This window comes from Mesorhizobium sp. B1-1-8, from assembly GCF_006442795.2.
Taxonomy (GTDB): Bacteria; Pseudomonadota; Alphaproteobacteria; order Rhizobiales; family Rhizobiaceae; genus Mesorhizobium.
On record NZ_CP083956.1, the window covers coordinates 4,557,053 to 4,609,135 of the forward strand.

General features: G+C 63.7%; 68 protein-coding genes, 1 pseudogene and 1 riboswitch (2 of these 70 only partly in view). Of the genes and pseudogenes, 25 read left to right on the forward strand and 44 right to left on the reverse strand.

Annotation, left to right across the window (positions count from 1 at the left end; all coding sequences use genetic code 11):
* From FJ974_RS22425 to FJ974_RS22440, 4 genes are all read right to left on the reverse strand, one after another.
* On the reverse strand, positions 1-207 hold the 5' portion of the coding sequence (locus tag FJ974_RS22425; protein ID WP_140534002.1) for a FitA-like ribbon-helix-helix domain-containing protein. The gene continues 36 nt to the left of window position 1, outside the view; only the first 207 of its 243 coding nucleotides appear in the window; it begins with the start codon at positions 205-207; its stop codon lies beyond the left edge, outside the window.
* A 61-nt stretch (positions 208-268) separates the two neighbouring features.
* Entirely contained in the window at positions 269-973 is a 705-nt protein-coding gene (hdaA, locus tag FJ974_RS22430; protein WP_140534003.1) for a DnaA regulatory inactivator HdaA, read from the reverse strand.
* Position 974: 1 nt separating this feature from the next.
* On the reverse strand, positions 975-2,192 hold the full coding sequence (locus tag FJ974_RS22435) for an AI-2E family transporter (protein ID WP_140534004.1): 1,218 nt from the start codon (positions 2,190-2,192) through the stop codon (positions 975-977).
* Complete coding sequence (locus FJ974_RS22440) at positions 2,164-2,721, reverse strand: CDP-alcohol phosphatidyltransferase family protein (RefSeq protein ID WP_140534005.1); 558 nt, start codon at positions 2,719-2,721, stop codon at positions 2,164-2,166. The genes FJ974_RS22435 and FJ974_RS22440 overlap by 29 nt, the downstream gene beginning before the upstream one ends.
* 308 nt (positions 2,722-3,029) lie before the next feature.
* Here FJ974_RS22440 and purM point away from each other — a divergent pair, with 308 nt between their 5' ends.
* From purM to FJ974_RS22460, 4 genes are read left to right on the forward strand one after another with little or no spacing between them, the layout of a single operon-like run.
* Positions 3,030-4,109, forward strand: a complete 1,080-nt coding sequence (gene purM, locus FJ974_RS22445; protein WP_140534006.1) for a phosphoribosylformylglycinamidine cyclo-ligase — start codon at positions 3,030-3,032, stop codon at positions 4,107-4,109.
* On the forward strand, positions 4,106-4,813 hold the full coding sequence (gene purN / locus FJ974_RS22450; protein WP_140534007.1) for a phosphoribosylglycinamide formyltransferase: 708 nt from the start codon (positions 4,106-4,108) through the stop codon (positions 4,811-4,813). The genes purM and purN overlap by 4 nt, the downstream gene beginning before the upstream one ends.
* A 24-nt stretch (positions 4,814-4,837) precedes the next feature.
* Positions 4,838-5,017, forward strand: coding sequence for a hypothetical protein (locus FJ974_RS22455; RefSeq protein WP_140534008.1), 180 nt, complete (start codon positions 4,838-4,840; stop codon positions 5,015-5,017).
* Positions 5,014-5,526: a SixA phosphatase family protein gene (locus tag FJ974_RS22460; RefSeq protein ID WP_140534010.1), complete on the forward strand. Its 513-nt coding sequence runs from the start codon at positions 5,014-5,016 to the stop codon at positions 5,524-5,526. The genes FJ974_RS22455 and FJ974_RS22460 overlap by 4 nt, the downstream gene beginning before the upstream one ends.
* A 180-nt stretch (positions 5,527-5,706) precedes the next feature.
* Here the strand turns inward: FJ974_RS22460 and FJ974_RS22465 are convergent, their stop codons facing one another.
* The 7 genes from FJ974_RS22465 to FJ974_RS22495 all read right to left on the reverse strand — a co-directional run bounded on the left by FJ974_RS22465 (position 5,707) and on the right by FJ974_RS22495 (position 12,575).
* The gene (locus FJ974_RS22465) at positions 5,707-5,955 is read right to left on the reverse strand and encodes a DUF680 domain-containing protein (protein WP_140534011.1); all 249 of its coding nucleotides are present in this window, start codon (positions 5,953-5,955) and stop codon (positions 5,707-5,709) included.
* A 53-nt stretch (positions 5,956-6,008) separates the two neighbouring features.
* Positions 6,009-6,254, reverse strand: coding sequence for a DUF680 domain-containing protein (locus FJ974_RS22470; protein ID WP_140534013.1), 246 nt, complete (start codon positions 6,252-6,254; stop codon positions 6,009-6,011).
* A 277-nt stretch (positions 6,255-6,531) separates the two neighbouring features.
* Complete coding sequence (locus tag FJ974_RS22475) at positions 6,532-6,738, reverse strand: DUF680 domain-containing protein (RefSeq protein ID WP_140534015.1); 207 nt, start codon at positions 6,736-6,738, stop codon at positions 6,532-6,534.
* A gap of 53 nt (positions 6,739-6,791) precedes the next feature.
* Positions 6,792-7,022, reverse strand: a complete 231-nt coding sequence (locus tag FJ974_RS22480) for a DUF680 domain-containing protein (RefSeq protein WP_140534016.1) — start codon at positions 7,020-7,022, stop codon at positions 6,792-6,794.
* Between the two features lie 414 nt (positions 7,023-7,436).
* The gene (locus tag FJ974_RS22485) at positions 7,437-8,240 is read right to left on the reverse strand and encodes an agmatinase family protein (protein ID WP_140534018.1); all 804 of its coding nucleotides are present in this window, start codon (positions 8,238-8,240) and stop codon (positions 7,437-7,439) included.
* 96 nt (positions 8,241-8,336) lie between these two features.
* Positions 8,337-10,448, reverse strand: coding sequence for a molybdopterin-dependent oxidoreductase (locus FJ974_RS22490; RefSeq protein WP_140534019.1), 2,112 nt, complete (start codon positions 10,446-10,448; stop codon positions 8,337-8,339).
* A gap of 249 nt (positions 10,449-10,697) precedes the next feature.
* On the reverse strand, positions 10,698-12,575 hold the full coding sequence (locus tag FJ974_RS22495) for an ABC-F family ATP-binding cassette domain-containing protein (protein WP_140534023.1): 1,878 nt from the start codon (positions 12,573-12,575) through the stop codon (positions 10,698-10,700).
* Between the two features lie 83 nt (positions 12,576-12,658).
* Between FJ974_RS22495 and FJ974_RS22500 the strand changes: the two genes are divergently transcribed.
* Both FJ974_RS22500 and FJ974_RS22505 read left to right on the forward strand, forming a co-directional pair.
* Positions 12,659-12,913, forward strand: coding sequence for a hypothetical protein (locus FJ974_RS22500; RefSeq protein ID WP_140534024.1), 255 nt, complete (start codon positions 12,659-12,661; stop codon positions 12,911-12,913).
* 271 nt (positions 12,914-13,184) lie between these two features.
* Positions 13,185-13,379, forward strand: a complete 195-nt coding sequence (locus tag FJ974_RS22505; RefSeq protein WP_140534026.1) for a hypothetical protein — start codon at positions 13,185-13,187, stop codon at positions 13,377-13,379.
* A 29-nt stretch (positions 13,380-13,408) separates the two neighbouring features.
* Here FJ974_RS22505 and FJ974_RS22510 read toward each other — a convergent pair whose 3' ends face one another.
* The 5 genes from FJ974_RS22510 to FJ974_RS22530 form a co-directional block, all read right to left on the reverse strand.
* Positions 13,409-13,615, reverse strand: coding sequence for a hypothetical protein (locus tag FJ974_RS22510; protein ID WP_140534027.1), 207 nt, complete (start codon positions 13,613-13,615; stop codon positions 13,409-13,411).
* A gap of 153 nt (positions 13,616-13,768) precedes the next feature.
* Positions 13,769-14,209: a MucR family transcriptional regulator gene (locus FJ974_RS22515; protein WP_140534029.1), complete on the reverse strand. Its 441-nt coding sequence runs from the start codon at positions 14,207-14,209 to the stop codon at positions 13,769-13,771.
* Between the two features lie 308 nt (positions 14,210-14,517).
* Complete coding sequence (locus FJ974_RS22520) at positions 14,518-14,778, reverse strand: hypothetical protein (protein ID WP_140534031.1); 261 nt, start codon at positions 14,776-14,778, stop codon at positions 14,518-14,520.
* A 5-nt stretch (positions 14,779-14,783) separates the two neighbouring features.
* Complete coding sequence (locus FJ974_RS22525) at positions 14,784-15,692, reverse strand: DMT family transporter (RefSeq protein ID WP_140534032.1); 909 nt, start codon at positions 15,690-15,692, stop codon at positions 14,784-14,786.
* Positions 15,693-15,748: 56 nt separating this feature from the next.
* A complete protein-coding gene (locus tag FJ974_RS22530; protein ID WP_181177167.1) occupies positions 15,749-16,582 on the reverse strand; it encodes a hypothetical protein in 834 nt (277 codons plus the stop codon).
* A 112-nt stretch (positions 16,583-16,694) separates the two neighbouring features.
* Between FJ974_RS22530 and FJ974_RS22535 the strand changes: the two genes are divergently transcribed.
* Positions 16,695-17,663: a LysR substrate-binding domain-containing protein gene (locus FJ974_RS22535; RefSeq protein WP_140534034.1), complete on the forward strand. Its 969-nt coding sequence runs from the start codon at positions 16,695-16,697 to the stop codon at positions 17,661-17,663.
* Positions 17,664-18,060: 397 nt separating this feature from the next.
* Here FJ974_RS22535 and FJ974_RS22540 read toward each other — a convergent pair whose 3' ends face one another.
* Entirely contained in the window at positions 18,061-18,243 is a 183-nt protein-coding gene (locus FJ974_RS22540; RefSeq protein WP_140534036.1) for a hypothetical protein, read from the reverse strand.
* 153 nt (positions 18,244-18,396) lie between these two features.
* Between FJ974_RS22540 and FJ974_RS22545 the strand changes: the two genes are divergently transcribed.
* The 5 genes from FJ974_RS22545 (at position 18,397) to FJ974_RS22565 (ending at position 22,277) form a co-directional block, all read left to right on the forward strand.
* Entirely contained in the window at positions 18,397-18,564 is a 168-nt protein-coding gene (locus tag FJ974_RS22545) for a hypothetical protein (protein ID WP_181177168.1), read from the forward strand.
* A gap of 245 nt (positions 18,565-18,809) precedes the next feature.
* Positions 18,810-20,897, forward strand: a complete 2,088-nt coding sequence (locus tag FJ974_RS22550) for an ATP-dependent helicase (RefSeq protein WP_140534038.1) — start codon at positions 18,810-18,812, stop codon at positions 20,895-20,897.
* A 71-nt stretch (positions 20,898-20,968) separates the two neighbouring features.
* A complete protein-coding gene (locus FJ974_RS22555) occupies positions 20,969-21,256 on the forward strand; it encodes a hypothetical protein (protein ID WP_413468320.1) in 288 nt (95 codons plus the stop codon).
* Positions 21,257-21,564: 308 nt separating this feature from the next.
* Positions 21,565-21,738, forward strand: a complete 174-nt coding sequence (locus tag FJ974_RS22560; RefSeq protein WP_181177169.1) for a hypothetical protein — start codon at positions 21,565-21,567, stop codon at positions 21,736-21,738.
* Positions 21,739-21,950: 212 nt separating this feature from the next.
* A complete protein-coding gene (locus FJ974_RS22565; RefSeq protein WP_140534041.1) occupies positions 21,951-22,277 on the forward strand; it encodes a DUF982 domain-containing protein in 327 nt (108 codons plus the stop codon).
* Positions 22,278-22,310: 33 nt separating this feature from the next.
* Here FJ974_RS22565 and FJ974_RS22570 read toward each other — a convergent pair whose 3' ends face one another.
* The 3 genes from FJ974_RS22570 to FJ974_RS22580 form a co-directional block, all read right to left on the reverse strand.
* Positions 22,311-23,099 carry a GGDEF domain-containing protein gene (locus tag FJ974_RS22570; RefSeq protein WP_140534043.1) on the reverse strand — a complete coding sequence of 263 codons (789 nt, stop codon included), beginning with the start codon at positions 23,097-23,099 and terminating at the stop codon, positions 22,311-22,313.
* A 153-nt stretch (positions 23,100-23,252) separates the two neighbouring features.
* Positions 23,253-24,050 (reverse strand): GGDEF domain-containing protein, encoded by a 798-nt coding sequence (locus FJ974_RS22575; RefSeq protein ID WP_140534044.1) that lies wholly within the window; start codon positions 24,048-24,050, stop codon positions 23,253-23,255.
* 212 nt (positions 24,051-24,262) lie between these two features.
* The gene (locus FJ974_RS22580) at positions 24,263-24,775 is read right to left on the reverse strand and encodes a DinB family protein (RefSeq protein ID WP_140534046.1); all 513 of its coding nucleotides are present in this window, start codon (positions 24,773-24,775) and stop codon (positions 24,263-24,265) included.
* 117 nt (positions 24,776-24,892) lie between these two features.
* Between FJ974_RS22580 and FJ974_RS22585 the strand changes: the two genes are divergently transcribed.
* Positions 24,893-25,585, forward strand: coding sequence for a glutathione S-transferase family protein (locus FJ974_RS22585; RefSeq protein WP_140534047.1), 693 nt, complete (start codon positions 24,893-24,895; stop codon positions 25,583-25,585).
* A gap of 38 nt (positions 25,586-25,623) precedes the next feature.
* On the forward strand, positions 25,624-25,920 hold the full coding sequence (locus tag FJ974_RS22590; protein ID WP_140534049.1) for a DUF1905 domain-containing protein: 297 nt from the start codon (positions 25,624-25,626) through the stop codon (positions 25,918-25,920).
* Positions 25,921-25,925: 5 nt separating this feature from the next.
* Here the strand turns inward: FJ974_RS22590 and FJ974_RS22595 are convergent, their stop codons facing one another.
* Positions 25,926-26,132 (reverse strand): hypothetical protein, encoded by a 207-nt coding sequence (locus FJ974_RS22595; protein WP_140534050.1) that lies wholly within the window; start codon positions 26,130-26,132, stop codon positions 25,926-25,928.
* Positions 26,133-26,311: 179 nt separating this feature from the next.
* On the opposite strand from FJ974_RS22595, the gene ndk reads away from it, so the two are divergent.
* Both ndk and FJ974_RS22605 read left to right on the forward strand, forming a co-directional pair.
* Positions 26,312-26,734 (forward strand): nucleoside-diphosphate kinase, encoded by a 423-nt coding sequence (ndk, locus tag FJ974_RS22600; RefSeq protein WP_140534052.1) that lies wholly within the window; start codon positions 26,312-26,314, stop codon positions 26,732-26,734.
* Positions 26,735-26,899: 165 nt separating this feature from the next.
* A complete protein-coding gene (locus FJ974_RS22605) occupies positions 26,900-27,109 on the forward strand; it encodes a hypothetical protein (RefSeq protein WP_140534054.1) in 210 nt (69 codons plus the stop codon).
* Positions 27,110-27,138: 29 nt separating this feature from the next.
* Here FJ974_RS22605 and FJ974_RS22610 read toward each other — a convergent pair whose 3' ends face one another.
* The 10 genes from FJ974_RS22610 to FJ974_RS22655 all read right to left on the reverse strand — a co-directional run bounded on the left by FJ974_RS22610 (position 27,139) and on the right by FJ974_RS22655 (position 34,324).
* Complete coding sequence (locus tag FJ974_RS22610; RefSeq protein WP_140534055.1) at positions 27,139-27,477, reverse strand: DUF190 domain-containing protein; 339 nt, start codon at positions 27,475-27,477, stop codon at positions 27,139-27,141.
* Positions 27,478-27,493: 16 nt separating this feature from the next.
* Entirely contained in the window at positions 27,494-27,919 is a 426-nt protein-coding gene (crcB, locus tag FJ974_RS22615) for a fluoride efflux transporter CrcB (RefSeq protein ID WP_140534057.1), read from the reverse strand.
* A 4-nt stretch (positions 27,920-27,923) separates the two neighbouring features.
* Positions 27,924-28,316, reverse strand: coding sequence for a fluoride efflux transporter CrcB (crcB, locus tag FJ974_RS22620; protein ID WP_140534059.1), 393 nt, complete (start codon positions 28,314-28,316; stop codon positions 27,924-27,926).
* Between the two features lie 98 nt (positions 28,317-28,414).
* Positions 28,415-28,478, reverse strand: a riboswitch (Fluoride riboswitch).
* 125 nt (positions 28,479-28,603) lie between these two features.
* Positions 28,604-28,870: a hypothetical protein gene (locus FJ974_RS22625; protein WP_140534060.1), complete on the reverse strand. Its 267-nt coding sequence runs from the start codon at positions 28,868-28,870 to the stop codon at positions 28,604-28,606.
* A gap of 261 nt (positions 28,871-29,131) precedes the next feature.
* Positions 29,132-29,899 (reverse strand): YbaY family lipoprotein, encoded by a 768-nt coding sequence (locus tag FJ974_RS22630; protein WP_140534062.1) that lies wholly within the window; start codon positions 29,897-29,899, stop codon positions 29,132-29,134.
* Between the two features lie 75 nt (positions 29,900-29,974).
* Complete coding sequence (locus tag FJ974_RS22635) at positions 29,975-30,454, reverse strand: molybdenum cofactor biosynthesis protein MoaE (protein ID WP_140534232.1); 480 nt, start codon at positions 30,452-30,454, stop codon at positions 29,975-29,977.
* A 1-nt stretch (position 30,455) separates the two neighbouring features.
* Positions 30,456-30,713, reverse strand: a complete 258-nt coding sequence (gene moaD, locus FJ974_RS22640; protein WP_140534064.1) for a molybdopterin converting factor subunit 1 — start codon at positions 30,711-30,713, stop codon at positions 30,456-30,458.
* Position 30,714: 1 nt separating this feature from the next.
* Positions 30,715-31,311, reverse strand: coding sequence for a CDP-diacylglycerol--glycerol-3-phosphate 3-phosphatidyltransferase (gene pgsA, locus FJ974_RS22645; RefSeq protein ID WP_140534066.1), 597 nt, complete (start codon positions 31,309-31,311; stop codon positions 30,715-30,717).
* 152 nt (positions 31,312-31,463) lie between these two features.
* On the reverse strand, positions 31,464-33,563 hold the full coding sequence (gene uvrC / locus FJ974_RS22650) for an excinuclease ABC subunit UvrC (protein WP_140534068.1): 2,100 nt from the start codon (positions 33,561-33,563) through the stop codon (positions 31,464-31,466).
* Positions 33,560-34,324 (reverse strand): SDR family oxidoreductase, encoded by a 765-nt coding sequence (locus tag FJ974_RS22655; RefSeq protein ID WP_140534070.1) that lies wholly within the window; start codon positions 34,322-34,324, stop codon positions 33,560-33,562. Before FJ974_RS22655 ends, uvrC begins: the two co-directional genes overlap by 4 nt.
* Positions 34,325-34,734: 410 nt before the next feature.
* On the opposite strand from FJ974_RS22655, the gene FJ974_RS22660 reads away from it, so the two are divergent.
* Entirely contained in the window at positions 34,735-35,391 is a 657-nt protein-coding gene (locus FJ974_RS22660; protein WP_140534072.1) for an outer membrane protein, read from the forward strand.
* Positions 35,392-35,461: 70 nt separating this feature from the next.
* Here FJ974_RS22660 and FJ974_RS22665 read toward each other — a convergent pair whose 3' ends face one another.
* The 5 genes from FJ974_RS22665 to FJ974_RS22685 form a co-directional block, all read right to left on the reverse strand.
* The gene (locus tag FJ974_RS22665; protein ID WP_226891349.1) at positions 35,462-35,857 is read right to left on the reverse strand and encodes a GFA family protein; all 396 of its coding nucleotides are present in this window, start codon (positions 35,855-35,857) and stop codon (positions 35,462-35,464) included.
* 105 nt (positions 35,858-35,962) lie between these two features.
* The gene (locus FJ974_RS22670) at positions 35,963-36,343 is read right to left on the reverse strand and encodes a TfoX/Sxy family protein (RefSeq protein WP_140534076.1); all 381 of its coding nucleotides are present in this window, start codon (positions 36,341-36,343) and stop codon (positions 35,963-35,965) included.
* 222 nt (positions 36,344-36,565) lie between these two features.
* On the reverse strand, positions 36,566-37,162 hold the full coding sequence (locus tag FJ974_RS22675) for a glutathione S-transferase (protein ID WP_140534079.1): 597 nt from the start codon (positions 37,160-37,162) through the stop codon (positions 36,566-36,568).
* A gap of 276 nt (positions 37,163-37,438) precedes the next feature.
* Positions 37,439-37,792: a hypothetical protein gene (locus tag FJ974_RS22680; protein ID WP_140534081.1), complete on the reverse strand. Its 354-nt coding sequence runs from the start codon at positions 37,790-37,792 to the stop codon at positions 37,439-37,441.
* Positions 37,793-37,895: 103 nt separating this feature from the next.
* Positions 37,896-38,204, reverse strand: a complete 309-nt coding sequence (locus tag FJ974_RS22685; protein ID WP_140534083.1) for a hypothetical protein — start codon at positions 38,202-38,204, stop codon at positions 37,896-37,898.
* A 275-nt stretch (positions 38,205-38,479) separates the two neighbouring features.
* Between FJ974_RS22685 and FJ974_RS22695 the strand changes: the two genes are divergently transcribed.
* Positions 38,480-39,070: a TetR/AcrR family transcriptional regulator gene (locus FJ974_RS22695; protein ID WP_140534084.1), complete on the forward strand. Its 591-nt coding sequence runs from the start codon at positions 38,480-38,482 to the stop codon at positions 39,068-39,070.
* A 251-nt stretch (positions 39,071-39,321) separates the two neighbouring features.
* On the opposite strand, the gene FJ974_RS22700 is transcribed toward FJ974_RS22695, so the two are convergent.
* From FJ974_RS22700 to FJ974_RS22710, 3 genes are all read right to left on the reverse strand, one after another.
* Positions 39,322-39,774 (reverse strand): hypothetical protein, encoded by a 453-nt coding sequence (locus FJ974_RS22700; protein ID WP_140534086.1) that lies wholly within the window; start codon positions 39,772-39,774, stop codon positions 39,322-39,324.
* A 110-nt stretch (positions 39,775-39,884) separates the two neighbouring features.
* Positions 39,885-40,247 carry a DoxX family protein gene (locus FJ974_RS22705; RefSeq protein WP_140534087.1) on the reverse strand — a complete coding sequence of 121 codons (363 nt, stop codon included), beginning with the start codon at positions 40,245-40,247 and terminating at the stop codon, positions 39,885-39,887.
* 33 nt (positions 40,248-40,280) lie between these two features.
* On the reverse strand, positions 40,281-40,718 hold the full coding sequence (locus FJ974_RS22710; protein ID WP_140534089.1) for a VOC family protein: 438 nt from the start codon (positions 40,716-40,718) through the stop codon (positions 40,281-40,283).
* Positions 40,719-40,850: 132 nt separating this feature from the next.
* On the opposite strand from FJ974_RS22710, the gene FJ974_RS22715 reads away from it, so the two are divergent.
* Complete coding sequence (locus tag FJ974_RS22715) at positions 40,851-41,678, forward strand: AraC family transcriptional regulator (protein WP_226891350.1); 828 nt, start codon at positions 40,851-40,853, stop codon at positions 41,676-41,678.
* A gap of 13 nt (positions 41,679-41,691) precedes the next feature.
* Here the strand turns inward: FJ974_RS22715 and FJ974_RS22720 are convergent, their stop codons facing one another.
* The 3 genes from FJ974_RS22720 to FJ974_RS22730 are packed head-to-tail and all read right to left on the reverse strand — an operon-like array spanning position 41,692 to position 43,882.
* A complete protein-coding gene (locus FJ974_RS22720; RefSeq protein WP_140534090.1) occupies positions 41,692-42,540 on the reverse strand; it encodes a 23S rRNA (adenine(2030)-N(6))-methyltransferase RlmJ in 849 nt (282 codons plus the stop codon).
* A 7-nt stretch (positions 42,541-42,547) separates the two neighbouring features.
* Positions 42,548-43,171: a hypothetical protein gene (locus FJ974_RS22725; RefSeq protein ID WP_140534092.1), complete on the reverse strand. Its 624-nt coding sequence runs from the start codon at positions 43,169-43,171 to the stop codon at positions 42,548-42,550.
* 12 nt (positions 43,172-43,183) lie between these two features.
* Positions 43,184-43,882 carry a TetR/AcrR family transcriptional regulator gene (locus FJ974_RS22730; RefSeq protein ID WP_140534093.1) on the reverse strand — a complete coding sequence of 233 codons (699 nt, stop codon included), beginning with the start codon at positions 43,880-43,882 and terminating at the stop codon, positions 43,184-43,186.
* A gap of 84 nt (positions 43,883-43,966) precedes the next feature.
* On the opposite strand from FJ974_RS22730, the gene FJ974_RS22735 reads away from it, so the two are divergent.
* Positions 43,967-44,428: a carboxymuconolactone decarboxylase family protein gene (locus FJ974_RS22735; protein ID WP_140534095.1), complete on the forward strand. Its 462-nt coding sequence runs from the start codon at positions 43,967-43,969 to the stop codon at positions 44,426-44,428.
* A 379-nt stretch (positions 44,429-44,807) separates the two neighbouring features.
* Here FJ974_RS22735 and FJ974_RS22740 read toward each other — a convergent pair whose 3' ends face one another.
* The gene (locus FJ974_RS22740) at positions 44,808-45,227 is read right to left on the reverse strand and encodes a hypothetical protein (protein WP_140534097.1); all 420 of its coding nucleotides are present in this window, start codon (positions 45,225-45,227) and stop codon (positions 44,808-44,810) included.
* A gap of 399 nt (positions 45,228-45,626) precedes the next feature.
* On the opposite strand from FJ974_RS22740, the gene FJ974_RS22745 reads away from it, so the two are divergent.
* Complete coding sequence (locus FJ974_RS22745; protein ID WP_140534098.1) at positions 45,627-46,700, forward strand: UDP-glucuronic acid decarboxylase family protein; 1,074 nt, start codon at positions 45,627-45,629, stop codon at positions 46,698-46,700.
* A pseudogene (gene galE, locus FJ974_RS22750) lies at positions 46,697-47,822 on the forward strand (UDP-glucose 4-epimerase GalE). Before FJ974_RS22745 ends, galE begins: the two are co-directional and overlap by 4 nt.
* A 55-nt stretch (positions 47,823-47,877) precedes the next feature.
* Here galE and FJ974_RS22755 read toward each other — a convergent pair.
* Positions 47,878-48,468 carry a DUF995 domain-containing protein gene (locus FJ974_RS22755; protein WP_181177170.1) on the reverse strand — a complete coding sequence of 197 codons (591 nt, stop codon included), beginning with the start codon at positions 48,466-48,468 and terminating at the stop codon, positions 47,878-47,880.
* A 309-nt stretch (positions 48,469-48,777) separates the two neighbouring features.
* On the opposite strand from FJ974_RS22755, the gene FJ974_RS22760 reads away from it, so the two are divergent.
* The 3 genes from FJ974_RS22760 to FJ974_RS22770 all read left to right on the forward strand — a co-directional run.
* Positions 48,778-50,391 carry an ArnT family glycosyltransferase gene (locus FJ974_RS22760; RefSeq protein WP_140534100.1) on the forward strand — a complete coding sequence of 538 codons (1,614 nt, stop codon included), beginning with the start codon at positions 48,778-48,780 and terminating at the stop codon, positions 50,389-50,391.
* A gap of 163 nt (positions 50,392-50,554) precedes the next feature.
* Positions 50,555-51,472: a lysylphosphatidylglycerol synthase domain-containing protein gene (locus tag FJ974_RS22765; protein ID WP_140534101.1), complete on the forward strand. Its 918-nt coding sequence runs from the start codon at positions 50,555-50,557 to the stop codon at positions 51,470-51,472.
* A 5-nt stretch (positions 51,473-51,477) separates the two neighbouring features.
* A protein-coding gene (locus FJ974_RS22770) for a glycosyltransferase family 2 protein (protein ID WP_140534103.1) crosses the window boundary here: on the forward strand, positions 51,478-52,083 show its 5' portion. 471 nt of this gene lie beyond the right edge of the window; only the first 606 of its 1,077 coding nucleotides appear in the window; it begins with the start codon at positions 51,478-51,480; its stop codon lies beyond the right edge, outside the window.

Below are 52,083 nucleotides of genomic sequence, written 5' to 3' on the forward strand. Positions count from 1 at the left end.
CAGTACCTGGACGTCTTGATCTGTCACGCCGGCGCGGCTTGCGATGGCGCACAGCAACGAGCCAAGCTTCGCGCATTGCTCCGACCGAACAGCATCTTCAAGAATGGCACGGATTTCTGCTTCCATGCTGCGATTGTGCGCGGCGGCTCGCACGCGCAAAGCGCGCTGCGTTTCTTCCAATAAACTTCGAACGGCGATGGCCGGCATGTTCCTTCCGCGCGTTCTCAGCGATAACACCCCGAGCGGCCTCAAGGCTACGACGCACGCGTTAGATATCGAACTCGCCCTGCCCTTCGTCCATAGCGCTGACGGTTTCGGCGGCGAGCGCGCGGGTGATTGGGGTCTTGCGCTCCAGCGCTGCCCTATCGAGTCGTGCGACAACACGCATGGCGGTGGCCAGCGAGCGCTCGATGCGCCTGACCAGATATTGAACGACATGCGGCTCGACCTCGACCTGGCGGTCGGCGAAGAGTTTCGTGATGACGCCGGCCAGAAGCAGGTCGTCCGGCTCATGGATCTCGACCGTCGCCGCCGCCTTCAGCCGCGAGATGAGATCGGGGAGCGCCACCCGCCAGGCGGCGGGAAAGCGCCGTGCCGTCAACAGAAGCGTCGAGCCGACGGCGCGAACAGCGTTGATCAGGTGGAACAGGCCCGCTTCGTCGATCGGCTCCTTGTCGATGTCGTCGATGAGCGCCGGGCTGGCGCCGAGGCCGGCGATGTGGGCGCCGATGCTGCCGGCATCGATGGCGACCGCATGTGCCTTCGCCAGCCAGATCCGGCCGAGATGCGTCTTGCCCGACCCTGCCGGGCCGGCCAGCACGACCACGGGCGAGGGCCAGTCCGGCCAGCGATCGACCAGTGCCGCGGCCTGGGCGTTGGCGCCGGAGACGACGAGCTCGTCGCGCGAATAGCCTGTGCCGTGACCGAGATCGAGCGGCAGCTGGCGCGGCGGATCGGTTTGCTGGGCGGCCATCTCAGCCACGCGTGCTGTGACCACCGCCGCGGTTCGCGGGCAGCGGGCGCACTGGCTCGGTGGCGTGGCCCTTGTAGAGCGGCGATTCGAGGTAGCGGGCAATGGCAAAGCGTACCAGCACGGCGATCGCGGCGGAGGCCGGTACCGCGATCAGCAGTCCGACAAAGCCGAAAAGCGCGCCGAAGGCAAACAATGAGAACATCAGCCACACCGGATGCAGGCCGACGCTTTTGCCGACCAGCCTCGGCTGCAGGATGTTGCCCTCGATGAACTGGCCGACGAAGAACACGCAGGCCACCGCCACGACCATGGTCCAGTCCGGCCAGAACTGGACGAAGGCGACGCCGATGGCGAGCACCAGCCCGGTCAGCGAGCCGACATAGGGGATGAAGGAGATCAGCCCGGCGAAGAAGCCGATGAGGATGGCGAAATTCAATCCTGTGAAGGAAAGACCGGTGGCGTACATGACGCCAAGCACCAGGCACAGCGTGCCTTGGCCGCGCACGAAGCCGGCGGTGGCAGTGTTGATGTCGCGGGCGAGCGCGCGCACCGTCTCGACATAGTCGCGCGGCACCCAGCTGTCGACGATGGCCACCATGCGATCCCAGTCGAGCAGCATGTAGAAGGCAACGACCGGGGTGACGACGAAGAGGCTAACCACCGAGACCAGCGCCACGCCCGAGCTCCAGATCGAGGTGAAGACGGTGGTCAACAGGCCAAAGCCGGTGGTGAGCAATGAATTCAGCCCCTCGCGCAGGCTGCCGGCGTTGACGCCGAAGCGCTGCTCCAGCCATTTCGGGTCGAAGCTGGTGAGCAGCGACTGCAGGCGGGTCAGGTATTCGGGCAGCTTGCGGGCGAAATCGGCCATCTGCGTCGCCAGCACCGGCACCAGGATGACGAAGGCCAGCACCACCACCACGATGAAGGCAATCAGGATGACCACCGTGGCCATCAGCCTGGAGAGGCCGAGCCGCTGCAGCCGATCGGCGACCGGATCGAGGAAATAGGCCAGCACCATGCCGGCGACGAAAGGCAGAAGGATGCCGGAGAAGAGGTAGAGGAACAGCGCCAGCAGGACGGCCGTGCCCAGCCAGAAGAATATCTGGCGGCGGAACGCGGCGGAGGCCGCGGTCTGCGCGACCGCGATTTCGGCCGCCGCAACAATGGCCGCGTCGTCAGGTGCCTTGTCGTCAGGTGCCCGTCGTGGAGCCTTCGCCATTGCCGCTCATATGCCTCAGCCAGGTCACGAGATAGGCTGCGGCCGAAGCCACGGTCAAGGCCCCGGACAGCAATATGAGCGCCGGCCTGGCCTGACCGAGATGGACGGCGAAGGCAAGTTCGCCCAGCACGAGCGCCGCCAGCACGATCTGCACGGCAGTGTTGGCCTTCGACACAAAGAGCGGCTTCATTTCGACCGGATGCGCCATGACGCTGGACAAAAGCACGGCGCAGACGATCAGCGCGTCACGCGAGACCATGGTCACCACCAGCCACAGCGGCAGCTCGCGGGCGAATCCGAGCACTACGAACACCGAAACCAGCAAAAGCTTGTCGGCGATCGGGTCGAGATAGGCGCCGAGGCGCGAGGACTGGTTCCAGCGGCGGGCGATGAAGCCGTCGACGCCGTCGGAAACGCCGGCGATGACGAAGCCGGCAAAGGCCCAGTCCCACCGCGTGTCGAGCATCGCCAGCACCACGGCGGGCACCAGCAGCAGCCGCATGATGGTGATCATGTTGGGGATGGTCACGTGATATCCCGTCGTGGCCTTTGTTGGGAAATAGATGACGGAGATGGGAGGGGCGCGCAAGGGAGGAGCTGCCGATCTCCCCCCTTGAGGGCCCTCGAGGGGGGAGATGGCCGGCAGGCCAGAGGGGGTCATCTCACATAAATCGCCGACGCCGTCCGCCGCAAGCCGCTGGCGCTCCACGCGAGGCGCCCCCCTCTGTCGCCTTCGGCGACATCTCCCCCTCAAGGGGGGAGATTGGCTCTCACGCGCCTTGCTCCTCGAAATCATTCATGCGAAGAGCCCGCAAGGGAAACAGGAACGAGCCGGATATGAGCAAGGGCGATACGGCCAAGCGCAAGAACGGGCTCACCTATGCGCAAGCGGGCGTCGATATCGATGCCGGCAACCTGATGGTCGAGAAGATCAAGCCGCTGGTGCGCGCTACGCGCCGGTCGGGCGCCGACGGCGAGATCGGCGGCTTCGGCGGCCTGTTCGATCTCAAGGCCGCCGGCTTCACCGACCCGGTGCTGGTCGCCGCCAATGACGGCGTCGGCACCAAGCTGAAGATCGCCATCGAGGCGGGAAAACACGACACGATCGGCATCGACCTTGTCGCCATGTGCGTCAACGACATCGTCGTGCAGGGCGCCGAGCCGCTGTTCTTCCTCGACTATTTCGCTACCGGCAAGCTCGACCCCGACCAGGGGGCGGCGATCGTTGGCGGCATCGCGCAGGGCTGCCGGCAGGCCGGCTGCGCGCTGATCGGCGGCGAGACGGCCGAAATGCCCGGCATGTACCAGGACAAGGATTACGACCTCGCCGGTTTTGCCGTGGGCGCCGCCGAACGCGGCCAGTTGCTGCCCACCGACGATATCGTCGAGGGCGACGTGCTTTTGGGCCTTGCCTCCTCGGGCCTGCATTCCAACGGCTTTTCGCTGGTGCGCCGCATCGTTGCGACGAGCGGCCTTGCCTGGAACGACCCGGCGCCATTCAACGATGAGTTGAGCCTTGCCGAGGCGCTGCTCGAGCCGACGCGCATTTATGTCAAATCGATCCTGAAAGCGATCCGCAACACGCATGGCATCAAGGCGCTCGCTCACATTACCGGCGGCGGTTTTCCGGAAAACATTCCGCGTGTGCTGCCGAAGGATTTCTCCGCCGAGCTCGACCTCGAGGCGATCGACGTGCCGCCGGTTTTCTCGTGGCTGGCCAGGACCGGCGGCGTCGCGCCGGACGAGATGATGCGCACCTTCAACTGCGGCATCGGCATGATCCTGGCGGTCGCCTCCGGCCAGGCGGCGCAGGTGGCGGCCGTGCTGCAGGAGGCCGGCGAGACGGCGACGCCGGTCGGCCGCATCGTGCCGCGCCGCGACGCCGGCGTCATCTATCGGGGTTCGATCGGCCTATGATCAAGAAACGCACCGTCGTCCTGATCTCGGGACGCGGCTCCAACATGACCGCGCTGATCGCGGCCGCCGCCGACCCGGCCTATCCTGCCGCGATCGTCGGTGTCATCTCCGATCGCGCGAACGCCGCCGGCCTCGGCATCGCCCAGGCGCATGGCATCGCCACCAAGGTCATCCAGCGTTCCGACCACGCCGGCAAGGACGCGCATGACGGCGCGATCGAGGCCGCACTCGCCGGCTTCGGCGCCGAGATCGTGGCGCTCGCCGGCTATCTGCGCATCCTGGGCCGAGGCCTGGTGGAGAAATGGCAGGGGCGCATGCTCAACATCCATCCTGCCCTGCTGCCTGCCTTCAAGGGGCTGGACACGCATGCCCGGGCGTTGCGCGCCGGCGTTCGCATCCACGGCTGCTCGGTGCATTTCGTCACGCCCGAAATGGATGACGGGCCGATCATCGCCCAGGCCGCCGTGCCGGTGATGGTCGGCGACAATGAGGATACGCTCGCCGCACGGGTGCTGAAAGCCGAGCACCGGCTCTACCCGCTGGCGCTGGGGTTGGTCGCGGAAGGCAAGGCTCGCATGGAAAAGGGTCACACCGTGCTCGCCCATTTCGCCGACGACGCCGATAACGCCAGCTCGGTGGTGATGGCGCCAGACCCGCTGCGCGAAGAGCGCGACCTCGAGCAGTTGGCGCGGATCACGCCTTGAAGACACCTCAGCGGAAATGACAGCATGACGCTTATCCCGGGACCGCTGAACCAGGCTCTTCGCCAAGCCGAAGCAGAGCGGCTACGCAAATCTTGGATAGAAGGGCTGGAAAGCGGCCCGTTCGTGGAATTCAACATCGAAGAGATCAAGCTGAGAGCCCATGTGTGTTTGGGCAGCAACCCTGGTCCTGAACAATGCCGATGAGACAATTGCTTGTGCTGCGTCACGCCAAGTCGAGCCGGGACGATCCCAAGCTCGATGATTTCGACCGCCCTCTCGCCCGTCGCGGGCTGAAGACGGCGCCGCTGATGGGGCGCGAGCTTGCCCGGCGCGGCTGGCTGCCGGATCTGGCGCTGGTCTCGCCGGCGCTGCGCACGCGCGACACTTGGCGGCTGGTCTCAGCGGAGCTGCCGAAGCATGTGCCGGCGGAATTCGCCGAACAGCTCTACGAGGCGGCGGCCGCCGCCATCCTGGCGCGCGTGCGGCAGGCAAATGCCACCAGCCTGCTGGTGATCGGCCACAATCCCGGTCTGCAGCATTTCGCGCTACGGCTGGCCGGCGCCGGATCGGATGCGGACGTATTCCGGAAAATCGAAGCGAAGTTCCCGACGGCGGCACTCGCCCGTTTCACCGTGGAACAGGATTGGGCGAACCTCGACTTCGGCGACGCCCGGCTGACGCATTGCATCAGGCCGAAGGATTTAGCTGCGTAATCTCCCCCCTTGAGGGGGAGATGTCGCCAAAGGCGACAGAGGGGGTCGCCGCGCGTGAAGCGCCGACCTCTATTGCAGCAAGAGGTCGAGCCCGGTCGGCCCGACCCCCTCTGGCCGCGACGCGGCCATCTCCCCCTTAAGGGCGGAGATTACCCGCCGCCTTCGTGATCTACGGAAAGTTCAATTGCCCCAGATGCCCTGGCCGGACTCCGGCCAGCCCTGCGACGGAGCCGCCGATCCCGTCGTCATGCCGGTGTCGACATTGGCGGCAGGCTTGGCCATCTCGTGCTTGCGGATCGAGGCAGTGACGCCGCGGTCGGCGCCGGCGGTCGGCTGGTTGGCATTGTCGGCGCCGTAGTGGTCGCTGCCGGCGAAGGCAGTACCCATGGCGATAAACATGGCGGCAGTGGTGAGAGCGATCCTGGTCATTTCAGAAGGTCCTGTGCTGAGGGTTGAATTTTTTCGAGAAAGGTCGCTTAGCGTCAGCGGCCCCAGAGGCTGTCGTTGTTGTGCCGGGCGATGATGTCGGCGGCGGTCTCGCTGGATCCGGTCGTCGCCACCGTCTGATGCTGCGCGCTTGCCTGCGCATGGATCGAAGCGGTGGAGGCCTGGTCGACGCTAGCGGTCGGCTGGTTGGCGCCGTCGGCGCCAAAATGATCGCTGCCGGCAGAGGCGCTGCTCATGGCAGCGACGAGCATGGCGGCCGCGACGAATGCGATCCTGGTCATTTCAATATTCCTTGTCCTGTCGATCGCGGCGCCCTGGGAGGATGGCCCCGCTGCCGACAAGACCCGGAACGGCCCGACTTTATTCCCGGGCAAAATTTGTTCTTGGACGGTTCTGGCGGAGCGCGGGCGGGCTCCCCCGCCGAAAAAATACAACTCTGACAAAGACATAGAGAGAGAACTTCTGGCCGGGTGATTCACGCCGGCCGGCAGCCGGCTCTATAAAAACAGAGCGGCGGGACAAGCCCGCCGCTTTGAGGTCTTTTGGAGATGGCGCCGGTCAGTGGTTCCCGAACAGGTCGCGGTCGCTGCCCTGGACAACCGGGTTCTGGACATTCGCATCCGACTTCTTGATCGAAGCCGTGAACGAGGTATCGGCCGAAGCGGCCGGCCGGTTCGCGTTGGCCGAGCCGTAATTGTCGGAGCCGGCGAAAGCGGCGCAGGTGGCAACGAGAAGAGCGGCGGCGGTAAGGGCGATCTTGGTCATCTCAATACTCCTGATCTGGAATTGATGGTTTTGTGTTCGGGACAGGAGCCGGACTAGCGGCCCCAGATGCCCTGGCCAGACTGCGGCTGGTTCGAGTCGCCGGTGATCTTGAGATCGTGCTGCTCAATTTTGCGAATCGAGCCAGTGATGCTGTGGTCGACGTTGCGCGAAGACTGGGTGACAGTCGGCTGGTTGACGTTGTCAGAACCGTAGTGGTCGCTGGCGGCGAAAGCGCTGCCCGTTGCGATAAGGAAGGCAGCAGCGGCAAGAGCCATCTTGTTCATCTTGGGTACTCCGTATTTAATCCTGTCCGTCAAGTGGCGTGCCTTGGGAGGAATCGCGTCGCCCGGACCACTCCGAAATGGGTCTGGCCTGTTGCCGTTTCCAATCACAAAAATGTGCCAATCGAACCCATCAGTTCGATCTTGAAATCGCGTGAACAGCGTCGCTATCACACTCTTTTTTATTAGATATCAAGATGTTATCGCTACTGCTGTGCATCTCGGCGGTCCGGTTGGGCGAGCCGGCGTTCACCGAGACGACACGATCAGTCAACATAAGTTGAACCGAACGGTTCGGTTTGATTACCAAAAGGCAATGTTGGCGGACCGATCAGGCGGATCAAAGGCCGGCATGAATGATCCCCGGAAAAGGCGAGTCCGAACAAGCGGCTGGAACGTCGCCTTGCCGAACTGATTTTATCCGGCGGTATTCGTCCTCAGCATCATGCCGGCGATCTCCTTGACCAGCTTGGCGGCGACGAGCGCGGTGACGTTGGAGATGTCCTGGCGCGGATTGTATTCGACGACATCGGCGGCCACGATCGGCTGGTCGATCGACTGGATCAGGCCGACTACCTGCCGGGTCGATAGCCCGCCCGGCTCGCGGTGTGAAACGCCGGGCGCGAAGGCGGGATCGAGGGCGTCGAGATCCATCGATATGTAGACCGGCGTGTTGAGATCGAGCCGCAAACCCTCATTGAAATGACGTGCCTCAACAACCTCGACGCCGAAGCGCCTGACCTGGTCGCGAAGGTCGTCATTGAGGGTGCGCAGCCCGACCTGGATGAGCCGATCGGCCAGGCGCTCCTCCATGATGCGCGCGAAGGACGATGTGTGCGAGCGCTGGTTGTCCTGGTAGGCGTCATAGAGGTCTGGATGCGCGTCGATTTGCAGGATGGTCAGGCTCGGATGGCGGCGGCGCACCGCACGCAGGATGGGCCATGCGATGGCATGATCGCCTCCGAGAGAGATCAGCGGATGGCCGGCATCCAGCGCGCGGCCGACCTCGCTTTCGATCCGCTCCCATGGGTCGCCCGGCTGGCTGAAGTCTATATCGCCGTGGTCGAGGAAGCGATCCGACAGGTCGAAGCCGGTTTCCGACCACGAACTGTGGGCGTCGCTGCGGAGTTCGCGCCGGATCAGCGGCGGCGCGTCGGCCGGCCCGCGCAGCCAGGACGAGTTCTCGTCATGCGGAATGCCCAGAAGCGAAACCTTGGCCACCACAGCCTCCCATGTCGCGGCAGACGGATGCCCCTATAGACGCCGGAACTGGCGGTTGCGACGACAGGCGCTTGGGCCAGATGACGAGGCCAGCGCTTAGCCAGCAGCCCTGCGCAGCCAGACCTTGTTGTCGTGGAAGGCAGCGCCACCATAGGGCGCCGGCGCATCCGAGCCGGTCAGCACGTTGATACCCTCGCCGCGCTCATGCGCGCTGTTCGGCCAGATGCCTTCGGCCACCACGACACCGCGCTTGACGCCGCCGAAAAGCCTGGCGTGCAGCACCAGGTCGCCACGCCGGTTGCCGACCTCGACACGGCCGCCATCCTCGATGCCGAGCGCCGCCGCATCATCCGGGTGCAGCAACAGCTCCGGTCTGCCCTCCTTGGCCTTCGACACCGGCGTCTCGGCAAAGGTGGAGTTCAAAAAATTGCGCGCCGGTGAGGTCGTCAGCCGGAACGGATGCTCGTCATCCGCGACCTCGATCAGTTCGACATGGTCGGGGAATTCCGGCAACCGCTCCACCGGTCCGAAAAGGCCCATGCTTTTCGGCGGTCGGTTGGGTGCGGCCTGGCCGGTCCAATTGGCGCGGAAGTGAAACTTCCCATCGGCATGGCCGAAGCCGCTGATGAAATGCGCGGCGTCGAAATCGGGCTGCAGGTCCACCCACTTTTCTTCCCTCAGGCTGTCGAAGCTGCCCAGTCCGCGCTTGCCCAGAATGATGTCGATGTGTTCCTTCTCGGTCAGGCCGAAGCCCGGCCGATCGGCGACGCCGAGCCGCTTGCCGAGTTCCTCAATGACGTAGTGATTGGTGCGCGGCCCTTCCGGCGGCTCGATCAGCTTCGGCCCAAGCGTGATGTGCTGGTTGCCGCCGCCCTTGTAGATGTCGTCATGCTCCAAAAACATCGTTGCCGGCAGCACGACATCGGCAAGTTTTGCGGTATCGGTCATGAACTGCTCGTGCACGCAGGTGAACAGGTCGTCGCGCAGGAATCCCGGCTTCACCAGCCGCTGCTCGGGCGCGACATTTGCCGGATTGGTGTTCTGGATCAGCATCGCCGTCACCGGCGGACCGCCATAGAGTGCGTCCACCGCGCCGGTCAGCACCGGGCCGATGCGCGAATGGTCGAGATAGCGGATGCTCGGATCGCGCATAGCGGTGCCTTCGAGCACGTCCTGGTTGAGCTTGAAGATGCCGGAGTTGGAGTGGAAGGCGCCGCCGCCCTCATATTGCCAGCAACCGGTAACGGCGGCGATGCATGAGGCGGCATGCATGTTGACCGAGCCGTTGCGCTGGCGGGCAAAGCCGTAGCCGAGGCGGAAGTAGGTCTTCTTCGTCGTGCCGACCAGATGCGCGAAAGCCTCGATCTCGGCGATGCCGAGCCCGGTGATGGCGGCCGCCCATTCCGGTGTTTTGCTCCGAAGATGCTCCTCCAGCCCGCGCGGATCGTCGGTGTATGTTTCGAGATAGGCGCGGTCGGCCATGTCGTCCCTGAACAGCACATGCATGACCGCGCAGGCGAGCGCGCCGTCGGTGCCGGGCCTCAAGACAAGACCGAGATCGGCCTGCTTCATGGTGGCGTTGTCGTAGATGTCGATAACGACGATCTTCGCGCCGCGCTCCTTGCGCGCCCGCATCGCATGGGTCATGACATTGACCTGAGTGACCACGGCGTTGGTGCCCCAGATCACCACGCAATCGGATCTCGCCATCTCGCGCGGATCTGGACCGCGCAAGGCGCCCGCCCCCATCATCCAGCCGGTCCAGGCGAGATTGGTGCAGATCGAACCGAAGAAGCCGGAGTATTTCTTGGCGTGCCGCAGGCGGTGGATGCCGTCGCGCTGCACCAGACCCATCGTGCCGGCGTAGTAGTAGGGCCAGACGGTCTGCGAGCCGTATTTCTCCTCGGCGCGGTCGAACTTTTCCGCGACGAGGTCGAGCGCCGCCTCCCAGCTCGCCTCCTTCCAGGCGCCCTCGCCCTTGGCGCCTCCGCGCACCAGCGGCTTCAGCAGGCGGTCGGGGTGATGGACCCGGTCGGCATAGCGCGCGACCTTGGCGCAGACGACGCCCGACGTGTAACTGTTCGCCTTGGCGCCGTGGACGCGACCGATACGGTTGGCGTCGAGCAACTCGACCTCGAGCGCGCAGGTCGACGGGCAATCATGCGGGCAGGCCGAATGGCCGATGCGGAGCTTGGCATGCTGGTTCATGTGGGCGTGTGTAGCGGGTTTTGGGGGCGGCGTGTAGGGCCAGATGTGGCTCCCCTTCTCCCCTTGTGGGAGAAGGTGGCCGAGCGAAGCTCGGTCGGATGAGGGGTGTTGGAAGGATCGCTGCGGTGAAGATTAAGCGCTTGAAAGCACGTTATTTTTCCGCGCGGCGTTCCTTCGCGCACCCCTCATCCGTCTCGGCGCTGCGCGCCGATCCACCTTCTCCCACAAGGGGAGAAGGAAGAAGCGCGCTCACTCCGCAATCCCTTCCTCATACTCCGCCGACATCGTCAGCCACTTGTCCTCGTTGAGGGCAAGTGTGTGCGCCAGTTGCGAGCGCTCCTTGGCGAGCCGCGTGGCCGTCGAGGGGTCCTTCTCGTAGACGGCCGGATTGGCAAGCTCGTCCTCGATGGCGTCGATGCGCTTGCGCATGCGGTCCATCAGCGCTTCGGTGGCGCGGATTTCCTTGGCCAGCGGCTCGAGCGCGGCGCGGCGCTGGGCCGCCTCGCGGCGGCGGTCGGCCTTGGACGTCTTGTCCGCCTCCTTCTGCTCGCGTCGATTGGAAGAAACGCCGGTGACCAGCGTCTTGTAGTCCTCGAGGTCGCCGTCATAGGGATTGACCGCGCCGTCCTTGACCAGCCACAGCCGGTCGGCCGTCGCTTCGAGCAGATGACGGTCGTGCGAGATCAGGATCACCGCGCCCGGAAAATCGTTGAGCGCGTGGATCAGCGATTCGCGGCTGTCGATGTCGAGATGGTTGGTCGGCTCGTCGAGGATGAACAGGTTCGGCCCCTCGAAGGCCGACAGACCCATCAACAGCCGCGCCTTCTCGCCGCCGGACAGATCCTTGGCGGCGGTGTTCATCTTCTCGGTGGTAAGCCCGAACTGGGCGACGCGGCCGCGTACCTTCGATTCCGGCGCTTCCGGCATCAGCCGGCGGACATGCTCGTAGGCGTTCTCCTCGGGCCGCAGGTCGTCGAGCTGATGCTGGGCGAAGATCGCCACTTTCAGCCCAGGCGCCACCGTCATGGTGCCTGTCTCGGCCTTCAGGCGGCCGGCGAGCAGTTTGGCGAAGGTCGACTTGCCGTTGCCGTTGGCGCCGAGCAGCGCGATGCGGTCATCGGCATCGATGCGCAAGGTCATCTTCTTCAGGATCGGCTCACCGGGCGAATAACCGACACTGACGTTGTTGAGCGCAACGATCGGCGATGCCACCGTCTTCACCGGCTCCGGAAACGAGAATGGCCGCACCGTGTCGTTCACGATCGCCGCGATCGGCTTCATTTTTTCCAGCGCCTTGATGCGCGACTGCGCCTGCCTGGCCTTGGAGGCCTTGGCGCGGAAGCGCTCGACGAAGGATTCCATATGCTTGCGGGCGGCTTCCTGCTTGATGCGGCCCTTCTCCTGCAACTCGCGCTGTTCCGTCAGCTGGCGCTCGAACTGATCGTAACCGCCGCGCCAGAAGGTCAGCTTTTTCTGATCGAGATGGACGATCGAGTTGACGGCGCGGTTGAGCAGGTCGCGATCGTGCGAGATCAGCAGCACCGTGTGGGGATATTTCGAGACATAGTTCTCCAGCCACAGCGTGCCTTCGAGATCGAGATAATTGGTAGGCTCATCGAGCAGCAAAAGGTCCGGCTCGGAAAACAGCACGGCGGCAAGCGCCACGCGCATGCGCCAGCCGCCGGAAAAGGACGAGGCGGGCCGGCGCTGCGCTGCATCGTCGAAACCGAGGCCGGCAAGGATGGTGGCGGCGCGCGACTCCGCCGAATGCGCATCGATGTCGGCCAGCCGCATATGGATCTCGGCGATGCGGTGCGGATCGGCGGCGGTTTTTTCCTCCTCGATCAGCGCCGAACGCTCGACATCGGCCTTGAGCACTATGTCGATCAGCGGCTCCTCGGTACCCGGCGCTTCCTGCGCCACCTGGCCGATGCGGGTGTTTTTGGGCAGGCTGATCGAGCCGGTCTCGGACGGAAAGTCGCCGGTGATCGCCTTGAACAAAGTCGTCTTGCCGGTGCCGTTGCGACCGACGAGACCGGCCTTGGTGCCGGCCGGCAAGGTCAGCGAGGCGCGATCAAGAAGCAGGCGCCCCGCCATGCGCAGCGAAAGGTCGTTGATGATAAGCATAAGCGGGCTTTTGCACGGGAGATCGGCGCTTCGCAAGAGCCAGAATCGAGGGAACCAGATGGGTCCCGGGGCGTTTGGGGCCGGTGATCCGCTATTTCGCCCTCGCCTTCATCTTCTTCCACGTCGCTACGACAGCCGCGCTGGCTACGCAGGTGGTGCTGTTTGCCGAAACCGAGCCAAGGGCCATGCCCGCCTTGGCGATCCCGGCGCAAATAGCGGGTCCCGAGCGCAACGACGACAATGTGACGCTATCAGGCGCACGCGGCAACGTCCGTCGCTACCCAGAGGTTTTGACGCGCTGCGTCGAAGTTCCCTCGACAAATGCTCCGTCACCGTGAACGTCGCTTGTTCCAGCTTGCCGGCCACCCGTGGCGATGATCATTCCCTTGGGGAACCTCAGGCCGACAAAGCAAGACAACCGCAAGTTCCTCTTTGGCTTATATTAAGGCCGCCGGCGCCGATATCATCAAAAAGGCCGTCAAAATCTTTTGTGCCAGGCGTGATGCTTACCGAAATTGATTTTATTTTTGGCGCGATCCTGCAAATTTATGAAGGCGTCGTGAGTCGCGCGTGAGCGCCAACAATACTTGACTGGGGCAGGAGCTCACGATGGATGGGGCGGCCAATGATCTGCGCATGCTGAGATATGTCGCGCAGATCACGCGCAAGCTGGCGAAAATGCTTTCGCGCACACGCTACCAGATGCTTGTCTATTTTCTGGAGATGACCGCTGTCGAGGCGGATAGCCTAGCCGCCGGGCAGGGCCGCAGCGGCGTGGAAGCGCATGACCCGCCCCGCGACTGAAAGGTGGATGTCCGGCAGACCAAGTGTGTTCACGCAATTCCGGACGAAAAACCGCTACGCACCTTCCCGGAATTGCCATGGACGCGGCGCGTCTTTAATCCGCCGATGATGCCGTCCAAGATGGCGAGGCATCTCATTCGTCGCGCCTCGACGAGCAGCCGATCGTCATGCTCGACGACAGCGCGCTCGAAATTGTCGAGCACGTCGAGCGCAGCACGCAGATCGACGGCCGGCATGCTTGCCGAGAACAGGGCGCGTCGCGCCTTGACCCCCCTCGCCGGCATCGGCGGAAGACTGGTTGGCCACCCTGCGACGCAATGCATCGAGCGCAGCCAAGCAGTCGGCCGACGGCATGGCGTCGGCCGTTGCAGGTAGCATGGCCTCAGGCCTCAGGCCTTGGCTTTGCGCCTTGCCTTGCCGGAATCCGCAGCCGGCTTGCGGCCGAGGCCGGAAGACTTGGCCAGCGCCGAACGCGTTGCCGAGTAGCTGGGCGCCACCATCGGATAGTCGGCCGGCAGGCCCCATTTGGCGCGGTATTCGTCCGGCGTCAGGCCATGATCGGTCGAGAGGTGACGTTTCAGCGACTTGAACTTCTTTCCGTCCTCAAGGCAGACGATGTGATCGGGAAACACCGATCGCTTCGGGTTGACGGCCGGCGCCTGCGCCACCGCCTCCTTGACAGCGCCCTCGCCGGCCAGCTTGCGCACCGATGCGCTGACGCTGGCGATCAGATCAGGCAGGCCCGAGGCCGGAAGCGGATTGTTGCCTACGTAAGCCGAGACAATGTCGGCGGTCAGTTCGATTGCAGTCTTGTCGTCGATATTGGACAATTTTTTCACCCTCTGCTGGCTTTGAAGTCGCCAGCTCTTTTGGAAGACTTCTGTCTAGGTATCGATTTGGACCTGTCCCCCAACGGACCGTCCAGAGTCAGTAAATACACGAGACTCAATACCGACGGATGTTTTTCACCGCGCGTAGTGGCTGCGCAAGTTAGGAATTCTAATACTTGGAAGCAACCCCATTACAGCATCCGGCGCCTTGTTCGGACGCGCAAATCGGCACCGCAGCACTTCTACTTAGGGTTTAATCCTTCCCAAATCGAAGTTTAGCGGCTGAAACCGACAATAACGCCCGGGCTTCAGCGTTCCGACGGCTGATCATGCCCGATTCGCCGCCCCCACGGCGAGTCGTCCTTTGCGGCGGAGTCTTGCTGCAGATCGGCCGGGCGTTTGTCGGCCAGGATGTCGAGGACCCGCTTCCAGCGCGCGCAGCGGCCGAAATCCCTTTGCTCGATAGCCTTCTCGGCCTTCATGGCGGCATAGAGCGGCGCCTCGGCGCCGAATTCCTTCACCAGCCAATGCGCCTCCTGTCTGGCGCGGCGTTCGTCCTCGTCAAGCATGGTCCTCAGGCCTCCGAACGTTCGATGCCGACCGCAATGCAGCTGCCGATAACGAGGACGGCGCCGGCAATGGCCGTCATCGACAGGCTCTCGCCCGACAGCGCCAGCAAAAGCGTTGAGGCGATCGGCGTCAGATAGGCGACGACCGCGAGCCTGCCGCCCTGGTCGAGCTTCAACGCCCGCGACCAGAAATAGTAACCGAGCCCCATCGGCCCGGCGCCGAGATAAAGGCCGAGCAGAAGGTCCGTGCCGGCCGGGACGGAGGCGCCGACATACAGGCTCCAGGCAAAGGTAAGCGCAACGCCGATCAGCGCCGAAGGCAGCAACAGGCGGTCCGGCGACACGGCAAGGCGGCCGACGGCGATCGAATAGAGAGCCATGCACATCGCGGAGCCGAAAGCGGCGGCATAGCCGGCAAGGCTACCCCCGGACCAGGCGTGCGCCCGCCCGCCCGAAATCACCAGCGCCACGCCGACGAAGCCGAGCGCGGCGGCAAGCCCCAAAAGCAGTGGCCGTCGCGGCCGCCCGAGCACGATGACCGCGGCGGCGACCATCAGCGGCCAGGTATAGGCGACGAGATTAGCCTCGATGACCGGCACCGAGGCGAAGGCCAGATATTGCAGCACCATGGTGCCGACCAGGCCGATAAAGCCGACGGCGAACGGCCCCAGCGTCGCGGCAAGGCCTGCCGGCCACGGCAACGCGGTCGGGGCGGCGCCGCCGGCCAGCCGGATCAACGCGAAAACCAGGGCGGCGCCGCAGAACTGCAGGAACTGCACCTGCGACACCGGATGATTTGCAAGCAGCGTCTTGCCGACCAGGGCGTTGGTCGCCCACAACGCCACCGCGCCCAAGGCGAAGGCCAGCGGCGCCGCCGACGCGGTGCCGGATGGGGCTTCCGGTCTTTCTGCCATAACCGGCGCGAGGCTCAGCGCGGACGGTGGCTGGCGCCCGGCGGGGTCATGGCTCACTACCACGACTCCCTTGCTCCGCCCGAGACAGGCTCCGCCGCGGGCTGCGGCATCGGGTGCTCCTGCTCGTGGCGGCGATACGCGGGCAACTGGTTCGTCCAGACGTCTTCGGCCAGTTCGTCCACCCAGGCGCGATCCTGGTCGTTGTCGGCGGCGAGGTAGAACATACGGTTGTCGTCGACATAAGGCTTGGTCGCCGAGCGCTGGTTGAGCACCAGGGTGACGCGCGAGCCGAGCTGGATGGGGGCGGTGCGATGGAGCACGCCGATGAACTGGCCGAGCGTGGCATAGTTCATCTTGTGGTCGATGCGCATGACCTTGTTGCGCGGCAAATCACGGCCGGATTCGAGAATGGAGCGGCCGGTCTCAGAATCGTCGCAATAGATCTCAAGATGGCCGCCGATCAGAGGGTCGCTGATCGACAGCGGGATGAGTTCGGTCACCGGAACGCCATCGCAGTGCCATTCGACGGCGCCGTCCTTGGGGTTCATGAAGGTAACGGTCGAGCCGACGATCGACAGCGGATAGGGTTCAAGCTTGGTGCCCATCATGTCGGAAAGCCGCTCCAGGCGCAGCTTGTCGTGCAGCAGCTCCTTGATTTCGGGAATGAAACGGTCGGCGCCGGTGATGAAGGTAAGATCAAGATGCTTGTGCACGGCATGGCTGGCCTTGAGCTTGAGCGCGGCCTCCTCGATGGCGGCAAGCAGCGCCGGATCGTAGCCGTGACGATACTGGGCGACGCCGAAGCTCGACACTTTCCAAGCCGTGTCGTGACCAATGATGGCCTCCCGGTTCATTGCACAGCGCAGTTCGGGAATTGTATGGGCGTTCATTCTACTTCTCCGAGATGGGGGCAACACTTGGTAAACAGTCGATTAATTAGCTACCCCTTGTAAATTTAGGAATGCTGGTGCTAGCGTAAGGTCAGCTTAAGGTCGAAACCCGGTGCGTCTGCTCAGTCAGGTCAACCTGAACTCGCTCAAAATTGTCGAGAGTGCCGCCCGGCACCGTAATTTCACGCGCGCCGGCGAAGAGCAGTTCATCACCGCTTCCGCCGTCAGCCAGCGGGTGAAGAGCCTGGAGGACCAGCTGCGCTTCAAAATCTTCCAGCGCGGCGGCAATGCGGTGTCGCTGACGCCGGAGGGCGAGACCTATGTGGCCCGGGTGCGCGAGGCGCTGGAGCGCATCGTGGCGGCGAGCATGGAGGCCACCGGCCAGTCGCAGGCGCATGTCTTGAAGATCTGCGTGCTGCCGACATTCGCGGCGCGCTGGCTGTTTCCGCGTCTGTCGGTCTTCCAGCAGCGTTATCCCGACATCGAGATGCGGGTGTCGACCTCCTATGCCACGCATGAATTGTCGGCTTGCGAATACGATCTCGAGATCCGTTATGGCGACGGCAATTTCCCCGGCCTCAGTTCGGAGCTTCTGTTCAAGGAAGATCTGACGCCGGTGTGCAGCCGCAAGCTGTTCCACGAAGTGCTGGGCGACACGCCGCTGTCCAGGGTGACGCCGGAGGATCTGAGGCATTTCACCCTGCTCCACTCCGACACCTGCACCCAGAACTGGCAGTCGTGGCTGGGCTTTGCCGGCGCCAGCTTCGTGCTCGGCGAGACGAAAAGCATCTATTTCGATTCCTGCATGATGTCCTACGAAGCGGCCAATTCAGGCATGGGCTTCGCGGTGGCCAACCGTGCCTATATGGCAAGCGACATCCGCGCCGAGCGGCTGGTGGCGCCGTTCGCCGTCCACCACCCCAACACCGCCGGCTGGTATTTCGTACACCCGATCAAGACGCTCGGCGCGCGCAAGGTGGAGCTGTTCAAGCAGTGGATCCTGACCGAGGCGGCGTTGACCCAGCGCCAGCTGGATCTGGAGATCGCCGGCATGCCGGTAAAGCGCTCGGCGATGGCCTGAGGCCACGTTCGATAGGATGCACTGCCTGGATTTTGGTCAGCGCCGTAGGCCGCAAAGCGAAAACGGGAGCGCTTGCAAGAAGCTTTTTCGTCTTGCTTGAGATGCGCAGGTCCAACGGACAACAGGACTTAACATGGGTTAACAGGCGATCGCCGAACCTTGCAGAATTTCCGGTTTTTTCTGGTGGATTTCGTGCGGTTGTTCAAAACGCCGTCATGACGCAACGGCAAGACTCGGTTATGGTCCTTTGTGCGGCGGGCCTGAGTACCCGCTTGGCCGGCGCTCCAGCTTCCTCCCAAGCAGCGCCGGCCTTCTTCTTTCAAAGGCCAGCGCGGCTTGGAAGCTTGTACTGAGCAACCCTGATCTCGGCTAGCCCGGGGGGTTCCAGCCGAAAGCGTTACTGCTTCGGCGGCGTTCCGGGCTGATCGCCGCCCGTCGTCGATTTCGGCACCGGGTTCTTGTCGACCTGCGGGTTCTGGTCAACGGTGCCGCCCGGCGCCTTGGTTGGCGGCACGCTGTTGTCGCAGGCAGCGAGCGTGAGCCCTGCCGCAACGGCCAGCAGCATCGGAAGCTTCATCATGACGACCTCCTCTCGTTCGCCCCTTTCATCGAGGGCAAACGAAGCGCGGCCCGGTTTGGTTGCGTGCGCGGCCGGCTGAAGGGGCACCTGCATGCCGGTCCCGGGAACAAACCCGGCCCCTCGCCGGTTTGACCGGCAAAGAGGAGCTTTGCCATGTTCCGTCTGCTGCTTGTCGGCCTGTTCGCCTACACCGCGTACCGCGTCGCCATGAGGATCTACGAGGAGATTCCCGGCGACGTCAGGCCGCTGGCCATGCCTGGAGATGAACGGCGGTCGCTGCGCCGCCAGTCGGCGGCGATGGGAGTGGAGCCGAAGCGGTAGCAGACGCAGGTTTTCTCGCCCCCACGAAGGTCGTACGAAGGTGGGGAGAGGTGGCTCGGCGAAGCCGAGACGGAGAGGGGGATTGGCGCACACATTCAAGGAATTTAGCCTGAAAACAGCCATTTCCAGCCACTGGCGCCAGCCCCTCTCCGGCCGTTTCACGGCCACCTCTCCCCCGCTTTGCGGGGCGAGAAAAGGCGTTGCGAAACCGTTGCGAACAAAGCGGAAACGATGCTTGATGGGCAATGAACCTCGCTGCCCGTGATTCGTCCTTCGAAGCATCCGCTCCCGCCTATCTCGCCAGGCTGAATGACGAGCAGCGGCTGGCGGTCATGCATGGCGACGGCAAGGTGGCAGCGCCCTTGCTGGTCATCGCCGGCGCCGGTTCGGGCAAGACCAGCACTCTGGCGCATCGCGTGGCGCATCTCATCGTCAAGGGCGCCGATCCGCGCCGCATCCTTTTGATGACCTTCTCGCGCCGTGCCGCCGCCGAGATGGCCAAGCGCGTCGAGCGCATCGCCGGCGAGGTGCTGGGGCGCGACGCGGCCATCATCGCCGACGCGCTCGCCTGGGCCGGCACCTTTCACGGTATCGGCGCCAGGCTTTTGCGCGACTATGCCGAGCAGATCGGTCTCGACCCCGCCTTCACCATCTACGACCGCGAGGATTCCGCCGACCTGATGAACCTTGCCCGGCACGAGCTGGGTTTTTCCAAGACCGAAAGCCGTTTTCCCACCAAGGGCACCTGCCTGCAGATCTATTCGCGCGCGGTCAACGCGCAGGCGCCGCTGGGCGAAGTGCTGGGCGCGGCCTTTCCCTGGTGCGCGGCATGGGCGGAACAGCTGAAGGAGCTGTTCGCCCGTTATGTCGAGGCCAAGCAGGCGCAGAACGTGCTCGATTACGACGACCTGCTGCTCTACTGGGCGCAGATGGCGGCCGAGCCGGAGATCGCCGCGCATCTCGGCTCGCGCTTCGACCATGTGCTCGTCGACGAATACCAGGACACCAACCGGCTGCAGGCCTCGATCCTTTTGGCGCTGAAGCCGGATGGCGCCGGGCTGACAGTGGTTGGCGACGACGCGCAGTCGATCTATTCGTTCCGCGCCGCGGAAGTGCGCAACATCCTCGATTTCCCGAAACAGTTCGCAAGGCCAGCCGAAATCATCATGCTGGAGCGCAACTACCGCTCGACCGAGACGATCCTTGCCGCCGCCAATGCGGTGATAGGCGAGGCTTCGGAGCGCTTCACCAAGAACCTGTGGACCGAGCGCCGGTCCTCGCACAAGCCGCAGCTGGTCAGCGTGCGCGACGAGGCCGAGCAGGCCAACTATGTCTGCGACCAGATCCTGGCCGAGCGCGAGGCCGGCACGGCGCTGAAGGCGCAGGCGGTGCTGTTCCGCGCCTCGCACCACAGCGGGCCGCTGGAGGTGGAGCTAACGCGCCGCAACATTCCCTTCGTCAAGTTCGGCGGGCTGAAATTCCTCGACGCCGCCCATGTCAAGGACATGCTGGCGATGCTGCGCTTTGCCGAGAACCCGCGCGACCGTGTCGCCGGTTTTCGCGTGCTGCAGCTGATGCCGGGCATCGGCCCTTCCGCCGCCTCGCAGATCGTCGAGGCGATGGCGACTTCGCTTGATGAGGCGATGGGCCTTGCCCGCTACCGGCCGCCGCAGCGCGCCGCGCAAGACTGGCCGGTTTTCCTCGATCTCTATGCCGACCTGCGCGTCGCCGCCAAGTGGCCGGCCGATCTTGAACGGATCAGGCTCTGGTACGAGCCGCATCTGGAACGCATGCATGAGGACGCGATCACACGGCGAGCCGACCTTTTGCAGCTCGAGCAGATCGCGTCCGGCTATCCGTCGCGCGAGCGTTTCCTGACCGAGCTGACGCTCGATCCGCCGGATGCCACCAGCGACCAGGCCGGCCCGCCGCATCGCGACGAGGATTACCTGATCCTGTCGACCATCCATTCGGCCAAGGGCCAGGAGTGGAAGAACGTGCTTGTGCTCAACAGCGTCGACGGCTGCATCCCGGCCGATCTCGGCGTCGGCACCAAGGAAGACATCGAGGAGGAGCGCCGGCTGCTCTATGTGGCTATGACGCGGGCCAGGGACAGCTTGCACCTGGTGGTGCCGCAGCGCTTTTACCCACACAATCAGGCGGCGCGCGGAGACCGCCATGTCTATGCCTCGCGCACCCGCTTCATCCCGGCCTCGATGCTTTCCGTCTTCGAGCAGACGTCGTGGGCGAGCGCGCGGATGAAAGACGATCCGGGCGCCCAGCCGCAGGTCAAGGTCGATCTCGGCGCCCGCATGCGCGGCATGTGGAAGTAGCAACCGAACGCGGTGGCCAGGCGTTGCTTCTGCGGCAATGGAGCACGACGATGGACCCGACGGCGGCAGTGGTGGCGATGATCCTGCTCTCCTGCAATCCGGACATGCAGTCCTGCCATCCGGCGGAAACGGCGCTTTATGCCGGTATGGCCGAATGCTCGGCGGCGCTGCCGGCCCGGCTCGCCGCCACCGGCATGATCGGCAGATGTCAAGCTTTGAGCAACAGCGCTGCCATTGGATCCGGCGATCACCAAGCACCTGCCCGGGAAACGGCGATGGTGCGTGTCATAAGCGGAGTCGGCGCCGATGTTGTTTCCGTCGATTATCTGGTGCCGCGCGCCGGAACGCCAAAGGATTAGAGGGTGTCTCTTGCGAAAACATGCAGCGGTCTCGAAATAAAGACATGCTTAAAATCAAGGACCCAAAACATGTCGGTTGTACCTTTTACGTGAGAAGCTTAGGACGCTTCATTCGCTGGCACTTCAGGTTTCCTGCAATTGCGAATTCTTCCCGATGGAACTTTCCTGCGGCCCAGGGCTTTCCCCACCAGACCATTTTCGTAAGCAAACCCTAATACGAGGAGGACATTGGTCTGCAGGTCCGACGACTGATGGGAGGTCGGGCTGCTGCTCAAGCACGGCGGCCCGGTCCGCTCAGGGAGGCAGAAATGCGTTTCACACTCATGAGCCGTCGGCAAAGGCTGGGTGAGTTGGCCGGACGGATTTTCGTCAACGTGCTGGCGGTGGTCATTGCCGGCGTCGCCATCCTGTTTCTTCTGCTCTCCGCCCATTATCAGGGCTCGCCCTCCGCCGCCGAGACGACGATCACTGCGGTGCAGTAGTGCGTTGGACGCTGCGTTTCGATCAATCGAAAAACTGTCCACGGCAAGCTTTCCCCAACACGCTTTTGGCGTTGCAGGTTGGCGACCGGCATGGCCGACTTGGCACCCGTGGCTCCGGGAAAAGTTGATGCCCGTGGGAACCTCGCGTCACAAGCCGCGTTGTCTGGCGTTCCAGCATCGGAACCCCGCCCCATCAATCCGAGAGGCCATAGATGTACGACAGGATGTTCTTCACCCCGGTCGCGATCAGTGTCGGCGCCGGCCACAAGCGCATGATTGCATCGTTGTTCGACATGCATGACCTGCTGACCGATTTCCCGCCGTCGCGCCGGCGGTTGAGCTACGGTGCCGCGGTGAAGGCCTGCGAGGCTGCGCGCGCCGGCGAAATCTCGCCGGAAGCGGCGCGTGATGCGCTGATCACCTTCGCAGTGACTGCCGGCATGCTGTGGCCCGTGGACCAACCTGTCGTCTCGGTCAAGCCCGTCGCAAGGAAGTCCGACAAAGTGCCCGCCGGAGAAGAATCTCCGCCCAACCCGTAGTCGTCGCTGATCCAGGCCTGCCGTAGGGAGCGGTCAGTGAACCGTACCGGCGTCGCCCGCATGAACGCCGCGCGGGCCGGTGCTTTCGAAGCTCACCTGGTCGCGGCCGTTCGACTTCGCCTTGTAAAGATGCCGGTCAGCGACCTGGAACATATCGGCATAGGTGGTCGGGCCATCGAAGGCGACACCGCCGATGCTGACGGAAAGCGGGCAAGGCCGCTCGCCGGGACAAAACTCCACCTCGCGAATGCGCCGCCTGATACCTTCGGCGACCAGCCAGGACTGCGAGGCGTCGGCGCCGGGAAGAAAGACCGCGAACTCCTCGCCGCCGATGCGCCCGACAATGTCGGCGCCGCGCAGCTGCGCCTTGATCGACCCGGCGATCAGCTTCAGCGCCTGGTCACCGCAATCATGGCCGAAACGGTCATTGATGGTCTTGAAATGGTCGGCGTCGACAATCAGCAGTGCCCCGGCGTGAACCACGGACTGACGGCGAGCCTGCTCGAGATAGGCTTCGACCAGCATCGAGAAGGCGCCGCGATTGAAGACCGCTGTCAGGCTGTCGGTCGCCGCGACGATGCTGAGCTCCTTCTGGGCGATCGCCAGCTGGCGCATCTTCCACATCAGGAAGAACAGGAACGATCCGCCAAGCACAAGCGGCAGGAACAGATCGGTAAGTTGCGCCCACAGCAGCGCGTCGGGCGACAGCGACGGGAAATTGAAGGAATCGACGAAGAAGGCGCAGGCAATGAAGAAGGCCGTGCCGGCGATGGTGACCACCGCGACCCTGCCCCGGCTCGTCGGGGACAAATCGATGCGCATGCCATTTGCTCCCGCTGCGATTGGGCTCCTACTGCGACCGGGCTCATTGTGAAGCGTGAGCGCAAACGAAGTGCTAAGACTGTGCCTGCAATTCGAATGTGGTTAACCGCCCCGAAAGGCTAAACCCCTCGGCGCTTATTCCGCTGAAACGTGTCAGACCCGGCGTCGGCTCGCAATATCTCGCAAGCTGGCCATCTCAAATTCAAACGAAACGCGGTTCCGTCCACGCTGTTTCGCTTCAAGAACGCACCGCCCAGCAGCGCGAAGAACATCTTCGGCATCCGCATTGCGAGCGATCTCCGCACCCCCGATGCTGACGGTCACCGTCAAGTCGTCTTGCTGCCCTTTGATCCAGGGAATCCCTTCGATGTGACGGCGGATGTTCTCCGCGACGATCATTGCCTGCTCCTTGCGCACACCTCGCAGCAAGACCCCAAACTCTTCCCCACCGAGGCGACCGATTGAGTCGCCAGGACGCGTCATATAGACAAGCGCCTTTGCGATCCGAACCAAAGCCTCGTCGCCTTTGGAGTGCCCGTGTTTGTCGTTGACTAAGGAGAAGTGATCCGGATCGATGAGAAGAAGCGTGTCCCATTCCCCCTCGTCGCGCTTTCTTTCCATCCTTGCGATGAACTCACCGCGACTAAGAAGCCCCGTCATCTGGTCGTGACTGGTTACGAAGGTAAGCCTGTCGTGTGCGTCCTTCAGGGCCGCATATGACTTCTCAAGCTTGTCGCATGTGTCCTGGATCGTTTCCGACTGGGCAAAGATATAGGCGCCGACAGGCATTCCGATCAGAATGGGAATGAAGGTGCACTCTACCCAGCTGAGCCAGTCGATCGGCATCTGCAAGGCCAGTCTCGCCGTAAACGACAGGCCGAAGGTGGCGACGATTGCGATTATCGTCACAGCTATCGATTTGCCCAAAATGCGCCGGCTACGGGAAGTCATATTGCTCTTTACGATATTGACGCTGAATGCGGCGTTACCAACTCAACTAACATTGCTCTGATTCTGAAGCGCGGGCACGACACAAACACTGCCCGCGGCATTTCAAGCGACGTGGCCTACAATTTCTGGGCGGTAGGCTGTCGATCCGCAGGCCCTGGTCTGGCACCAGCGCCACCACTGGGCGAAGTCGCCGTGCCTGACCATCACAAGTGTCAGGCGTAGGCGCGGCCTTCTTCCGAACGCTGGAACAGAACCAGGTCGAGCGGCACGGAGGGTCGGCCGAGCACGGTCAAGATCATGTGCGCCTGGCCGCGATGGTGGGTCTGATGGTTGAACATGTGGCTGAGCGCCGGCGCCAGCCGCTGCGAGACGGTGCGCATGTCGGACAGTGTCATATAGGAGAAACGACCGGCGAGCGCCTTGTCGCTCATGCCGCTCAGCCAATCGACGATCCTTCGGTCCTCGGCTTCGCGCGCCAGCCGGAGGCTGGGCAGGCCGCGATGCAGGATCGCATCGAGGCTCGACGGCGCGTCGCCCTCGCCGGTGAAGCGCTTCATCCAAATGCGGTCGGCGGCCAGCAGGTGGTTCAGCGTTCCCATCATCGAGCCGAAGAAGGCGCCGGCGTTCCTGCCGAATTCGCTTTCGTCGAGCGTGGCGGCGGCATCGTAGATGCGTCCATTGGCCCATTGATTATAGGCCGCAAACATCATGAAATGCTGTCTCATCTTTCCACCCGGCTCGCGTCGATTCCCGGCCTTACCTAGAGCAAAGGAGGTTCTGATGGAAACGGAATGGCTGCATCGCAACATCCTTTTGCGCCAACCGCAGGAACGGACCCGCCAATGACCATTCTGCTCTACGACCTCGTCGGCCACGATAGCCAGCGCCCGTTCAGCCCGCATTGCTGGAAGATAAAGATGGCGCTGGCCCACAAGGGGCTTGCCGCCACCAAGGTGCCGACACGCTTCCTGGAAGTGCCCAAGGTGGAAGGCGGCGTGTCGAAGACGGTGCCGGTGATCCGCGACGGCGAGCGCGTGGTGGCCGATTCCTTCGCCATCGCCCTCTATCTCGACGAAGCCTATCCGGAACGGCCGACGCTGTTTGGCGGCGAAGGCGGCAAGGCGATGGCGCGCTTCATCGAGCGCTGGTCGCAGTTCACCATCCACCCTTATGTCGCCACGGTGGCGCTCACCGATCTCAACGCCATGCAGGACGAGGCGAACGCCGCCTATTTCCGCGAGGACCGCGAGCAGCGCTACGGCAAGCGGCTGGAAGACGTGGTGGCGGGCCGCGACGCCGGGCTCGAAGGCTTCCGCGCCTCGCTGCAGCCGCTGCGCTCGATGCTTACCTATCAGCCCTTCATCGGCGGCGCCGCCCCGCTTTTTGCCGATTACATCGTCTTCGGCGCGCTGCAATGGGCGCGCGTCGCCTCGCCTTACCGGCTGCTCGACGACGGCGACAGCGTCGCCCAGTGGTTCGAGCGCTGCCTCGACCTGCATGGCGGGATCGCAAGGGAAGTTTCAGCGGCCGCCTGACGGCAACCGATCATCCCAGGCTGCAAGCGGTGGATCGTATGCTGCGATACGAGATGCAGGATGAGATCTGGGTCTATCCGGGCAAGGGCGGCTGGCATTTTGTGACGCTGCCGGCCGAGTTCTCGGCGCGCATCAAGGCGGCGATGGCCGGAATGGCACGGCCCTGGGGCTCGCTTGGCGTGACGGTCGTCATCGGCCGGACCAGATGGCGGACCTCGCTGTTTCCCGACAAGGCATCCAGCAGCCTGTTTTTGCCGATCAAGGCCTCGGTGCGGCAGCGTGAGGGCCTGAAAGTAGGCGACGTGCCGACGCTGACCATCGAGATCGAGTTGTAGGACACCTATTTCGGTCTGTTCTTGTCCACCAACCTGACGCAAATCGGGTCGCCCTGCTCCATGCGCGCGCATTGCCATTCCGGCCCGAAGCCGAAATTCTGCTCCAGCTTGGGCACGAATAGCAGGGCCAGAATGACGGCGCCCAGAAGGACGGCAACGAAGACGATGCCATGGATGTCGCCGCGCCTGAGATTGAGATGAGGCCAGTTCATCGCCTCCGGCTCCGCTGCCGCAGCGCTCCGGGACTTCGCGCCTCGGGCCTGTGTGCAGCCGTCTAATTATCCCGCAAACATCGGGCTTTGGCCAGACGCCGCCTCCCCTTGGCAAGGCGGCAGACGGCTTGTATAGAGCCCGCCACTCCAATTTCCATTCCGACAACAAGGACGACCCAATGGCGATCGAACGCACCTTCTCCATGATCAAGCCGGACGCGACCAGGCGCAACCTTACGGGCGCCATCACCAAGATGCTGGAAGACGCCGGCCTGCGCATCATCGCATCACGCCGCGTGTGGATGAGCCGCCGCGAGGCGGAAGGCTTCTATGCCGTGCACAAGGAGCGTCCGTTCTTCGGCGAGCTGGTGGAGTCGATGTCGTCGGGTCCGACTATCGTGCAGGTGCTGGAAGGCGAGAACGCCATCGCCAGGAACCGCGAGGTGATGGGCGCCACCAATCCTGCCAATGCAGCCGAAGGCACGATCCGCAAGGTGCATGCGCTGTCGATCGGCGAGAATTCCGTGCACGGCTCGGATGCAGCCGAGACCGCCGCGCAGGAAATCAAATACTGGTTCTCCGACACCGAAATCGTCGGCTGAGCCTACAAAAGTTTCGCTCACGACATGAAGGCGGCCTGGTTGCGCCGGAGCCGCCTTTTTTAACCTGGGTGAATGCCAAGCCAGCCGAAGCACCTATGGTTGTGCTCCCGGCGACAGATGGCCCGCAAGCGTCTGTCGCGCTTCCGCCCAACCAGGGAGGACGCGATGATCAGTCCCCGTGTTTCCAAGAGCGGCATTGCCTATCCGGGCGATCTCGTCCTTTTGAAACGCATCTACGATGAGATCTGCGAAGAGCGCGGCATTGTCGAAGGCAGCCCCGAAGCGTCGGAGCTGGCGATAGAAGCCATGAAGGTTTTCGGCGCCGGCATTTTCGACGAGCACACGATCAGGCAACGCCTGCGCCTTTGGCGATAGGCGAATAGAGGAACCAGGGCGGCTCGGACCTATTCCCCATCGCCGTATCGGATCACCTCGACCTTTTCCCTGGTAATCAGGCAGCTCTTCGTCAGCGCCTTGATTTCAGGGATCAGCGCGTCGATCTTTTCCGGCGCGTCGACGATCTCGACGACGATCGGCAGGTCCTGCGAAAGGCGCAGGATCTTGGCGGTGTGGAGCACGCTCGAACGGCCGAAACCGAGCGGCCCTCTGAGCACGGTGGCGCCGGCCATACCGGTCTCGCGCGCCTTGATGACGATTGCCTCATGCAGCGGCTTGCCATCGGCTGCCCTGTCGTCCTCGCCGAAGAAGATCCGCAGCAGCACGCATTGCGTGGGAAGTTCCATGTGTCTTCCTCCCTGATTATCTGTTGGTCGGCAAGCTGTTGATCCTCGCCGCCAGGACGTAGCCCAGCCAGGCTGCCGCCAGCGACAGCGCGACCACGCTGACAAGATAGGTTGCCGCCAGCCCGACGTCGCCCTCGAACAGCAGGATGAAGGTGTCGAGGCTCATGGCCGAAAAGGTGGTGAGACCGCCGCAGAAGCCGCCGGTGACGAACTGGCGGCCGGCCGGGCCGACCATCAGGCGGCCGTCGGGCCGGGTCAGCGTGGCAACGGCCATGATGGCGAAGGAGCCGACGATGTTGACGAAGGCGGTTGCAAGAAGCGCGCTCAAGCCCAGCAGCGAGACGATGAAATAGCCGGACAGGAAGCGGGCCAGCGAGCCGATCGCCGCGCCGCAGCCGACCGCCAGATAGAGCCGCAAGGCCTGTCCGTCATGGGCTGCCATGATCTCACCCCCCCACCCGGACAACGGCCCAGAAGCCGAGCGCAACGGCAAGCATGCAGAGCGCCGATGATGCGACGATGTTGAAGGCGGCCAGCCGCCGCTCGCCGTCGAGCGCGAGGTTCAGCGTCTGCAGGCAGAAGGAGGAGACCGTGGTGTAGCCACCGAACAGGCCGACGACGATCAGGTCGCGGACCGGATCGCTGGCAAGGATGCCGCCATGCGCACGCGCGGCGCCGGCGAAGGCGCCGATCACCAAGGCGCCGGAGACGTTGACCACCAGCGTGCCCCACGGAAAGGTTTCGCCGACGCTGCGGCCGACGAGGCCGGACAGGAAAAAGCGGGAAATGCCGCCGAAGAACCCGCCAATCAGGACCAGGGCGCAAGCCGCAAAGGTCATCGCTTCATTGCCTTTCCACAAGCGATCCCGTGCGGGAATCGCGTCGACAAAGCAGGCATGATCCGTGCGGAGAAAAATAGCCCCTGCCGCGCCGGAGACGCCTTGCAGGAGTCATTAGCCCGTCATGGGCGGTTTCGGGGGAACCCCATCCCCATCTTTTCGCGGACGAAACTAGGAGCTTGCGGCGATCCGGTCAATCGGGCGCAGCTCAAGGGGTCGGCGGCGGGTCGCAAGGTCGGCACGCCGCATATCGAGAAAGGCCCGCCGCCCCTCGCGGCGGGTCGAAGTCACTTCGCCTGGCGCTCTTTCACATTCGCATGATCGTTCGCCGCCGCCGTGTCGGTGGCCGGCGTCTTTGTCTCCTCGCCGGTGAACGGACTGCCCTGTCCAGGCGCGAGGTCGCCGCTATGACCGGCCTTGTTGGTCTGGAAGGGCTGGCTGTCAGGGCTGAGGCCATGCTGCATAGCATTGAACAGATGATCGTCCGCCCTGGCAAAGCCTGCGAACGCAATCAGCGATACGCCTGTGGCGAGGATGAGCGCGTGCTTTTTCATCTCTGGACTCCTTTGAGTTGCCAGATCGAGCCGCATTCGGTCTGGCGGTTTCGGTGAAGGGATACCCTCGAGCTATCCCGTTGCCTTACCCGCCGTTCTGAAAAGGAAACGCATCGCACGACCGGATTATTCCCGACAATCGTGCATTCAGCGGATCAGCGGCGTGCCCCAGAGATCGCCGGGCAGCGTCTTCAATTCCTGAAAGCGCTTCGACCTGACGCCGGCACCGCCGCCACCGCAGGCCTGATCCTTCCAGACTATTCAACTGGCGGCGTTGAAACGCAGGATGTCGCGCCCGTCCTTGTCGGCGATGGTGAGCTTGCCGGCGTCGATCTTGTAGGACGCCGCCTTGGTCAGCGCGTCGAACAGCGCCTTCTCCTCAGCCATCACCCCGGGTGCGCAGGCCATGCGGGTCGAACCGATATCGCTGATGGCGACCATCGAACCGTCGACCTTGGCGGTGGCGAAATAAGTGTTGCAGGGACCCTTGCCGCCGGCCTTGCCGGCCTCGCTGATGCGGAAGGTCGCCTGCGGCTCGGCGATGACGCCGATGCCGTCGATATATTCGATCAGCCAGCTCTGATTGTAGAGCGATGCGGCCTCCGGTTCGGTCGCCGGCGCCGCCATTTTCATGACGATGCTCTGCGGCTTGCCGACGAGCGGATCGACCTCATGCCTGGCGTCGGTGATGAACAGCAGCCTGCCGTCGACGGTGATGCGGGCCTGCAGCGCATAGGTCCTGGCCGGCCGGATCGCCTTCGGATCGAAGCCGATCTCGAAGCGGATCGGGACCTGGCCGGCCGCCATGAGCTTGCGCTGGCCGATCACCATTGCCGGCGCATCGGACTGCGACACGTCGGCGAGCTCGACCGAGAGCACCGCATGCGGCGGCAGCGCGATACGCTCGCGATAGGTCACCTCGCCGGCAATCGTCTGTTCGGCGGCACCGGAAAGTTCCGGCACGGCGAGCACGCCGACCACCAGCGGCACCAGCCCGAAGATGAAGAATTCGGCGATCCTGTCCAGCATGACCCTGCTCCGCCAAGCAAATCAAACCGATTGCAAGGTCTGGAAGGATTGCGGTCGTTCAATGGCAAACCGGATTTATTTGCCCGGTGTCTTCCAGCGGTCGGCCGCCTGGTCGTCGGCTTCCTTGGCCTCGACCCAGCCGCCTTCGGAACCGTCGGCGCGGTGCTCCTTCTTCCAGAAGGGCGCGCGTGATTTCAAATAATCCATCAGGAAATTCGCCGCCTCGAAGGCCGCCTGCCGGTGCGCCGAGGCCGCCACAACCAGCACGATGTTGTCGCCCGGGGCTATTTTTCCGTGGCGGTGGATGACGGTCAGCCCCTGCAGCGGCCAGCGGGCAACCGCCTCGGCGGCGATGCGGCCGATCTCGGCCTCGGCCATGCCGGGATAGTGCTCGAGCTCGAGCGCCGCAAGCTTGCCCTGCTCGTCGCGGCAAAGGCCTGAGAAGGTGACCACGGCCCCGATGTCGGCGCGGCCTTTGGTCAGGCCGTCGATCTCGGCGGCGACGTCGAAATCCTCGCGCTGGATGCGGATGGCAGGCACCACGGCACCGGGCATGTCAGCCACCGGTCATCGGCGGGAACAGCGCGATCTCGCGCGCGCCGGCTATTCTTTCGCGATGGCCGACATGTTCCTGGTTGATGGCGACCCGAATGACGTCCGGATATTGCAGCGCGTTTTCATACTCCTCACCGCGCGACTTCAGCCAGCGCAGCAAGTCGGCCACGGTCTCGATGCCGGCGGGCAGCTCGACATCCTCCTCCGGCTTGCCGATCCGCTCACGCACCCAGGCGAAATAGATGAGCTTGGTCGACATCTCACTCGTCCATGATGTGCTTGAGGCCGGCACGGAAATAATCGTAGCCGGTGTAAAGGGTGACCAGCGCCGCGACCCACAACAGCACCAGGCCGGTCTGCGTAGTCAGCGGGAAGATCTTGTCGCCGGCGGGACCGGCGAGCAGGAAAGCGATGGCGATCATCTGGATGGTGGTCTTCCACTTGGCGAGCTGGGTGACCGGCACCGAAACCTTCAAGGCCGCCAGATATTCGCGCAGGCCCGAAACCAGGATCTCGCGGCACAGAATGATGATGGCCGCCCACAGCGACCAGCCAGCGATACCGGCATGGCGGTCGGTGTCGGCGGCAAGCAAGAGCAGGCAAGTGGCGACCAGCAGCTTGTCGGCGATCGGGTCGAGCATCTTGCCGATGTTGGAGGTCTGCTGCCAGGCGCGCGCCAGATAGCCGTCGAAATAATCGGTGATGGAGGCGAGCAGAAAAATGATCAGCGCCGACCAGCGGGCGAAGTCGGAAGACTTCAGATGGCCTTCGAGGAAGAAGCACAGCACCACCAGCGGCACCGCGACAATGCGGGCGTAGGTGAGGATGTTCGGCAGGTTGAACGCGCGCTGGACCATTCGTCTCGGGAACTCTCTTAGCTGCGTACTCAAATCAGAAGCCAATGTGGGGGGTCAACAGGCGAGATTCGATTGGCCAGCGAAATCGCTTGAGAGGGATGCCTCGCGCCGGCATCTCGCAGCGATGCTACACCACCCTTCACGTGCCCCGGTCAACTCTCGTGAAAGTGATTGTAGACGAGCTTCGCCACGTGCTCGGAAATGCCGTCGACCTTGACCAGGTCCTCGACCGCGGCGCGGCTGACCGCCTTGGCGGTGCCGAATGCGAGCAGCAGCGCGCGCTTGCGGCCCGGCCCTATGCCGGCGATCTCGTCGAGCGGGCTCTTGACCATCTCCTTCTTGCGCCGCGCCCGGTGCGAGCCGATGGCGAAGCGGTGCACCTCGTCGCGCAGGCGCTGGACGAAATAAAGCACGGGATCGCGCACCGGCAGGGTGAAGGAGTCCCTGCCCTTGACGAAGAAGCGCTCGCGCCCGGCGTCGCGGTCCTGGCCCTTGGCGATGCCAATCGCCACGACGCGGTCCTCGATGCCGAGATCGGCGAGGATCTGGCGCACCGCCGTCATCTGGCCCTGGCCGCCGTCGATCAGGATGACGTCGGGCCAGGCCGGGAAGCTGCCGTTTCCCCCGATCAGGTCCTCGGACGCGTGGTCTTCGGCTTCCGCGCCCGCCCCGCCCGAAGGTTGGGCGTCACCATGCTCGCGCAGCAGGCGCGAAAAACGCCGCTCCATCACCTCGCGCATCATGCCGAAATCGTCGCCAGGCGTGATCTCGGTCGAGCGGATGTTGAATTTCCGGTACTGGTTCTTCACGAAGCCTTCCGGCCCGGCGACGACCATTGCGCCGACCGCATTGGTGCCCATGATGTGCGAGTTGTCGTAGACCTCGATGCGCACCGGCGGCTTTGCCAGGCCGAAGGTCTCGGCGAAACCTTGCAGCAGCCGCGCCTGCGTCGAGGTTTCGGCGAGCCGGCGGCCGAGCGCCTCGCGCGCATTCTGCAGCGCATTGTCGGTCAAATCCTTCTTCTCGCCACGCTGCGGCACCGAGATCGCTATCCTGCGCCCGGCGCGGGTGGAGAGCGCCTCGGCGAGCAGCTCCTGTTCCTGCACGGCTTGGGAAAGGAGGAGTGTCCGCGCGGGCAGCTTGTCGTCGTAGAACTGCGCCAGGAATGAGCCCAGCACTTCCGCTCCCTCCAGCGCCGGGTCGGCCTTGGGGAAATAGGCGCGGTTGCCCCAGTTCTGGCCGGTGCGGAAGAAGAACACCTGGATGCAGACCTGGCCGCCTTCCTGATGGATGGCGAAGACGTCGGCCTCCTCCACCGTCTGCGGATTGATGCCCTGATGCGCCTGGACATGAGAGAGCGCCGCCAGGCGATCGCGATAAATGGCGGCGCGTTCGAAGTCGAGCTCTGCCGAGGCTTGCTGCATGGCGGCAGAAATCTCGGTCTTCACTTTCTGGCTGCGGCCGGAGAGAAACTCCTTCGCCTCGGCGACGAGCTCGGCATAGTCCTGATGCGAGATCTCGCCGGTGCAAGGGCCGGCGCAACGCTTGATCTGGTAAAGCAGGCAGGGCCGGGTGCGGTTCTCGTAGAAGGAGTCCGTGCAGCTCCGCAGCAGGAAGGCGCGCTGCAGGGAATTGATGGTGCGCCCCACCGCGCCGGCCGAGGCGAAGGGCCCGAAATAGTCGCCCTTGCGCGAGCGCGCGCCGCGATGCTTGTAGATGCCGGGCGAGACGTGGTCGCCGGTCAAGAGGATATAAGGGAACGACTTGTCGTCCCGCATCAGCACGTTGAAACGGGGTCGCAGCCGCTTGATGAGGTTGGCCTCGAGCAGCAGCGCCTCGATTTCGGTGCGGGTGACGACGAACTCCATCGTCGCCGTCTCGCGCACCATGCGGCCGATGCGGGCGGTGTGGAAGCGCCCTTGCGCATAATTGGTGACGCGCTTCTTCAGGCTGCGCGCCTTGCCGACATAGAGCACGTCGCCGGCGGCGTTCATCATCCGGTAGACGCCGGGCTGATTGGGCAGCCGCTTGACCAAGGTCTGGATCACCTCGGCGCCGACCATGCCGTCGGCGTCGCCGGCATGCGGCGTCCAGTCGATCGCGGTGAAGGCGACATCGGGGCCGACCGGGACGGCTTCGGGCTCGACGATCTCCTCGGCCGCCTCGTCCTCAATGTCGACATCGGGGTCGATATCGGGCGGCAGGTCGTCGGCGGCGCCGTTGCGTCGGTTTTTTTGGGCTGCGGGACTCATTCCACCATGCCTGTCACATCGGGCGTCTGCCATGCAAGATGCTGGCCGCCGTCGAGCGCGATCATCTGGCCGGTGACGGAGCGCGCCTGCCAGAGATAGCGGATGGTAGCGCCGAATTCCGGCAATTGCGGGCCGCGCTTCAGGATCAGACCTTCGACCTGCTTGCCGAAGTCATCGTCGTCCTGGTGCTTGTTCTTCAGCGTCGGGCCGGGACCGATGGCGTTGACGCGAATGCGAGGTCCGAGCGCCTGCGCCAGCATCTGGGTCTGCGTCCACAGCGCCGACTTCGACAGCGCATAGGAAAAATAGCGCGGCGTCGGCCGCCAGACGCGCTGGTCGACGATGTTGACGATCAGCCCCTCCTCGCCTTCCGGCAAGGCGCGGGCGAAGTTCTGCGCCAGCAGCGCCGGCGCCTTGACGTGGATGGCGAAGTGGCGGTCCCAGGCCTGCCAGTCGAAATCCTCGACACGGTCGTCGACGAACAGCGAGGCGTTGTTGACAAGCAGCGTAACCGGCCCGAGCGCCGCCTCCGATCGGCCGACGAGATCGCCGACCGCGTCCATGTCGGTGAGGTCGGCAGCGACCACCGCGGCGCGGCCGCCCGCGTCCTTGATACGCCTGGCCAGTGCCTCGGCCTCGTCGGCCGAGCGGTTGGCGTGGATGGCGACAGCGAAGCCGTGCGCTGCCAAATCCTCGACGATCGCCTTGCCGATCCGTTTTGCCCCACCCGTCACCAGCGCCACGGCGGTGGCCTTCTTCATCTGTCAATCCCTTAATCGGCGCCACGATTCCGGCAGCCGGCACAATATGGCGGGCTGAGCGGTTAAAAGCCATTTCCACCTGGGGCAGGAATGTGGCGAAGCGGCCCATGGCCTAATTATCCGGCCCGGATTCGGGCGCGGCATAGCGTAATATATGGCGCCGAACCCCTTGAACCAAGCCATGTGCAGCGCAACATGATTAGCCTGCTGACATTCGCTGTTGCGAAGATGCAACGTCAAGGTTCGGCCTTATTCGTGCCGGGGAATGACCCAAGTTCAGGTTCGCTTCAGCCGCATTTCAGCACGACATTTGGAACCGTTAGACGTCAGGCCCGTTTATCCCCCCGGACGGGCCGGGGCGTTTCTGAACGTAAAAGCCTAGTGTCTTGTGGCTTAAGGAGTAGACAACAATGCAAGCCAATCTCAAGTTTGCGCGGCCGCTGGCGGTTGCGTTCGGGCTCTTCGCCCTCGGCGGTACCGCCTATGCCGCGGACGTGGTCCAGGAAGAGCCGCCGGCCCCCGCCCCGGTCGCCGAACTCCCCGTCGCGTCCTGGGCCGGCCCCTACGTCGGTCTAAGCGCCGGTTACGGCTTCAGCGGCCATGCTAAGGCCAAAGATATCGGCGAGGACGCCAAGACTAAGGGCTTCGTCGGCGGCGTCTTCGGCGGCTATCAGTGGCAGCAGGACAACTTCGTCTACGGTGCTGAAGCCGATCTTGGCTACAACGGCACCAAGGGTTCAAGCGCCACCGTTACGGCCAAGTCGGGCCTCGAAGGCTCGCTGCGTGCGCGTCTCGGTTATGCCGTGACCCCGGAAATCCTGCTCTACGGTACCGGCGGTGTGGCCGCCAAGAACCAGAAGATCACCGACGATCTCACCGGCGCCAGCGAAAGCAGGGCGATGGTGGGTTGGACGGCCGGTGTCGGCTCCGACATCAAGATCACCGACAACGTGTTCGGCCGCGTCGAGTACCGCTATACCGACTACGGCAGCAAGAACTTCGCCGATGTCGGCAAGGTCAAGTCTTCCGACAACCGCGTCACTTTCGGCGTCGGTATGAAGTTCTAGTCGTCAAAGCCACGACACGGAAAAGCCGGGCCTCGCGCCCGGCTTTTTTTGTTGACCCTGGAAGAAGATGTCAGCCGCCGGACTGATCCGCCGGTTTTTGCTGAAAGCCGTCATGGGCCGGGATCGATGAAAGCCGGTCCAGCCATTTCACGCGTGAGCGCATGAGGACCTGCGCATCGGGCTGGTAGTCATCCGGATCGGTCATGGTGGCGACATGAACATGGATCTCGTGAGGCCATCTATCGGAGCGGAAATAGAGCCTCGTGCCGCAGGACGGGCAGAAACCGCGAAAGGTGTTCGGGCTGCTTTCATAGTGCCTGATGTCGCCGGTCCAGCTCAGATGCTCCGGCTTCATTCCCACGAATGCCGTGAGGGGGGAGGACGTCGCGCGCTGGCAGTCGGCGCAGTGACAGACCAGGCTGCGCGTGACATCGCCCGAATAGGTCCAGGTCACAGCCCCGCACATGCAATGTCCATGGAGCGCCATTGCTTCCTCCCCGACCGTGCATTTCTCAAAGCCAGATCAACAAATACTGACACGTCACGGTCCAGAAGGTGGTGAGCCAGCGACCTACACGCGCTTCTTTGCGACCTTGGCGGGTTTGACCTTCGGCGGCAGTGTTTCGACGAAGGCCAGGGCACGGTCGAGCCAGCCGGCGAGATCGGCTTCGCTCGCAGTGCCCTCCGGCGCGACATGGATATAGCCTTCCATCGAGCGCCCGCCCATTTCCATCGGGCTGGCATGGGGACGGGCTGCGGCTGCCGCATGTCCTTCCTTGCCGACACGCACCAGCAGGCCTCGCTTCGAGGTGCCGATCAGCATGTTGCCGTCGATCATGAAGCAGGTGCCCCCGAACATTTTCTGCTCGGTGAAGGCGCGCCGGCCAAGGGCGACGCGCAGGCGCTCGACCATGGGGTCGACGGCGCTGGTTTTGGTGACTGACTCCGCCATGCTCAGCCCTCCGCGATTTGCGGAGACAGGCAAGCATGGAAGCGGGTGGCTGTTCAAGCTGCTAATCTCCCCCCTCGAGGGGGAGATGTCGCCGAAGGCGACAGAGGGGGTCACCTCGCGTGGAGCGCCAACCTCCATCTGCACAAGCAAGCCGAGCCCAGTCGGACCGACCCCCTCTGGCCTGCCGGCCATCTCCCCCTCAAGGGGGGAGAATGGCAGCTCTCACCCTGGCACACATCCCTTCAGCTCCGGGAACTTCTCGTCGAAGCGCGCGGCCCAGCGGGTAAGACGGCCGCGGCCCTTCTCCCATTGGCCGCCAAAGCGCAGCGCGAGATAGCCAATGCAGGCGCGCAGCGCCATGTGGCCGGCGGTGATTTTCTTCGGCAGTTTTGGCGGGTTGGCGTTGAGGAGGTCGAGAGCGCCTGTGATCTTCGTCCACTGACGGTCGAGCCAGGGCTGGTAGACAAAAGCCTCGGGGCGCGTGCGCCGCTCGTAGACCATCGACAGGGCGCAGTCGCAGATGCCGTCGGCCAGCGCCTCCAGCACTTCGGCCTCGAGGCGCTTGTCGGGGTTGCGTGGAAACAGCGCGTTCTTCGACGCCCGGTTGAGGTGCTGGGTGATGGCGCGGCTGTCGTGGACCGAGCGGCCATCCTCCAGCACCAGCGCCGGGATCTTGCCCAGCGGATTGGCCGAGATCAGCTCGGCCGGCCTGTCTTCGGTCCTGACCGGCACGAGATCGACGGCAATGCCGGCATAGATGGCCGCCATGCGGACCTTCGAACTATAGGGCGACGTGGAGGCGTAGAGCAATTTCGGCATGATCGGGTCCCGGTTGCGGTCGCGCACTGTTGACCGATCGTGGTGTGCAGGGCAACGGCCAACAGGGCAAAAACCGGACGGCCAATCCTGACCGCAAAGCTGACCGTCGGAGCCGGACAGCAAAAAGCTCCCGGAAGTTTGCCGGACGGCAAGTCCCGGGAGCTTTGAGGGGGAGCGTCAGCTCCGGCTTCGCTCGCTGTCGCGCCGAACCGGCGAGAGGGGCGCCTCGACAGCGCCCGCCCTCACCTGTCGTCGTCCGCGAGCGAAGCTACGCGATTACTTCTTGGCGGCCGGCTTCTTTGCCGGCGCCGCCTTCTTCACGGCTGCCGTCGACTTGGCGGCGGCGGCCTTCATCGGCGCCTTTGCCGCGGCCTTCGCAGCAGGCTTGGCGGCCGGCTTCTTGGCGGCGGGCTTTGCCGCTGCCTTGGCGGCGGGCTTGGCGACCGCCTTCGCAACCGGCTTGGCAGCCGGCTTCTTGGCGGCAGGCTTTGCCGCTGCCTTGGCCGGAGCCTTGGCGGCCGCAGCCTTCGGTGCTGCCTTCTTCACTGCTGCAGGTTTGGCGGCAGCTTTCGGTGCCGCCTTCTTTGCCGGCGCTTTCGCCGCCGGCGCCTTGGTTGTTGTCTTTGCCATGCGATGCCCCTTGCGTTTTGCCGACAGTCGTGAGTGACCCGGCGTGCTCATGCATATCTGACTCGCGCTTGCCTAGCCAGCGAAGCAACACAATGATTTTCAGTTATTGAATTTTGGTTACGAGAAGCGCGCGAACAAGCGCATCGATGCAAAAATCGACTGCGAATCTTTGCGTTGTCGCAGCGAAATTCTGCGGCGCAGAATTCTTGATGCTCTCTATCGCCGGATCATCCATCGCGCGCCGGATGTCAAATGTGAGCACATCGTTCATAATCAGCAGAGGGCGCCCGCTCCGCTGCTTCATCTTGTCCAGGCGCAACATCCACAGATGAAAGCCAAGCAAAACCCAACGCCTGCGGCGGCAAAGCTTCTTTGCCGAAAGTGAGCTAACTACTCGTATTTTCAGCGCCATGCGTCAAGGGGCTCGCGCCTCATCTGGAGACGGCGCGACGGCTCGGCCCGATGCAGATGGACGGCGTAGCTATCCCAGGGCGGCGAGATCCCGGCCTGCGCCAGCATGCGGCCGACCTCGCCGCGATGATAGCTGCCGTGCAGGACGACTCCGGACGGAAAGCCCGGTTTGCTCTGGCCTGGAATTGCTCTGGCGAAAAATGTGAGTATGCTGTTTATATTTTCACCGGGGGCTTGGCCGCCATGTCTACTCGCATCGCGAAATCCGCTCCACGCATGCGCAAGCAGCCGCGCCAGGCGCGCTCGCTCGCCACCGTGGAAGCGATAATTGAAGCAGGTGCTCGCATTCTGAGCGAGCTCGGCTGGGCCGGCTTCACCACCAACAAGGTGGCCGAGGCCGCCGGCGTCAGCATCGGTTCGCTCTATCAATATTTTCCAGACAAGCTCGCTCTGGTCGAGGCTATCCGGCGCCGGCACTTCGATCATGTGCTGTCGGTCATCCGCGAAGCGGCGGCCGACGAGAAGCCGCTGCGGCAATTCGCGCGCGAGCTCGTGCGCGGCATGATCGCAGCGCACAGCATCCATCCGACGCTGCATCAGGTGCTGCTCGACGAAGCGCCCGGCGACCGTGGCACGCGCGCCGCGCACGCCTCATTCCAGGCCCGCTATCTCGAACAATACGCGGCGGCCGTGGCGCAGTATCGCAAACGCCGCAAGGACAATGAGACCGTGGCGCGGGTGCTGTCCTCGGCGGTCGAGGGCGTGATCCACAATGCGGCGCGCCGCAACATGCTCGCCGCGCCCGAATTGCAGAAGCAGCTCATCGAGCTGATCTCGGCCTATCTATCCGGCGCCAAGGTGGCGTGAGGCGTCCTGAATGCAGGGGATGTCGGAGATTGGCTGAAAGCCAACGGGATATCTGATCTCCCCTTGCGGAGGAAATGTCCGGCAGGACAGAAGGATCGCCAGCGTTCGGATGATTGCTGAAGGCGCACTATCGCCTCGGTTGAAGCCATGCCCAACTCGACAGGCCGGCGGGGACAGCGCCCCCCCTGTGCCTGCCGGGCATCTCCCCTGCAGGAGAGATCAGCAGCTTCGCAGCAGCGTCTCTAACCGCCCTACCGCAGCACGCGGCAGCGGCCGTTATAGACCATCCAGCGGTCGAAGCCCGCGACGCAGAATTCGACATTGTCGCCGATCGAGGCAAAGCCCTGGCCTTCCTCGATCAGGTAGAAGATCGAGCGGTCGCGACCATCCGATAGGCTGACGGTGGCCCGGCAATAATGTCGGCCGATCGGCCACTCGTCGCTCGCCAGCTGATAGCGATGCTGGCGGATGTTGCGGAAATCGGTGATCGCGACATCCGGCAGGTGCGGCACGTGATGGACCTGATAGGAGAAGCGGTCGGTGATCTTGTTCAGCACCCAAGCCTCGCCGCAGACGCTGCCGTCGTTTTCGGTGTAGACGGCAAGATCGGCGGCATGCGCCGCCTGGGTGAAGCCAAGCGAGGTGCCAAACGGCGTGCAAAGCGAAATCAGCGCAGCAAGAGCGGAATGGGCGAAGCGAGTCATGACAGCCTCTCAAGGTCGGTTACGCACACTCTGCGGATTCGCTTGGCGGCGGTCAAGCGGTTGCGAAAACAATGGTTTCCAGAAAACATCGTTCCAGAATGACCGGCTAACTAGCTCGCTCCGGCAAGCAACAGCCCGCCAACGACCGCGAAGTTGATCAGAAAGGCATTGCGGAGCACCTGCCGCTCCGGTTCCTCGGAGGCCCAAAAACGCAGCAGCATCAGGTTCGTCGCCAGCGTGAAGACGACCAGCGCGCCGGCGGCGAAAGCCATTGCGATGCCAAGGGCAAGCATTGCGCCGGCAATAATTTCGATCGCCGAGCCGGCGGCGAGCACGAGGCGCGGAGCCGGGAACTTCCGGCTCGCCAGATAGTCGCACATCGCCTTGAACCTCACAAAGTGCTCGATGCCGGCGAAGACGAAGACCCCGCCGATGAGGAGAGCGCCAAACGCCTGAGCGGTTTGAATAAACATGATGACCTCCTTTCGACGGCGTGCGGTCAGGATCTAGTCTTGCGGGATGAAGTCGGGCGGGATGAAGTCGGGGTTGTAGACGACCTCCCAGAGATGATCGTCGGGATCCTGGAAATAGCCGGCATAGCCGCCCCAGAAGGTCTTTTGCCCCGGCTTGACCACGCGCGCCCCGGCCTTGACGGCCTCCGCCATTACGGCGTCGACCTCGGCTTCGCTCGCCACATTGTGGCCGATGGTGAGTTCGGTCGAGCTGCGGCCGCTCTGCGGCACGGTGGCGTCGTGGGCGATGCTCGAGCGTTCGAAGATCGCGAACTTCAACCCGCCGGCGAGCTCGAAAAAGGCTACGGCGCCGTGCTCGAACTCGCGGCCGATGATGCCTTCGGTCGGCAGACCAAGGCCGTCACGGTAGAATTTCAACGAAGCTTCCAGATTGTCGACGCCGAGCGTTATGACGGTGATGCGAGCTTTCATTTCTCTCACTCCTTTCTATATTCGTGACCACGTCCGGGATCGGATGCGGTCTTGAAAAGGCGCAGGACACGCCAGCACACTGCGTCTGTTCTGCCACAGCGGAAGCGGCCGGCATTGAAGATTTCGGCCAAAATGGCCGCCGCGCGACCCGGCAGGGACAATCCGCTGGACCAGATCGGAGAAGAAATGGAAGCGGTCCTGGCGCAGACCACCGGCTTCTTCAGGGAAAGGCCCGTGGCCGCAGGGCTTTCCAGCGCATTTTCCGCCGTCTGGATCCACCGCATGGAGGAGCACGACGCTCCGCCCGTCGTCATCACGCCGGATGCGACCATCGACCTGCAATGGATCGACGGAAAATTCCGGATCGCCGGGCCGGACAAGGAACCGCAGATCGAGACGCCGCCGGCCGGTGCGGTGATCGTCGGCTTCCGCTTCCGGCCGGGAGCAGCCGCCGGTTGGCTTGGCGTGCCGGCCGCAGAGATCGTCGGCGGGCGGTTGAACCTGCGCGAGCTCTGGGGCACGCGGGCCCGGGAGCTGTCGGACCGCATTAAGGCCGCACCTGACCCCGCCGGCATGGTGCGGCAGCTGGAAAATGTTATCGGTTCGCATACAGAAGGGCGCGATGCGCTCGATCCGCTGATGAGCAAGGCCTTCAAGGTCATCGACGAAGGCCTGGAGCCGGAAATGCCGCTGGTTCCCTTCCTAATCAGCCGGCTCAACATGAGAGAGCGGACGCTGAGGCGGCGTTTCGAGGATGCTTTCGGCTATGGCCCGAAGACGCTCGACCGCATCCTGCGCTTCCACCGTTTCCGGCGCCTGCGCGAGAAAGCAGGCGACGCTTCGACCGCCCTGCTGGCGATCGAGGCCGGCTATGCCGACCAGGCGCATCTGATCCGCGAAACTCGCCGGCTGACGGGCGTCACGCCGTCATCGCTGCAGGGCGCCGTAGCGCGGGCGTAGAGGCGAAGACCCCCTACTCGCCAGCCAGCCATTCGATCGTTAAGCGCGAGGGCTGCTCGACGGCAAGCACCCTGTGCAAGGCCGGGAGCAGCAGCTGCAATTCGCCCTTCAACGTGAAGGGCGGATTGACGATCACAAGGCCGCTGCCGTCGAGGCTGGGCTCATTCGAGGCCGGCCGGACCTCGAAGCCGATGTCGAGCAGCTTTGGGATGCCGGCCTGCTTCAGCGCGGTGCGAAAGGCGGCGACCGCCTTGCGGTCCTTGATCGGGTACCAGAGCGCGTAGATGCCGCCCGGCCAGCGCCGGTGCGCTTTCCGCAGGCCTTCGACGAGACGGGAAAACTCGCCCTCTTCTTCGAAGGGCGGGTCGATAAGGACCAGGCCACGCTTCTCCTTCGGCGGCAGATGCGCGCCGAGCGCCAGCCAGCCGTCGAGTTCGATCACCCTCACCTGGAAATCGCCTTCAAAGACTGTTCTCAGCCGCGCGGCGTCTTGCGGATGCAATTCGATCGCGGTCAGCCGGTCCTGCTTGCGCAACAGGTGGCGGACAATCAGCGGCGAGCCGGGATAGCGGCGCAGACGGCCATCGGGATTTTCGGCGCGCACCGCTTCCAGATAGGGTGCAAGCAGGGCTGCCGTCCGAGGCTCGAGCGTGGCCTCGAACAGCCGGCCGATGCCGCCCTGCCATTCGCCGGTCTTGCCGGCCTCGACCGAGGCGAGATCGTAGCGGCCGATACCGGCATGGGTGTCGATGACGCGGAAAGCCTTGTCTTTCTGCTTGAGGTACTCGACCAGCCGGCTGAGTACGGCATGCTTGACGACATCGGCGAAATTGCCGGCGTGAAAGGCATGGCGATAATTCATGTCGCCCTCACCTCAGCGAACCGCCACGGCCCCAGCGCGGCGGCGGTGGCTGCGAGTTGGGATTTTGCGGCCGGCCGCCGCCGCGGCCAAAGACGAGCGAAAGCACAAGGCCGAGCAGGCCGACGCCCATCAGCACGTAGCCCGTCGGCTTTGCCCGCTTATCGATCGAGCCGGTGCCGGCGCGCAAGATCAGGTCGACCGCGCGCATGTCGATGCCGTCAGCGTCGCCCGGGCCGACGTTAAAGACATAGGCGCCGGGGGCGACGCGCTCGATCACGCCGGCCTCATCGCGAAAGATCTTGTCGGGCAGTTGCGGGCTCACCTGGCGCGGATTGTCGGTGTGGTTGAAGGACAGAGTAGAGGCGAGCACCGTGCGGCCGCCGCTGGCGGCGGTCAGCGTCAGCACGGTGCGCTGCTGCGAGGCGACGCGCTCGGCCCTCGCGGTGAGGTCAACCAGCACCCTCAGCGGCGCGTCGCTTACGGAAAGTTGCACCGTCGCCGGCCGGAAGCGGCCGCCTTCATAGACCCTGTAGATGCCGATCGCATGGCCGGAGAAATTGCTCATCGCCCAAGGGTAGAAGACGCCGACGGCGGCGCCGGCGATGAGGACAAGAACCGAGAGAAAGCGCATCGAAAGTCCTGGCTATTTCTTCGTCCGACCGCGATCGCCGCTTCCTAGCGCGGTTCCGCTTCCGGCAGCTTCGCGGACGCGCTCCATCTCGTCCAGAAACATCTCCAGGCCAAGCTCGAAAGTCTTGTCGAAACCTGCTTTACCGAAATAGGCGCCGGCTGCCACGACATTGGGATAGTCGCGCGCCAAATCCTCGTCGTTGACCGTGGTGACCGCCGAAGGCCCCTTGGCGTAGCCAGCGGTTTCATCGAGGATCGCACCCATCAGATAGTAGCCGGCGGCGCGGAAAAGACGGGCGCTGAGCTCGGGTCCGAAACCGCCGTCCTCGAATAGGCCAATGATGGCGTTCAGCTTGGCGAGGCAGGGTGGCGAGTTCATGCGGTAGACCACTATGAACGGCGCGAATGCCGGATGCTCGGTCGCGACGCGGCGGAATTCCTGCATGCCGATGCGGGCCCGCTCGCGCCAGGGCAGGCTGTTGTCGGGGATCACAAGCCCACTCATCTGGCGGTCGACCAGCGCCTCGTAGAGATGCGCCTGCGAGGGGAAGTGGTGGTAAATGCTCATCGCTTCGCAGCCGAGCGCCGCGGCGAGCTTGCGCATCGAAAAGCCGGACAGCCCTTCCCGTTCGATCACCTCGAAGGCGGCGTCCTCGATCATCTCGCGGGACAGCCGGCCGCGTGCTCGCTTTTTTTTGATCGGTGAGTCCATGGCTCCGCTTGACAACTTACACTGTAAGGCTCAATTTGCGCACACCTTACATCGTAAGGCTAACAAAGACCAGAGGAGAAAATCATGTCCGTCTCTCGCATCGTGCGTTCGTGCCTTCGTTCCGCTTCGCTGCTCGCCGCTGCCGGCATGCTCACAGCTTTATTGTCGGCCCCTGCCAATGCCGACGACTATGACGCCGCCATCAAGGACATCCAGTCGACCATGGGCGGTGTGCCCAGCTTCCTGACCAAGTTCCCGAAAGCCGGTCTGCCCGGCGCGTGGGCCGAGGTCAAGGCCATCGAGCTCAGCGATAAGACGGCGCTGCCGCCGAAGGTCAAGTCGCTGATCTCGCTGGCGGTCGCAGCGCAGATCCCGTGCAGCTATTGCATCTGGTCGGACACGCAGGATGCCAAGCGCGCCGGCGCCACCGACGAGGAGATCCAGGAGGCTGTCGCGGTGTCCGCATTGACCCGCCACTGGAGCACCATCTTCAACGGCATGCAGGTCGACTTCGAGACTTTCAAGAAGGAGATGGGCGCACAATAGCTGCGAGTGGCAGACCACCTACGAAAAAAGCGCGGCCCGCAAAATTTACGGGCCGTGCTTTTTCCGTGAAGCTGACGCTGCCGGCGGTTCTCCGTCTCTTTACGCAACCGCCGGGTGCGAGCCGGTCGGGTCGATGCCGCTCCCCCAGCAGGCGGGATGCCGCAGACGCAACCCGCTGAAATCTCCTCACGGCCAAACAGCTATCGCTAAATTGATCAAGTTTGCCATAATGCCTTGGGCGGGTGGACGATCAACGATTTGGAATGCAGGGCAGCTCGCGCGCCCGAAGGGACTTTTGATGTTCAAGTTTCGCGGGAAAGACCAGCCCGGTTTACCCAATAGAAAGTCCGACGCCTCAAGTCAATTTTTGTACAGGCCTTTACTCCTCGGAACTATCGTAGCACTTTCTGGCTGCCAGTACTTCAATTTCGGTCAAACTACTTTGTTCAACACATCGCAAAGCGGCAACGCCGCCTTGCTCAACCCGAAACCAGGTGGATTTGTCCAGCCGAGAACCGCGCCCCACCCGGCCACGAGCACAAGTCCCAACCCCTATCTCGGAAACGCTGCCCATATTTGCAGCGCGAGCGGCTTCGGACAGCAATCGCATTGTTTCCTGAGGGCTTCCGGGCCGCTCTGGGTTCATAATATCTAAGATTTCGTTCAATATTGAAATATATTTCTCTGCCACGGGCCGTGAACCAAGCTTTTTTGAAAATGACTGCTCGATGACATCTTGGGGTCTGGCGAGCTCTTTCGCTGTCCAGCTTTGCGCTGGTGCGGAGGCCGCCAATTTCAACTGTCTCGGCCCTGTCAATACGAGTCGACGTTCTCATCGCGCAATGCCCCGACCAATCCCCGATCATGATTAACCACATGCGAATGCACAGGGTTAACAAAACGCTAATTTAGTTGACTACGCCGTCCACAGGTATATTTCTATATGCGTTGGGTGTGCAATTTGGGCGAGCAGTCCGCGGTGGTGGCAGCTATACTCGTGGATCGCGACTTAGGGGCGAAGGGGCGCTGAGCGGCAGCAAATAAGCCGTACGGCGGGAGCTCCGCGAACTCATAAAATTACAGCGCACATCAGTATAGGCGATTCCGCGCATGCGGAGGAATCGCTGTTTTTTTGGCCTGGTCTGGCAAAGCAATTGCCAGGCCCGGGAGCGGTAGCGTACGTGCGTAAGAGGTTGCCATGAGCAGAGTCGTCAAGGTTCTGAAGCTGGACGCGGGCCAAGGTCGAAGAGGTATCGATCGCGGCCGCGCCCTGGTCGCTGGCGGAGCGGGATTTCTGGGCTCTCATTTGTGCGAGAGGCTGCTGCTCGACGGCTATGAGGTCATCGCGCTGGACAATTTTCATACCGGCAGACGATATAATCTTGCCGGCATTGCACGCGACGCCGCCTTCACCTGCACCAGGCACGACATCGTCGACGCGCTGCCTGCGGATTTCGCCGTCGACGAAATCTACAACCTCGCCTGCCCTGCTTCTCCGCCCCACTACCAGGCAAATCCGATCCACACATTCAAGACAAGCGTGCTGGGCTCGATCAACCTTCTGGAACTTGCGCGGCGCCATAACGCCAAGATCTTCCAGGCCTCGACCTCGGAGGTCTATGGCGATCCGCTGGTGCATCCGCAGCCCGAAGGCTATTTCGGCAACGTCAACACGCACGGCCCGCGCTCCTGCTATGACGAGGGCAAACGCTCGGCGGAGACGTTGTTTTTCGATTATTCGAGAACATACGGAATCGACGTGCGCGTCGCCCGCATCTTCAACACCTATGGCCCGCGCATGCGACCTGACGACGGCCGCGTGGTGTCCAACTTCATCGTCCAGGCGCTGAGCGGCGAGGACATCACCATCTACGGCAGCGGCATGCAGACGCGCTCCTTCTGCTTTGTCGACGATCTGATCGAAGGCTTTATGCGCCTGATGAATGCTCCGGCAGCGCCGAGGCATCCGGTCAATCTCGGCAACCCCGTCGAGTTCACCATCGTGGAGCTGGCCAGGCTGGTCGTCGACTACACGAATTCCCGCTCGCGTATCGTGCACCGGCCGCTGCCGGTCGACGACCCCAGGCAACGCAGGCCCGACATTTCCTACGCTAGGCAGCATCTGGGCTGGGAGCCGAAGGTCGCCTTGAGCGAGGGGCTCGCCCACACCGCGGCCTATTTCGAGGCATTGCTGGGCAGCCGCCAGTCCGGCGCATCGCAGAGCGGCCGGGCCCTCAGCAGTCGGTCCGTCAAAGAGGCAGCGGCGTCATGACCCGCCGCCCCGTTCTGGTAACGGGTGGCGCCGGTTTCATCGGCAGCCACACTTGCAAGCTGCTCGCAGCGGCAGGCTGCCTGCCGGTGGTCTACGGATAATTTGAGCCGCGGCAACGAGAAGGCGGTGTGCTGGGGTCCGCTGGTCGTCGGCGACATCCGCGACCGCGACGCGCTGCAGCGGGCCATCGACACACATCGGCCGCGGGCGGTCGTCCACTTCGCCGCGCTTGCCTATGTCGGCGAGTCGGTCAGCGAGCCGGCGGACTATTATTCGACCAATGTCGGGGGCACGATCGCGGTGCTCGACACCGCGCGCGCGAACGGCATCGACAAGATCATCTTTTCCTCCAGCTGCGCCAGCTATGGCGTGCCCGAGGCGCTGCCGGTGCGCGAGACCGCGTCGCAGAACCCGATCAGCCCCTACGGCCGCAGCAAGCTGATGGGCGAGCAGATCATCCGCGATTACGCCTCGGCCTATGGAATGAAATACGCCATCCTGCGCTACTTCAACGCCTGCGGCGCCGATCCCGAGGGCGAGCTCGGCGAATGGCACACGCCTGAAACCCATATCATCCCGCGGGTGCTGATGGCGGCGTCTGGCATGATCGATGCAATCGAGGTCTTCGGCACCGACTATGAGACCCCCGATGGTACCTGTGTGCGCGACTATATCCATGTCAGCGATCTCGCTCGCGCGCATCTGAAGGCGCTGATGCATCTGGAGGCCGGCGGCGAAAGCCTTGCGGTCAATCTCGGCACCGGCCGCGGCATTTCAATCAAGGAAATTCTCGAGGCGGTCGGACGGATCACGTCGCGGCCTGTCCCGGTCGTGTACAAAGCGCGCCGCCCCGGCGATCCGGCCGGGCTTTACGCCGATCCAGGCATGGCGCGCGAGCAACTGGGGTTCGTGGCCGAGCTTTCCGGCATCGACAGCATTGTCAGGACGGCCGCGCTCTTCTTCGGTCTCGGTCCTATCTCGAAACCGAAGAAGCCTCGGGCGCCCGCCGCAGTTTCGCGTGCAAAGCACGCGCAACGCGGCGTGGATGCCAACAAGCCGACAAGGCTGGCCGTCGTCCCTGTGAGTAATGTGTCGGGGCGCGGGCTCGCCGAGTTGGGTTGAGGGCTTTCTCAGCGGGCTTCTTTTATTCGGACGGAAACCTGCTTCTCCGCCATGCTCAACTCTTGTTGTCGATCAGTTTGCGGATCTCGTCGAACCGGGCTCCCTTGGTGTTGCCCGCCTCGAACTTCCGATGTTCGTCGGCGGCGGCGTCCGTGGCGTGCTTGAAATCGTACCAGTCGCCGTCCGGATCCTTGCGCTGCTCGATGGTGCCGTTCTCGACGCGATGGCTGTAGCAGGTGCGCCGCGGCTTTGTGGTGTAGGCCTTCGACCGCCAGGCGAGCTCCATGCACATCTTGCCCGTTTCGGTCACCAGCCAGTGACCTTCCGCAACGGCGGGCGCGTCCTGTCCTGCCGTCCATGCCTGCAGGCGCCTATCCAGTCCGAAATAGGCCGCTCCATTTACCCAGTTCCAGGTTCGGTCGGCGTAGAGAAGCTGCAATTCGAAAGCCGTCGGCGCGGTTTCGGGTTTGGCCGCGGCTTCGACAGGCGCGCCGCTCTTGGCGGCGGCCGCATCGGCAGTGCCCGTACACGCAAGCTGGGCGCACGCCATGAGCAGCGGCACAAGCCAGCCGCGCGCGGCAAGCAGGCCGGGGCCCCTGCCCGTATGTGCCGATGCGCTTACAGAAGTCCCGATAACCGATCGCATGTCAAAGTCCCCCTCTCGAGCCCGAGTTGGTCGGGTCGAGGAATACCGGTCTGGAAGATGTTTCTTCGGGCTTTTCGCGATCCGTCACGATGCCCGAGCTTTGTGAGCCCGACGGCGGCGGGGTCGGCGCCCTTGAATTATTAACAGCCGCGTGAGGCGCGCTGTCAACCATGTCCAACCCGAAGTGACGTTGCAAGGCCTTATTTAACCATGGGTATTTATAACCTTGTGATGCTTTGATTGTCTTTGGTGAGCGCTCGAGTAACAGGGAGCAGCGCCGAAGTAGCTTCTATGGGAGGAGCGGCTACAATGGCGGACGGCACGGAAACAGTGGATATCCAGGGCATCACCCTGGCTGCCCGTCAGGCGGCGGTCGGCCCGCGCGTCAGCATCAACAGCTTGATCCTGCTGGCGATCCTTCTGGTGGCGGCGATCGCCCGCCTTTACAACATCACCCAGCCGCTTGTCGATGCCTTCAGCTGGCGCGAGACAAGCACGGCCATGATGGCCGACAACTTCCAGCAGCGCAGCTGGAACATCTTCTTCCCGGAGGTGAGCTGGACCGGCCCCGGACCGAGCTATCAGGGCCGGGAGTTCCAGATCGTCAGCTATCTCACCGCGATCCTGTACCAGCTGTTCGGCTGGCACGACTGGTTCGGACGGATGATCGCGGCGCTGTTCGGGCTGGTTACGGTATTTTCGCTCCACAGGCTAACCGCGCTCTGCTGGGACGAGGCGCATGCGCACGCTGCGGCGCTTGCCTATGCGCTGATGCCGGGCCCGGTGATGATCGACAGCTCCTTCCTGCCCGACCCTTCGATGCTGGCGCTGGTGACGCTCGGCGTATGGCTGTTCGCGAAATACTGGGCCGGCGGCAAGGCCTGGCTGCTGCCGTTGGCGACGACCAGCTTCACCCTCGGCGCGCTGGCTAAGCCGCCGGGGCTCGCCGCCGGCGCCGTCATCTTCTACCTGATGGTCCGCTGGGTCCTCGACAAACGCTACAGGCAGGCGACACGGGTTTTCGTAAGCGGGCTTCTCAGCCTCGTCGTCATCGCCGGCTATTTCAGCTGGGCGATCTATCTTGGCCGCAGCTACCCGCCGTTCCACGTCGCCGGCAGCGGCTACATCTGGGATTCTGGCTTCTGGGCGTTCCTCAGGGACAAATTCTACTTCAGGTCAGTCTGGAGCACATCGATCTGGTGGTTCTACGGCTATCCGTTCATGGCGCTGATCGCCCTCGGTTTCTGGATGCCGCCGAGCGCGGGCCAATCGGATAAGCGGTCGCTTTCGGCCGTTCCCTATGTGTGGCTGGCGGCAGCAGCGATCGTCTATGTCGCGGCGGCGCGCGAGATCACCAGCAATCCGTGGAATTATCACATCTTCCATGTGCCGTTCGCAATGTTCTGCGGCCGCGGCGCGATGGTGCTGGCGACGCTCGGCACCGGAAATGTTCTGTCCCCCGCGGTGGTGCTGCGCTCGATCTTTATCGCGGCGCTGGCACTGGCGCTTTCAACCTTTCCGCTGCTCGGGACAATGAAGGCGCCGATAGCCAGCAACGGCAAGCTGCTCGGCGAGGAGATGGCGCGATTGGCCAAGCCAGGCGACCTGGTCGTTGCCGTGGCTTCGGATGCGGGAGACCCCGTCGCCATCTACTACAGCAGGCTGCGCGGCTGGGTATTTCCACCGGGAGGCGGCGACTACAACTGGACAAATTTCGTCGAGGACGACGCCACTGCGGTCGCGCAGCTCGAACAGTTGCGCGCTCAAGGCGCCGATTTGTTCGGCATAGCCAAGAATGCGCAGGATGATAACAACCAGCGTTTCCTGGAGCATCACCGGGGCGTCGTCGACTACCTCGACAGGACCGCAACCAAGCTTGTGGATTCGGACAAGCTGCTGGTTTATAGGATCACCCGCCCGTGAGCCCGTCGTGCCGGCCGGAAATCCGGGCCGGATATCGTCCGGCGTTTTGCGTGTAGGCTGGGCGGCGGGCCGCGGCGGAGCGATCCGTATATGATGGCCGCGGATCTTCGGAACCACTGACCGGGCCGCGAGGACGCGGCGGCGGACACCAGCGGAGAATTGATTGAAGCGAGCGGTATCGATAATCGTCACCCTGGCGCTGCTGGCATGGCTGGTCAGCGACTCGCGCTGGAAGATGGTCGGCGATGCCTTCGCCAGCATCACGCCCGGCGCCTTCGCGGCGGTGACGCTTTCGCTGTTCGTCACTTATGTGCTGCGCGCGCTGCGCGTGTGCGATGAATTCCGCGACGAGGTGAACGGCCGCTTCGGCGCCTGCCTGCGCGTTATCCTGATCCATAATGCCATGATCAATGTGGTGCCGTTCCGCGGCGGCGAAACCGCCTTTCCGCTGCTGCTGCGACAGGTATTCGGCATTTCGATCATGCGCGCCGGCGCCTCGCTGTTGTGGTTCAGGCTGCAGGATGCCTTCGTCGTCGGCGTGCTCGCCTGCCTGGTCTGGCCCGGCCTCCACCTGGCGCTCAGGACCGCCGGCATCGCGGTGCTGATCGCCGCTGCCTGGTACCTGCCGCGCTGGGCGCGCACACCGCATGACTGGACCGGGCGCGGCAAGATCGTGTCGAAACTCGGCAAGCTGCGCGACATCTTCACCGAGGCCACGGGACGCTCCCGTTACGGTTGGTGGTGGACGGCGGCCAATTGGGCGCTGAAGCTTGCCGTGCAGGGATGGCTGCTCGCCATGTTGCTCGGCACATCCTTCCAGACCGCCTTTCCCGGCGCCGTCGGCGCCGAGGCCGCGGCTATCCTGCCGGTGCAGGGCGTCGCCGGCTTCGGCACTTACGAGGCGGGTGCCGCGGCGGCATTGCTCTATTCCGGCGTCGCCATGAAGGACGGCCTGCAGGCGGCATTGGCGCTGCATCTTTTCATCTTCTGCTCGGCGGTCGCCACCGGCGCGGTCGCCTGGCTGTTTCCCTCAAAATCGACGCTACCGGAAAGCCCGGTCCCAGGGCCCGCAAGGAAATGACTTCCATGAACGCGCTTCCCACACCCGCCCCGGGATTGCCCGAAGGTGTCGTCATGCCCGAGCACAAGCTCTCCATCGTCATTCCGATGTATGACGAGGCCGATAATGTCGAGCCGCTGCTCGTGCGCATCCATCAGGCGATGGAAGGCTACAGCCAGCCCTGGGAGGTGGTGCTGGTGGACGACGGCAGCACCGACGCGACGCCGGCCGAAATCCGGCGGCTTGCCGCTCAGTACGGCTCGCACGTGCATGCGGTCGAGCTGGTGCGCAACTACAAGCAGACCGCCGCCATGCAGGCGGGGCTTGACGCCGCACGCGGCGACGTCATCGCCACGCTCGACGGCGACCTGCAGAACGACCCGTTCGACATACCGCGCATGGTCTACCGGCTGCTGACCGAGGATCTCGACCTCGTCGCCGGCTGGCGCAAGAACCGCCAAGAAGGTTTTTGGTTGCGCCGGCTGCCCTCGCGGATCGCCAATTCGCTGATTGCGCGCGTCACCGGGGTGCGGCTCAAGGACTATGGCTGCAGCCTGAAGGTGTTCCGCGGCAGCGTTATCCGCAGCGTCAGGCTCTATGGCGAAATGCACCGCTTCATCCCGGCCTGGCTG

Excerpts from the sequence above, each read along its gene's own strand:
- FJ974_RS22465 (WP_140534011.1), bottom strand. The coding sequence starts at position 5,955 with ATGACCAGGATCGCTCTCACCACTGCCGCCATGTTTATCGCCATGGGT.
- moaD (WP_140534064.1), bottom strand. The coding sequence starts at position 30,713 with ATGTCGACCAAGCTCATCTATTTCGCCTGGGTGCGTGAGCGGATCGGC.
- FJ974_RS22745 (WP_140534098.1), top strand. The coding sequence starts at position 45,627 with ATGAGCAGAGTCGTCAAGGTTCTGAAGCTGGACGCGGGCCAAGGTCGA.
- FJ974_RS22590 (WP_140534049.1), top strand. The coding sequence starts at position 25,624 with ATGCTGCGATACGAGATGCAGGATGAGATCTGGGTCTATCCGGGCAAG.
- FJ974_RS22695 (WP_140534084.1), top strand. The coding sequence starts at position 38,480 with ATGCGCAAGCAGCCGCGCCAGGCGCGCTCGCTCGCCACCGTGGAAGCG.
- uvrC (WP_140534068.1), bottom strand. The coding sequence starts at position 33,563 with ATGAGTCCCGCAGCCCAAAAAAACCGACGCAACGGCGCCGCCGACGAC.
- FJ974_RS22575 (WP_140534044.1), bottom strand. The coding sequence starts at position 24,050 with ATGACTTCCCGTAGCCGGCGCATTTTGGGCAAATCGATAGCTGTGACG.
- FJ974_RS22670 (WP_140534076.1), bottom strand. The coding sequence starts at position 36,343 with ATGGCGGAGTCAGTCACCAAAACCAGCGCCGTCGACCCCATGGTCGAG.
- FJ974_RS22595 (WP_140534050.1), bottom strand. The coding sequence starts at position 26,132 with ATGAACTGGCCTCATCTCAATCTCAGGCGCGGCGACATCCATGGCATC.
- FJ974_RS22490 (WP_140534019.1), bottom strand. The coding sequence starts at position 10,448 with ATGAACCAGCATGCCAAGCTCCGCATCGGCCATTCGGCCTGCCCGCAT.
- FJ974_RS22700 (WP_140534086.1), bottom strand. The coding sequence starts at position 39,774 with ATGACTCGCTTCGCCCATTCCGCTCTTGCTGCGCTGATTTCGCTTTGC.
- FJ974_RS22720 (WP_140534090.1), bottom strand. The coding sequence starts at position 42,540 with ATGAATTATCGCCATGCCTTTCACGCCGGCAATTTCGCCGATGTCGTC.
- FJ974_RS22730 (WP_140534093.1), bottom strand. The coding sequence starts at position 43,882 with ATGGACTCACCGATCAAAAAAAAGCGAGCACGCGGCCGGCTGTCCCGC.
- FJ974_RS22480 (WP_140534016.1), bottom strand. The coding sequence starts at position 7,022 with ATGAACAAGATGGCTCTTGCCGCTGCTGCCTTCCTTATCGCAACGGGC.
- FJ974_RS22635 (WP_140534232.1), bottom strand. The coding sequence starts at position 30,454 with ATGCCCGGTGCCGTGGTGCCTGCCATCCGCATCCAGCGCGAGGATTTC.
- FJ974_RS22570 (WP_140534043.1), bottom strand. The coding sequence starts at position 23,099 with ATGCGCATCGATTTGTCCCCGACGAGCCGGGGCAGGGTCGCGGTGGTC.
- FJ974_RS22460 (WP_140534010.1), top strand. The coding sequence starts at position 5,014 with ATGAGACAATTGCTTGTGCTGCGTCACGCCAAGTCGAGCCGGGACGAT.
- FJ974_RS22585 (WP_140534047.1), top strand. The coding sequence starts at position 24,893 with ATGACCATTCTGCTCTACGACCTCGTCGGCCACGATAGCCAGCGCCCG.
- FJ974_RS22710 (WP_140534089.1), bottom strand. The coding sequence starts at position 40,718 with ATGAAAGCTCGCATCACCGTCATAACGCTCGGCGTCGACAATCTGGAA.
- FJ974_RS22625 (WP_140534060.1), bottom strand. The coding sequence starts at position 28,870 with ATGAAAAAGCACGCGCTCATCCTCGCCACAGGCGTATCGCTGATTGCG.
- hdaA (WP_140534003.1), bottom strand. The coding sequence starts at position 973 with ATGGCCGCCCAGCAAACCGATCCGCCGCGCCAGCTGCCGCTCGATCTC.
- FJ974_RS22475 (WP_140534015.1), bottom strand. The coding sequence starts at position 6,738 with ATGACCAAGATCGCCCTTACCGCCGCCGCTCTTCTCGTTGCCACCTGC.
- FJ974_RS22760 (WP_140534100.1), top strand. The coding sequence starts at position 48,778 with ATGGCGGACGGCACGGAAACAGTGGATATCCAGGGCATCACCCTGGCT.
- FJ974_RS22655 (WP_140534070.1), bottom strand. The coding sequence starts at position 34,324 with ATGAAGAAGGCCACCGCCGTGGCGCTGGTGACGGGTGGGGCAAAACGG.
- FJ974_RS22510 (WP_140534027.1), bottom strand. The coding sequence starts at position 13,615 with ATGCCGGCCGTCGATCTGCGTGCTGCGCTCGACGTGCTCGACAATTTC.
- FJ974_RS22725 (WP_140534092.1), bottom strand. The coding sequence starts at position 43,171 with ATGCGCTTTCTCTCGGTTCTTGTCCTCATCGCCGGCGCCGCCGTCGGC.
- FJ974_RS22705 (WP_140534087.1), bottom strand. The coding sequence starts at position 40,247 with ATGTTTATTCAAACCGCTCAGGCGTTTGGCGCTCTCCTCATCGGCGGG.
- FJ974_RS22565 (WP_140534041.1), top strand. The coding sequence starts at position 21,951 with ATGTACGACAGGATGTTCTTCACCCCGGTCGCGATCAGTGTCGGCGCC.
- ndk (WP_140534052.1), top strand. The coding sequence starts at position 26,312 with ATGGCGATCGAACGCACCTTCTCCATGATCAAGCCGGACGCGACCAGG.
- FJ974_RS22685 (WP_140534083.1), bottom strand. The coding sequence starts at position 38,204 with ATGGCGCTGAAAATACGAGTAGTTAGCTCACTTTCGGCAAAGAAGCTT.
- FJ974_RS22505 (WP_140534026.1), top strand. The coding sequence starts at position 13,185 with ATGGATGGGGCGGCCAATGATCTGCGCATGCTGAGATATGTCGCGCAG.
- FJ974_RS22675 (WP_140534079.1), bottom strand. The coding sequence starts at position 37,162 with ATGCCGAAATTGCTCTACGCCTCCACGTCGCCCTATAGTTCGAAGGTC.
- FJ974_RS22530 (WP_181177167.1), bottom strand. The coding sequence starts at position 16,582 with ATGAACGCCCATACAATTCCCGAACTGCGCTGTGCAATGAACCGGGAG.
- FJ974_RS22630 (WP_140534062.1), bottom strand. The coding sequence starts at position 29,899 with ATGCTGGACAGGATCGCCGAATTCTTCATCTTCGGGCTGGTGCCGCTG.
- pgsA (WP_140534066.1), bottom strand. The coding sequence starts at position 31,311 with ATGGTCCAGCGCGCGTTCAACCTGCCGAACATCCTCACCTACGCCCGC.
- FJ974_RS22605 (WP_140534054.1), top strand. The coding sequence starts at position 26,900 with ATGATCAGTCCCCGTGTTTCCAAGAGCGGCATTGCCTATCCGGGCGAT.
- FJ974_RS22735 (WP_140534095.1), top strand. The coding sequence starts at position 43,967 with ATGTCCGTCTCTCGCATCGTGCGTTCGTGCCTTCGTTCCGCTTCGCTG.
- FJ974_RS22540 (WP_140534036.1), bottom strand. The coding sequence starts at position 18,243 with ATGATGAAGCTTCCGATGCTGCTGGCCGTTGCGGCAGGGCTCACGCTC.
- FJ974_RS22660 (WP_140534072.1), top strand. The coding sequence starts at position 34,735 with ATGCAAGCCAATCTCAAGTTTGCGCGGCCGCTGGCGGTTGCGTTCGGG.
- FJ974_RS22520 (WP_140534031.1), bottom strand. The coding sequence starts at position 14,778 with ATGCTTGACGAGGACGAACGCCGCGCCAGACAGGAGGCGCATTGGCTG.
- purM (WP_140534006.1), top strand. The coding sequence starts at position 3,030 with ATGAGCAAGGGCGATACGGCCAAGCGCAAGAACGGGCTCACCTATGCG.
- FJ974_RS22580 (WP_140534046.1), bottom strand. The coding sequence starts at position 24,775 with ATGAGACAGCATTTCATGATGTTTGCGGCCTATAATCAATGGGCCAAT.
- FJ974_RS22470 (WP_140534013.1), bottom strand. The coding sequence starts at position 6,254 with ATGACCAGGATCGCATTCGTCGCGGCCGCCATGCTCGTCGCTGCCATG.
- FJ974_RS22755 (WP_181177170.1), bottom strand. The coding sequence starts at position 48,468 with ATGCGATCGGTTATCGGGACTTCTGTAAGCGCATCGGCACATACGGGC.
- FJ974_RS22550 (WP_140534038.1), top strand. The coding sequence starts at position 18,810 with ATGAACCTCGCTGCCCGTGATTCGTCCTTCGAAGCATCCGCTCCCGCC.
- FJ974_RS22545 (WP_181177168.1), top strand. The coding sequence starts at position 18,397 with ATGTTCCGTCTGCTGCTTGTCGGCCTGTTCGCCTACACCGCGTACCGC.
- FJ974_RS22715 (WP_226891350.1), top strand. The coding sequence starts at position 40,851 with ATGGCCGCCGCGCGACCCGGCAGGGACAATCCGCTGGACCAGATCGGA.
- FJ974_RS22455 (WP_140534008.1), top strand. The coding sequence starts at position 4,838 with ATGACGCTTATCCCGGGACCGCTGAACCAGGCTCTTCGCCAAGCCGAA.
- crcB (WP_140534059.1), bottom strand. The coding sequence starts at position 28,316 with ATGACCTTTGCGGCTTGCGCCCTGGTCCTGATTGGCGGGTTCTTCGGC.
- FJ974_RS22680 (WP_140534081.1), bottom strand. The coding sequence starts at position 37,792 with ATGGCAAAGACAACAACCAAGGCGCCGGCGGCGAAAGCGCCGGCAAAG.
- crcB (WP_140534057.1), bottom strand. The coding sequence starts at position 27,919 with ATGGCAGCCCATGACGGACAGGCCTTGCGGCTCTATCTGGCGGTCGGC.
- FJ974_RS22525 (WP_140534032.1), bottom strand. The coding sequence starts at position 15,692 with ATGGCAGAAAGACCGGAAGCCCCATCCGGCACCGCGTCGGCGGCGCCG.
- FJ974_RS22435 (WP_140534004.1), bottom strand. The coding sequence starts at position 2,192 with ATGGCGAAGGCTCCACGACGGGCACCTGACGACAAGGCACCTGACGAC.
- FJ974_RS22495 (WP_140534023.1), bottom strand. The coding sequence starts at position 12,575 with ATGCTTATCATCAACGACCTTTCGCTGCGCATGGCGGGGCGCCTGCTT.
- FJ974_RS22610 (WP_140534055.1), bottom strand. The coding sequence starts at position 27,477 with ATGGAACTTCCCACGCAATGCGTGCTGCTGCGGATCTTCTTCGGCGAG.
- FJ974_RS22665 (WP_226891349.1), bottom strand. The coding sequence starts at position 35,857 with ATGTGCGGGGCTGTGACCTGGACCTATTCGGGCGATGTCACGCGCAGC.
- FJ974_RS22560 (WP_181177169.1), top strand. The coding sequence starts at position 21,565 with ATGCGTTTCACACTCATGAGCCGTCGGCAAAGGCTGGGTGAGTTGGCC.
- purN (WP_140534007.1), top strand. The coding sequence starts at position 4,106 with ATGATCAAGAAACGCACCGTCGTCCTGATCTCGGGACGCGGCTCCAAC.